The organism is Endozoicomonas sp. NE40 (assembly GCF_040549045.1).
Taxonomy (GTDB): Bacteria; Pseudomonadota; Gammaproteobacteria; order Pseudomonadales; family Endozoicomonadaceae; genus Endozoicomonas_A; species Endozoicomonas_A lisbonensis.
The window spans coordinates 4,211,012-4,267,640 of sequence record NZ_JBEWTB010000002.1; the positions used below are offsets into that span (position 1 = coordinate 4,211,012).

A 56,629-nucleotide genomic window follows, 5' to 3' on the forward strand; every position below is an offset into this window, starting at 1 on the left:
ATCATATAAAGTAACTGACCGCGATGCCGGGCTCTTTTTGGCATCGCTATCGAATATCGACAGGAGCACAACTAGGTTATGAGCACCATTGAAGAGCGCGTCAAAAAGATCGTTTGCGAACAGCTTGGCGTAAAAGAAGAGGAAGTCACCATCAGTGCGTCTTTCGTAGAGGATCTGGGCGCGGACTCTCTGGACACTGTTGAGCTGGTGATGGCTCTGGAAGAGGAATTCGAAACTGAGATTCCTGATGAAGAAGCTGAGAAAATCACCACTGTTCAGGAAGCTATCGACTACGTCGTAGCCCACTCCTGATCAAGTCCTGGTTGCATGCCAATAAAAACCGCACACATTGATTTGTGTGCGGTTTTTGTTTTTCGTGGTGTGTAAGTCGCCAGTCAGTAACATTTTAAAAACATAAATTATTCTTCATTTCTGGTGAAATCAGATTTCAACAAACTTGAATTACGCTGTTCCCAACCCATGCAGCTGCAAAGGGTTTGTAAAACAGCAAATAAGGTTTTTTAAAAAAGTATTTCCGGGAGGTTGGTCTTGTCACACAGAAGAGTCGTTGTTACTGGTCTTGGTACTTTGTGTCCAGTGGGTATCGGTGTGGCCCAGAGCTGGCAATCAGTGCTGGCGGGGCAGAGTGGTATTCATGCCATTGAGCATCTGGATACTGAAAACTACAGCGTCAAAATCTGCGGTACGGTGAAAAATTTTCAGGCCGGGGATTTTATGAATCCCAAAGATGCCCGCAAAATGGACGTGTTTATACAGTACGGTATGGTGGCAGGAATTGAGGCGATCAAAGATGCCGGGCTGGATACAGAAGGACTTATTACGGAGGACAACGCCCACCGCTATGGTGTGGCTATTGGTTCCGGAATTGGTGGTCTGACCACGATTGAGAATAACTACGATACCCTGCAGAAAAGCGGACCGCGTCGTATTTCCCCGTTTTTTATTCCTGCCGCCATTATTAATATGGCAGCGGGCTGGCTCTCCATGACCTACAACCTTCAGGGACCTAATTTCGCCACCTCGACTGCCTGCGCCAGTGGGTCTCACTCCATTGGGCTGGCAGCCAGGACTATTGCTTACGGCGATGCTGACGTGATGGTGGCTGGCGGTACTGAAAAAGGTTCTTCTGCACTGGGAATGACCGGTTTCGCAGCAGCCCGGGCATTGTCGAGCCGAAACGATGAGCCGGAGCTGGCCAGTCGCCCCTGGGATAAAGACCGGGACGGCTTTGTATTGGGCGATGGTGCAGCCGTTGTGGTGTTGGAAGAGTATGAACATGCCGTTCGTCGTGGTGCAACTATTTATGCAGAACTCAGTGGTGTTGGCATGAGTGGCGATGCTCATCATATGACATCTCCACCTGAAGACGGTCGTGGTGCTGCCCGGGCCATGCAGTCGGCTCTTGATGATGCGGGCCTGAAACCTGACCAAGTGTCGTATATTAACGCGCACGGTACTTCAACGCCTGTGGGGGATATTGCTGAAACCCGGGCGATTCATAAAGTGTTTGGTGCTCATGCCCATAAACTGGCGATAAGTTCTACCAAGTCGATGACCGGACATCTGCTCGGTGCTGCCGGCTCGCTGGAAGCGGTTTTTGCCATTAAGTCTTTGCGGGAACAGCTGGCTCCTCCCACGATTAATCTGGTGAATCCTGACGAAGCCTGTGACCTGGATTATGTGCCGGATACATTCCGCAGGATTCAGGCTGAGCATGTGCTGACCAATTCATTTGGTTTTGGTGGCACCAATATTACTCTGGCATTCTCCAGGCTGAATTAATTTTTACTGATGACAACAGATTTTTGGGTTGATGGTGAGCCTGTCAGCAGCATACCGGTGACTGACCGGGGGCTGGCTTACGGGGATGGGCTGTTTGAAACGGTTCGGGTTATAAAACGTGACCTTACGTTGCCAGAGTTGCACTGGCAGAGACTGGAAAACAGCCTGAACCGACTGGATATAGCGGTCGATATTGAGCTGCTGATGAGTGAGGTGGCGACTTTCCTGTCGCTACAGTCGTCACCTGACGGGGTGTTAAAAGTACTGATCACCCGGGGTAGCGGCGGCCGTGGTTATAATCCGGCGGGCTGTTCCGGGGCGAGGCGGATTCTCTCTTTTCATGCTCTGCCGAAGCATCCGGACAGTAATCGCAATGCCGGTATCACCCTTTATCCCTGCTCAGCTCGCCTTGGTCATAATAGTCTGGCGGGAATGAAACACCTGAATCGTCTGGAAAACGTACTGGCAAGGGCTGAGTGGGGCGGTACAGAGTTTCAGGAAGGGTTAATGCTGGATCTGGATGGTTTGCTGGTTGAAGGTACAATGTCCAACCTGTTTCTGGTTAAAAATGGTACTCTATACACCCCGGCGTTGGATCGTTGCGGGGTAAGCGGCGTTTGTCGTGAATTTATTTTGCGTCAGGCATCTGGCTGGGGAATATCGGTTATGGTTCAAGAACTGGACGAGCCGGCTCTGCTGGATGCTGATGAAGTGTTTGTTTGTAACAGTGTTAACGGAGTCTGGCCTGTTGCCCGCTACAGGGATATCAGCTGGCAGGTGGGTGTGGTAACGGCAACCGTCAGGGATCGTGTTCTGGAAGTATTGAATGGTTAGGAAGTTACTGCTGGGGGTCTTCAGCGGGTTTTTTACATTGATTTTATTGGCGGGTCTGGCCTGGATGAGCCTGAACTGGTACGCCGAACAGCCTCTGAGAGAGAATCCGGATGAGGTGCTGGAGTTTACCATTCGTCCTGGTGATTCCCTGATTCGCGTTGCCAGCCGTCTGTCCGATGCAGGCTGGATTGAGTATCCCCAGGTGATGAGGCTGCTGGCGCGTATTGATAATGTGGCCGGTGGTATTCACGCCGGTGACTATCTGATTCCCGGTGGTATCAACAAGCATGAGCTGTTGCAGATGTTTGTCAGCGGCGATGTACGTTATTACGAGGTGGTGCTGGTTGAAGGCTCTACGGTGGGTGAAGCGTTACAGGCGCTGAACGGGCATGAAAAATTGTCACAGCCTCTGGATGACGATGCTTTGCAAAAGTTGCTGGCAGAGCTGGACATTGAAGGTAATCCGGAAGGACAGTTCTACCCCGATACTTACTTTTTTGAGTCCGGGGACACGGTTGAGTCGGTTCTTCGCCGGGCGAATGCTCGTATGAGCAGTGTGCTGTCAGAAGAGTGGGAAGCCAGAAGTGATGATCTGCCTTATGAAACCCCTTACGAGGCGTTAATCATGGCGTCGCTGATTGAAAAAGAAACTGGTGCAGAGTGGGAACGTCCGGAAATATCCGGTGTCTTTGTCCGTCGTCTGGGCAAGCGTATGCGCCTGCAGACCGACCCTACGGTGATTTACGGGATGGGTGATCGTTATCAGGGGCGCCTGACCCGTCGCATGTTGCGCGAAGATACGCCCTACAACACGTATACACGACACGGCTTGCCTCCGACGCCTATTGCCCTGGCAGGGCGGGAAGCGATCAATGCTGCATTAAATCCGAAAGACGGTACAACGCTTTATTTCGTTGCCAGGGGTGACGGGACGCATCATTTTTCAGAAACACTGGCGGAACATAATCGCGCCGTGCGAAAGTATCAAATAGTTGAACGCAGAGGGGACTATCGTTCGACCCTGGAGGCACAGTAATGGCATCAGCCAACACAGGATTTTTTCTGACCATTGAAGGTTGCGAAGGTGCAGGTAAAACCACGGCGGTAAATGTGATTAAGCAGTGGCTGGACAGTCGCGGCATTGAGTTTACAGAAACCCGTGAACCGGGTGGTACGCCGATGGCTGAAAATCTGCGCGGGTTGTTGCTGGATCATGGTGATGAGCAGGTTGCGGATATTACCGAACTGCTGTTGATGTTTGCAGCCCGTTCCCAGAACCTTTTCCACAACATTGAACCGGCGCTGGAGCGTGGCCAGGTGGTGTTGTGTGACCGCTTCACCGATGCCACCTTTGCTTATCAGGGCGGAGGCCGGCAGCTGGATGTTCAGCAGATTGCAACCCTTGAAACCCTGGTGCAGGGCGAACGCCGCCCGGATATGACCGTTCTGCTGGATGTTGAACCGAAAGTGGGGCTGGCGCGTGCTCGTCATCGTGCCATGGAGCAGGGCGGCAAACTGGATCGCATCGAACAGGAAGCGATGGATTTCTTTAACCGTGTGCGTAACACCTATCTGGAACGAGCCCGGCAATTCCCGGAACAGTTTGAAGTGATTGATGCCGGACAGCCGCTGGAAGCAGTTAAAGCGCAGTTGATTAAGGCGCTGGAGCGTCGGCTGGGAGATCGTTGATGGCTGATAACTGGAACCCGTTGCCCTGGCAGGACGGTCTGTGGCGGCAGATGGTGACCCGCAGCCAGCGTGACACGCTGGCGCATGCTTACCTGCTGCGGGGCATGACGGGTGTGGGCAAGTTCCAGTTTGCCAGGGCGCTGGCTGCTTATCTGCTGTGCAAATCTCCGGCACAGTTTCGGCACTGTGGTCACTGCAAGGAGTGTGAGCTGCTGAAAGCCGGTACTCATCCTGACATTGCGATTATAGAACCGGATGAGCCGGGCAGGCCGATTCGTATTGATAAAATCCGCAGGTTAACTGAGTTTGCCCATAAAACGGCGCAGCAGGGTGGACGGAGAGTGATCATTATGAACCCGGCTGAAGCGATGAATGTGAACGCTGCCAATGCGCTGCTGAAGTGTCTGGAAGAGCCTGGTGAAGACACTCTGTTCCTGCTGGTCAGTGCTCGTGCTGGCGATATGTTGCCCACCATTCGCAGCCGCTGTCAGCAGCTGATGTTTCCCTGTCCTGATCGTGTGTCAGCCCTGAACTGGCTGGGTCAGTGCCTGGATGAAAGCCTGTCATCCGGAACCCTGCTGGATCTGGTCGGTGGTGCGCCACTGGAGGCAAGACGGTTTGCGGAGCAGGGTGTGCTTGATAAACGACAGGGGTTGGTGAAAGGGGTGAAAGGGCTGTTAAAAGGCGAGCGATCCCCGGTGGAACTGGCTAAGGAATGGCAGGACGCAGATCTGGTGCTGACCCTCAGCTGGCTGGGAAGCTGGCTGGATGATGCGGTTAAAGTGAGTCTTGCAGGCAGTGATGCCACTGGGTTGCGTAATCAGGATCTGCTCAAGATGCTGGACTATATTGCCGGTAAATCGCCTTCAAGGCGGATACTGGAGACGCGGGACTGGTTGATAAAACAGCGGCAATCCCTGCTGGAGGGGGGCAACCTGAATGCGCAGATGTTGATGGAAGGGGTGTTCTGCCGATACCTTGATTTAGTCGTCTGAATCCCGGTGCTTCAGGCGGTCTCAAACACTATGAGCTAAAAAGAACAATAAGAGAGGAAAGCCATAATGAACCGTGGGAAAGGTGGGATGTCAGGGATTTTGTCCCTGACTATTAAGGACTCTTCCTCGCTTTATGCGTCCTATATGCCGTATATCTCCGGAGGCGGTCTGTTTATACCAACGTCCCGTTCTTACCAGTTGGGTGATGAGGTGTTTATCCGGCTGTCGCTGATGGATGAGCCTGAAAAAATCCCGGTTCCGGGGAAAGTGATCTGGGTAACGCCTGTCGGCGCTCAGGGCGGACGGGAAGCGGGGATTGGTGTTCAGTTTACCGACCCTACCGACGCTGTTCGCTCTAAAATTGAAACGTACCTGACGGGCTCGCTGCAATCGGATCGGCCCAACAGTACGATGTGACTCCTCTTTATTTTTGATGGCTGTTTTTTGATCATAAATCTCTTAAACTACAGCTTATTCATGTGGATTTAGATGATTTATGTTGATTGACTCTCATTGCCACCTCGACCGGCTGAAGCTGGATCAATACGATGGCGATCTTGATCGTGCTGTGCAGGCGGCCCGTGACGCGGGTGTGGAAAGGATGCTGTGTATCGGTATTGATATGGACAATGCCGGTGCAGTTGTTGATATTGCCAGCCGTTACGACGATGTCTTTGCTTCTGTCGGTGTTCATCCTCTGGAAAAAGATAAGCCTGAACCTTCGCTGGAGCAGCTGGTTCATCTGGCCAGTGATAATCATGTTGTTGCTATCGGTGAAACGGGTCTGGATTACTATTATTCCAAAGACAACATTCCAACTCAGCAACAGCGTTTTATCACTCATCTGGAAGCAGCCAGACAGTGCTCTCTGCCTGTGATTATTCATACCCGTGACGCCCGTGAAGATACTCTGGCGCTGCTGGATGAGCATGCTGATCAAGAATGTTCAGGTGTTCTGCACTGTTTTACCGAAAGCTGGGATATGGCGAAAGCGGCCATGGATATGAATTTTTATATCTCTGTTTCCGGCATTGTGACTTTCCGCAATGCTGACGCTCTGCGCGATGTGGTTAGAAAAATGCCTATGGATCGGCTGTTGATTGAAACTGATTCACCCTATCTGGCTCCGGTACCTCACCGGGGTAAATCCAACGAACCAAAATATCTGCCGGATGTCGCAAGGTTTGTGGCTTCGCTTAAAGGTGTTTCCGAAGAAACTCTTATTCAGAAGACGGCGGAAAACTTTTTTAAACTGTTTTCTCTGGCAAGCTGATTCATTAAGTCCTGCATGACCTTGCCTGTTCCGGGCAGGGTTAATTATGCCCTGAGTTATCCTGCCTGAATTTGTTTTTCCTGATGGTAAAAAATCGTCTACTCTTCTTTCGTCAATAACACATCCAATTCATTATTCGACTCTGTATAAATACTCTATCTCAGGGTGAAGAGGGACAGTGAATGACAATAAATATTCGTCATACCGGACGTTTTCTGTTTTTTGCAGCTTTGTTGTTAAAAGCGGTGATTTCTGAGGGTAGTGACTATCAGCATTCTTGTTTAATTGAAGAAATGAGTGCCACGGTTATTACAACTACCGGGGAAGCTAATGGCCCCTTTGAGCACCCGGTAAGGTATGTAGTGACGCCAGATCAGGAGTGGCTTGATGGATTTGATTTAAGCCTGGAGGCTGACTGGTCCGGGATTATGCCTCTAAAAATTTTGCTTGGGAAAGGTGCTAATAACAAACAGTCCGATATTGCGCTGCAATCCGCCATTAAGCGAATGGGTGAGGTTATTGAAAGTAGTGTTGGTCGTACTGTTCCGGAAGTATTGTCAGCACCTGATCAGAAAGGTGAGAGGCATGTTCATACAAAAGCAGCTGTGGATTATATTTTCCAGGATACCTTTCAGCCCGTTGGTAAACGCACAAATCGTGTACTCATTGAAACAAGATTGCGAGTAAGTTTGCATGATAATAAACATAGCTTCGGTAATATTTGGTTAATGGTTCAACCCAGCTCCGACAAAACAAGAGGGATTGGTTTTCTTGTCGCTTATCTCGATCAGGGTATTTATCTGCTAATTCATGAGCATGGTTTTAAATTTCTTGATCTTGCTGGCTTTGGAAAGCTGGTTGAAGTAACAGCTGAGAGCAACTATACGTGGCAAAGTGCAACTTTGGCTCCAAAGCCAAAGCCAGTGACGTGGAGTCAATTGCTCTATTTTTTATCCGGTTACCTGCCATCAGCAAATAATATTACCAAGTTGATAAGTGAGCCTGCGGTATATGCCACCATTGTTGCTCTAGGTGTTGGTGCCTATCGGGCTAAGAGGATTTACTCCGCCTTATCAGGTTCTAATATAGCGGCGGCTGCCCATGGGCAGTCTGAAGTTAAAAAACCTAAAGCTAAAAAACCTAAAGCTAAAAAAGCTAAAAAAGCTAAAAAAGCTAAACCTAAAGCTAATAAAAATATTTATTTAAAACCAGATGGCAGGGAGGGAAGCTGTGAAGAATATTGTCGAAGTGATGGTCCTCAGTGTCAGTCTGATCAAAAACAGCAGGAGGAACAACTCAGGCAGCAGCAGGAGGCAGAACGACTCAGACAGCAAGAGCGTATTTCGCAGCTACGTTCGGATATTACAACTCAGGCAATAAATGCGGAGCTGGATATGGCTGAAGAGCGCCCTTCCCAGAATCGGGAGCAGCAGCTTCGGAGCGTTCTTGTTACAACGTTATTGAATACAAGGTTGGACTCTGGATGGACAATCGAAGAGCTGGTTGCCGCAATATTCGAAAATCCCGATGAGTTGCAGTTGAAAAGACTTCGATGGATATTCAGGCCGGGTGACGAGGTTCCAGCAAAACTCAAGCTCTTTAAACGAGCGCTGGAAGAGACCAGGTGGTAATAACCTGGTGAAAAAGGTTCTCTCTCTGGTGGGGCATAGAAAAATGCCCCTCCTAAGTTGCTCTCTGCGGTAAGAAAAACCGACGCTTCAAGATATCAGGCACCAAAGAAAATTGCACCAATGACACCTGAGACCAGTATCAACAAAACCGGCTCCAGTTTCGACCAGCAGGTTCTGGTCAGATAGCAGCCGCCAGCGATCAGTAACCCTTTGGCTGCTGTCATCCATTGCCCTTCATTAAGGCTGGCATACAGGGTGTCGCTGGCAATCAGCCAGCCTGCATAGAAAATCAGCGCCATGGCGGCGGACTTGATGCCAAAGAAAAAAGCGTTTTTCCAGGGGTTGTCCTTCAGGCGGCTTAAAACGGTGGTCAATGCCAGAATAACCAGCACAGAGGGTAATGCCAGTGCAGTAGTAGCCACTATCGCCCCGGCCCAGCCAGCTGCGCTGCTGCCGACATAACTGGCCATATTCACGGCAATGGGGCCGGGTGTCATCTGGGAAACCGCGACAATGTCCATGAATTCGCTCTGGGTCATCCAGCCATGCTTCTCAACTTCAGTCAGGTACATGGGGATCATTGCCAGGCCGCCGCCAAAGCTGAGCAAGCCGATTCGGAAGAAGGCAAAAAACAGATTAATAAAGACCATGGCTTACTGACTCCCTTTTGCCACTGTATTCTGATCCGGCAGAGCGTTACCGGCGTATAAGCTCATGCCTACAGCACCGCCCACAAGAATTATCATCAGTGGGTGTACGGGTGTCAGCAGCAGGGCAAGGAATGCTGCGGAAAAAAGAGCACGCCCCAGTGCGGTGGTTACGTTGGAACAGAGCATTTTGACTGCTGCATGAAAAATCAGGGCAGCAACGGCATAACGCATTCCCAGAAAAGCCCCCTGCAACCAGGGCAGGTTCAGCCAGACAGGCAGGTAGCTGGCAAGAAAGCCAACGATCAGCAGTGGCGGCAGAACTACCGCAGCAGAAGCGGTAACAGCGCCGGGAATACCCGCCATGCGTCGTCCAACAAAGGTAGCAGCGTTTATGGCAATGGTGCCGGGAGTGATCTGGGCGATCGCTGTGATTTCCAGCAACTCCTCGCCGGTCATCCATTCATTGTTTTCTACCAGCTCCTGTTCGAGCAGTGCCATCATGGCGTAACCACCACCAAAGGTGACTGCGCCCAGTCTAAAAAAAGTTAAAAACAGTTTCAGCAGCATGAATTGTTCTGATGTCGTCATGAAAGAGGGGAGGGAATTATATAGATGAAGGGAGTAAAAGGGAGTGACGAGAATCAAGCATTGTTTTTGCACTGCTCGCTTATTTGTTTAAAGGGCGGTGTTTGGGCAAATGCTATTTGTAACGGTGTTGTGTTTACGATTGTTTCTTTTCTGTACAGAAGTTAAGCGTAAGGCACAGTTAATGATCGTACATTTCCTGAAAAGTTAAAATGAAAAGTAAATAATATGTCAATCAGAGGCATGAGGAGTATGGAATATCACGGCCAGTCTCTTTATAATTGCGCGACCATTTTTCCATGGTGAATTGATAAAAGACAGACAGGGACGACAGGCAGATTTTTTGAACCCCTTTTTTGGCATCCTTTTGGAACGATAGTCAGGAACGATTGACTGATTATTGAGGCAGGGCGCGTAACGACAGGCTGTAGTACCGGAGCAACGATAGTACCGGGGCAAAGATAGTACCAGACCGTCGCTAGTCTCAGCGCAACAGTAGTCTCAGTGCAACAAAAGCTGAAGTGGATTAGGTGTGAATAAAAAAAGCGTCTACAGCCCTGAAAATGCGGCGAAAGACTCCTCCCCGGATTTAATGTGGGCAGAGTCTTTTTTTGCGTACTGGTCAGGGCTTTGATCAAAACACGTGTTCAGGCAAGTGTTGTTAAAACAAGTGTTGCTCAAACAAGTGCTGTTCTAGCGAGGATTGGTTGTCATTTGTCGTTCATCGGAGAGGCGGGTTATTCCTGACCTGAAAATTGATTGATTAGGCGAAAGGTATGATCAAAATCAAACAGGGGCTGGATCTCCCGATTTCAGGATCGCCTGAACAGACCATTACAGAGGGCCGAGCGGTACGCTCCGTCGCTGTGATCGGTTCTGACTACGTAGGCATGAAGCCTACGATGGCGATCGCTGCTGGAGATCGAGTTAAAAAAGGGCAACTGCTCTTTACCGACAAAAAAACACCAGGAGTGCGTTACACCGCTCCTGCCAGTGGCACCATTGCTGCTGTGAACCGTGGTGAAAAGCGTGTTCTTCAGTCTGTTGTAATCGATATCGATGGCAACGAAGAAGAAACCTTTACTGCCTACAAAACTGAAGAGCTGGCTGGTCTGACTGCCGAGCAGGTTCAGGAGAACCTGAACGAGTCCGGTCTGTGGACTGCACTGCGCACCCGTCCGTTCAGCAAAGTGCCTGAGCTGGGTTCCCGTCCGAACTCTGTCTTTGTGACCGCTATCGACACTCACCCTCTGGCAGCAAACCCGGAAGTGGTTATCGCTGAGCACAAGGAAGCGTTTGAGACCGGTATCACTGTTCTGGGCAAACTGAGCGGCGGCAAGATCTTCCTGTGTAAAGCACCGGGCGCACGCATTCCTGCGAGCATCGCTACTGCTGAAGAGTTCGACGGTCCTCACCCTGCAGGTCTGGCTGGTACTCACATCCATTTCCTGGACCCTGTGAGCGCTAACAAGACTGTCTGGACCATTAGCTATCAGGACGTCATCGCTGTCGGCAAACTGTTTACCACCGGTAAATTGTTTACTGACCGTGTCGTTGCCCTGGCCGGTCCACAGGTTGAAAAGCCACGTCTGGTTCGCACCCGTCTGGGCGCCAACACCGACGAGCTGACCGCTGGCGAAATGAAAGCCGGTACCAACCGTGTGATTTCCGGTTCCGTATTCGGTGGCCGTACCGCTGAAGGCGCTTTTGCTTTCCTGGGTCGTTACCACAACCAGCTGTCCGTTCTGGAAAACAGCGATGAGCGTCTGTTCCTCGGCTGGGCTAATCCAACGGTTAAGCGTCACTCTGTACTGAAAGTGCTGTTCGGTCGTAAGAATCTGGACTTCACGACTACAACCAACGGTGGCGAGCGTGCCATGGTTCCGGTTGGTCAGTATGAAAAAGTGATGCCTCTGGATGTTCTGGCGACTCAGCTGCTGCGTGCCATTGTGGTAGGCGACACTGAGCAGGCTCAGAAACTGGGCGCGCTGGAACTGGACGAAGAAGATTTGTCCCTGTGCTCTTATGTGTGCGCGGGCAAGTACGAGTACGGTCCGATCCTGCGTGACAACCTGACTCGTATTGAAGTGGAGGGCTGATCCGTCATGGCACTCAGAAAAATCCTTGACTCTCTCGAGCCCCACTTTACCAAAGGTGGTCAGTACGAGAAGTTTTACGCACTGTTTGAAGCGGCAGACTCTCTGTTCTACTCCGTTCCAAACAAAACTCACAACACTTCCCACGTTCGCGACGCAGTTGACCTGAAGCGTATGATGGGTATCGTCTGGTTCTGTGCCTTCCCTGCCATGTTCTTTGGTATGTGGAACATCGGTTACCAGGCGAACACTGCCATTGCCGGTGGTCTGGCTGCGCCATCTGACTGGCACGGCTGGATCATCAACCTGCTGGCGGGTCATAACCCGGCAAGCCTGTGGGACAACATGGTCTACGGTGCCGCGTACTTCCTGCCGGTTTACATTGTGACCTTTGCGGCCGGTGTATCTCTGGGAAATCCTGTTCGCGATCACCCGCAAGCACGAAGTCAACGAAGGTTTCTTCGTTACCTCTATCCTGTTTGCCCTGATCGTTCCACCTTCGATTCCTCTGTGGCAGGTAGCCCTGGGTATTTCCTTCGGTGTTGTCATCGGTAAGGAAGTATTCGGTGGTACCGGTAAGAACTTCCTGAACCCGGCCCTGACAGGTCGTGCGTTCCTGTTCTTTGCTTATCCGGCACAGATTTCCGGTGACCTGGTATGGACAGCCGTTGACGGTTTCTCCGGTGCGACAGCACTGAGCGTTGCCCAGCAGGGCGGTGTGGAAGCTCTGTCTCACATGATGACCTGGACTCAGGCATTCATCGGTACCATGCAGGGTTCCATGGGTGAAACCTCTACTCTGGCGATCTTCCTTGGTGGCGCGGTTCTGCTGTTTACCGGCATCGCTTCCTGGAGAATTGTGGCAGGTACCATGCTGGGCATGATCGCGACTGCGACCCTGTTCAACCTGATCGGTTCCGATACCAACGCCATGTTCGCTCTGCCGTGGTACTGGCACCTGGTACTGGGCGGCTTTGCCTTTGGTCTGATTTTCATGACCACTGACCCGGTTTCCGCGTCAATGACTAACACGGGTCGCTGGTTCTACGGTGCCCTGATCGGTGTCATGGTGATCCTGATTCGTACTGTTAACCCGGCTTATCCGGAAGGTATGATGCTGGCTATCCTGTTCGCCAACCTGTTTGCGCCGCTGATTGACCACTTTGTGGTTGAAGCCAACATCAAGCGTAGGGAGGCTCGTGCCTGATGGGTAACGATTCTATTAAAAAGACCCTGCTGGTCACCATCCTGCTGTCTCTGGCCTGCTCTATCGTGGTGTCATTTGCAGCGGTGTCCCTGAAGCCAATTCAGGATCAGAACGTCGTTCTGGACGTACAGCGTAACATTCTGAGCATTTCCGGTCTGGCGCAAAACGCCAAGTCACTGGATGCTGCAGAGGTTGAGAAACTGTACGCACAGGTGAGACCTGCTCTGGTTGACCTGAAAACCGGTAAATACGTTCAGGCTTCCGAAAAGGAAATTGCTGCTTACGATCAGCGTGCTGCGGCGAAAGATCCGGCTGAGTCCCGTGCTCTGAAAGGTTCTCAGGACATTGCCAGCATCAACCGTCAGGCCAATGTTGCCAAGGTTTACCTGATTGAGAAAGACGGTAAAACGGAAAGCATCATGCTGCCAGTACACGGCTATGGTCTGTGGTCTACCATGTACGGCTTCCTGGCCCTGGACATCAACGACCTGGACACTGTCGTAGGTTTTGGTTTCTACGATCAGGCGGAAACTCCGGGTCTGGGTGGTGAAGTTGACAACCCAACCTGGAAAGGTCGCTGGCCTGGCAAGAAGGTATACGACACCAAGGGTGACGTGGCTCTGCACGTAATCAAGGGCGCTGTTGATCCTTCCAACCCGAATGCGTCTGAGCAGATCGATGGTCTGGCAGGTGCAACCCTGACCGCGAATGGCGTGTCCAACCTGCTCCAGTTCTGGATGGGTGACCAGGGCTTCAAGCCATTCCTGACTAACCTGAAAGCGGGAGATGCGTAATGGCTGAGAAGGCTAAAGACATCCTGCTGGAACCGGTCGTAAAAAATAACCCGGTAACGCTGCAGATCCTTGGTATCTGTTCTGCGCTGGCGGTGACCACCAGCATGCAGGTGAGTCTGGTAATGGCGATTGCTGTAATCGCCGTATGTACCTGCTCTAACCTCGTGGTATCCCTGATCCGTAACCACATTCCTAACAGTATTCGAATCATCTGTCAGATGACCGTTATTGCTTCTCTGGTAATCGTGGTTGATCAGGTACTGAAAGCTTACGCTTACGACATCTCCAAGCAGCTGTCGGTATTCGTAGGTCTTATCATCACCAACTGTATCGTTATGGGTCGTGCGGAAGCCTTCGCCATGAAGAACGGTCCTCAACTGTCCGCTCTGGACGGTTTTGGTAACGGTCTGGGTTACGGTGCGGTTCTGCTGGTGGTTGCATTCTTCCGTGAGCTGTTCGGTGCGGGCAACCTGTTTGGTATTGAAATCATGCAGACCGTGAACAATGGTGGCTGGTACGTACCAAACGGTCTGATGCTGCTGGCGCCCAGTGCGTTCTTCCTGATCGGTCTGCTGATCTGGGCGATTCGTACTTACGATGCCAGGCAGATTGAAGAGCCTGAATTCAAGATGGCTCCTAATTCTAAGTTCAGCGAGGCGCACTAAACCGTGGAACATTTCATCTCACTTTTTGTGAAAGCAGTGTTCGTGGAAAACATGGCGCTGGCTTTCTTCCTGGGTATGTGTACCTTCCTGGCGGTGTCCAAGCAGGTTAAAACATCCCTGGGTCTGGGTGTAGCGGTAACCGCTGTACTGGCCATCACTGTACCGGTAAACAACCTGATCTATCAGAACGTGCTGCGCGAAGGCGCGCTGGTAGCAGGCGTTGACCTGAGCTTCCTGGGCCTGATCACTTACATCGGTGTGATCGCGGCCCTGGTACAGATCCTGGAAATGTTCCTGGATAAATATGTACCGGCTCTCTACAACGCCCTGGGTGTGTTCCTGCCGTTGATCACCGTAAACTGCGCGATCATGGGTGCTTCCCTGTTCATGGTACAGCGTGAGTACGATCTGGCTGAATCTGTTGTGTTCGGTCTGGGTTCTGGTGTGGGCTGGGCGCTGGCAATCGCTGCGCTGGCAGGTATCCGCGAAAAGCTGAAGTACAGCGACGTGCCTGCAGGTCTGCGTGGTCTGGGCATCACCTTCATCACTGTTGGTCTGATGTCCCTGGGCTTCCTGTCCTTCTCTGGCATTCAGCTGTAAGAGGATCGCGTAAGTTATGGATTTAAACATTATTTATGGCGTAGCCATTTTTACCGTGATCGTGCTGACGCTCGTAGCGGTAATTCTGGCAGCTCGCTCCAAGCTGGTAAGCACCGGTGATGTCACCATCGACATCAACGAAGACCCGGAAAAAGCAGTAACGACACCTGCCGGTGGCAAGCTGTTGACTACTCTGGCCGGCTCCGGTGTATTCCTGCCTTCCGCCTGTGGCGGTGGTGGTACCTGTGCGCAGTGTACCTGTAAGGTTCTGGACGGTGGCGGTGAAATGCTGCCAACCGAACGCGCTCACTTCACCAAGCGTGAAGAAAAGGAAGGCTGGCGTCTGGCGTGTCAGGTTGCTGTAAAACAGGACATGAAGATCGAAGTTGAAGAAGAGCTGTTCGGTGTTAAGAAGTGGGAGTGCGAGGTTGTTTCCAACGACAACCAGGCGACTTTCATTAAAGAGCTGGTTCTGAAGCTGCCTGAAGGCGAAGACGTTAACTTCCGCGCCGGTGGTTACGTTCAGCTGGAATGTCCTCCGCACGAAGTTCACTACAAGGACTTCGAGATTCAGGAAGAGTACCGTGGCGACTGGGACAAGTTCGACCAGTGGAAGTACACCTCCAAGGTAGACGAAACCACTATCCGTGCTTACTCTATGGCGAACTATCCGGAAGAGAAGGGTCTGTTGAAGTTCAACATCCGTATCGCTTCTCCACCTCCGGGTCAGGATCACCTGCCACCGGGCAAGATGTCCTCTTACGTCTTCAACCTGAAGCCAGGCGACAAGATGGCTGTATACGGACCATTCGGTGAGTTCTTTGCGAAGGACACCGACGCCGAAATGGTATTCGTTGGTGGTGGTGCGGGTATGGCGCCAATGCGCTCCCATATCTTCGATCAGCTGAAGCGTCTGTCTTCCAAGCGTAAGATCTCTTTCTGGTACGGTGCACGTTCCCTGCGTGAAGCGTTCTACGTAGAAGAGTTCGACAAACTGGCTGAAGAAAATGAAAACTTCACCTGGCATCTGGCGCTGTCCGATCCTCTGCCTGAGGACAACTGGACAGGCTACACCGGCTTCATTCATCAGGTACTGCTGGACAACTACCTGAGCAAGCATGAAGCACCTGAAGACTGCGAATTCTACATGTGTGGACCACCCATGATGAACCAGGCAGTCATCAAGATGCTGGAAGACCAGGGCGTTGAGCCTGAAAACATTCTGCTGGACGACTTTGGCGGTTAAGCTGAAGGCTTTGATGGTTTATCCATCCGTCTGACGACAGAAGATGTTTAGAAAATGCCGGGGGCTGCAAAGCTTCCGGCATTTTTTGTTATAAGACCTGCAAGCAACTGGAATTTGAAAAGCTTCATCACCATGAACTATGTTTCAGTAGTTCGGAGCTAGTCGGTTTTCCAGGATGTCTGCTTTAAACGACAATGATACCCAGTCAATCAGTCCTTTTGAATTCAAGGACCAACTGCTTAATATTGCTTCCTCTCATGCCGATCGCATGATGCTGAATGCCGGGCGAGGCAACCCCAATTTTCTTGCGATTGCACCCAGGCGGGCTTTTCTGCAACTGGGGGAATTTGCCCTGCAGGAAGCGGAGCGGTCTTACTCCTACCTGAACAGCGGTTTTGGGGGGTTGCCTGAAACGGATGGCATGTTGCAGCGTTTTGAGGTGTTTCGCCATAACCATGAAGACGCTGATGGCATGCGCTTTATTCAGGCGGCGCTGTCTCTGGTTAAGGATCAGCTGGGCATATTGCCTGAACAACTGCTGGCTGAGATGGTCAATGCCTCGCTGGGCTGTTATTACCCGCAGCCAATGGCGATGCTGCAATACTTTGAGCCGGTAGTAAAGGCTTACCTTCGGCAGGAGTTGTGCAACGGGTTGAAAGCCGGTGGTGATTTTCACCTGTTTGCTACCGAAGGTGGCACGGCCGCCATGAGCTATATTTTTCAGTCATTGCATGCCAACGGTTTGCTGTTAGCAGGCGACAAGATAGCACTGCTGACTCCGATTTTTACGCCCTATCTCGAGATTCCGGAACTGGCTGATTACCAGCTGCATATAGTTGAGCTGGAAGCAGACGAGGAAAATAATTGGCAGTTGTCGTGTGATGAACTCTGTAAACTGAATGATCCTGATATTAAGCTGCTCTGCCTTGTCAATCCCAGCAATCCACCCTCTGTTGCCCTGAGTCAGTCATCACTTCAGGAGATCACGCGCCTGATCCAGACTGTACGGCAGGACTTGTTGGTGGTGACGGATGATGTTTATGCAACCTTTGCAGACAGTTTTGTATCCTTGTTTGCCACCTGTCCGCGCAATACTCTGTGTGTTTACTCTTTTTCCAAGTTCTTTGGGGCAACAGGCTGGCGGTTGGGGGTGATTGCCCTGCATGAAGATACGGTTTATGACCAGTTGTTGCAGGATCAGGGCGGCAATGAAGCCAATGGGGGAGTAAACGCCCGCTACGCTTCTATATCTTCTGAACCGGCGAAGTTGTCGTTCCTTGAGCGACTGGTGGCGGACAGCCGTTCGGTGGCTTTGCATCACAGTGCAGGGCTGTCGGCGCCACAGCAATTGCAGATGACACTGTTTGCCCTGAGCAGCCTGATTGACAGTGAAGGCCACTATCAACGCGGTGCCAAGCGGCTGATTCGTTCCCGTTATCAAACCCTTTACCAGAATATCGGTTTTCCGGAGGAGCCGGAGGAATGCATTGTGGGTTATTACACACTGCTGGATCTGGAGCTGCTGGCCAGTCGGCTGCATGGTCAGGCTTTTGCCGACTGGTTTCTGGGACGTCACAGCTGTGCAGAGTTTCTTTTCCGACTGGCTGATGAAACGGGTATTGTACTGTTACCTGCTGCTGGTTTTGATGTGCGTGTCCCTGCGGTGCGGGTTTCGCTCGCCAATCTGACCATTGCTAATTATGCTGCTATTGGTCAGTTTGCCCGGCAGGTGCTGGATGAGTTTTTTCAGGAGTATTGTCAGGAGCGGGATCACTCTCTGAATTGTTGACTGTCGTATCGGGTAGCTCAGTTATGACAGAACATGTATCGACTGACTGGATAATCAGGTTTAATTGATTATCGTTGCCCTTACACATGAAACCTTGATAACCACAGACATGCTTTATACTCAGTGAGCAAATCTGAACGTTTGTTGATCAAGAGAGTGCTTGCCATTCGTTTTATTGTCATTGGAGCTGCTTATGGTCTGGGTTCAGCTGGTTGTCGTTCTGTTGTGTATTTATCTGGGTTCCCGTCTGGGTAGTATCGGTGTTGGTTTTGCTGGCGCCATTGGCGTTCTGATTCTCACGCTGGGTTTGGGTCTTGAGCCTGGTGCTATTCCTGTTGACGTTATCCTCATCATTATGACCGTTATTGGTGCTGTTGCTTCCATACAGGTCGCGGGCGGTTTGGACTGGCTGGTTAAAAGAGCAGAGATGATTCTGCGCAGCCAGCCCAGATACATCACCATTCTGGCACCAGCAGTCACTTATTTTATGACGTTGCTGGCTGGCACGGGGCATACTGCCTTTTCAACATTGCCGGTTATCGCTGAGGTGGCTAAAGAAAATGGTGTGCGCCCATCCCGACCATTAAGTATTGCGGTAATCGCCTCTCAGGTTGCGATTACCGCATCGCCGGTATCTGCTGCTATTGTTGTCTTCAGTGATTTTCTGGAACCCTACAATGTGGGCTATCTGGACTTACTGGCGATCTCTATTCCTACTTCTTTTCTGGCGGTTATGCTGACGGCCTGTGTCTGCAATTTTCTGGGCCTGGACCTTGAAAAAGACGATATCTATCAGGAGCGTCTGGCAGCGGGCCTGATCAGAAAGCGTCAGCATGATGAGCGGGCAACCCCGAAAGTCACAGCAGGTCTTTCAGTTCTTATTTTTGCGATCAGTATTCTGGCTGTGGTGATTTATGCAACAGTCATCAGTCCGACGGTTGGGCTGATTGAAAATCCGATTTTGTCCCGTGATTCAGCCATTATGCTGTTTATGATGTTTGCCGCCTGCATGATTGTCATACTGTGTAAGATTGATACCAACGATATTATTAAGGCTCAGACGTTCAGGTCCGGTATGAGTGCTGCAATGTGTGTACTGGGTGTTGCATGGCTGGGTAATACGTTTGTGGGGGCTCACATTGATAGTATTCAGGCGATGGCTGGTGATATTCTGGCTGGTTACCCGTGGCTACTGGCGGTGACTCTGTTCTTTGCTTCCATGCTGCTGTATTCACAGGCTGCTACAACCCGGGCGCTGATGCCTGCTGCCCTGGCTCTGGTTGATCCGGTAACTGCTATTGCCTCTTTCGCTGCGGTATCAGCCCTGTTTGTACTGCCGACCTACCCGACACTGCTGGCTGCGGTTGAGATGGATGAAACAGGCTCTACACGAATTGGCAAACTGGTGTTTAACCATCCGTTCTTCCTGCCGGGAACCCTGTGTATCACGCTGTGTGTGTCGTTTGGTTTTGTGCTTGCCCCGATAGTTATCTGACGATAGTTATCTGATTTTACTCCGGCCTGATAGCAGAAAGCCCCGGAAACCGGGGCTTTCGTGAGCCTGCTCAGCAGAAATGATTAAAGTGCTTTAATCGCTTCCATCTGTTCTTCCAGCTTGGATCGGGCATCAAGGGCGTCAGCCAGTTTGGCTTTCTCCTTCTCGACCACGGCAGCCGGTGCTTTGCCGATAAACTTCTCGTTATTCAGCTTACCTTCAAAGCGGGCGACTTCTTTAGCCAGCTTGTCAATTTCCTTGCTCAGGCGGGCAATTTCAGCGTCCTTGTCAATCAGGCCAGCCATGGGAACCAGCACTTCCATGGAGCCAACCAGGGCAGTCGTGGACATAGGTGCTGCTTCACCATCAGCCAAAAGACGAACGTCGTCCAGTTTGGCCATTGCCTGCAGGAAGGTGCGATTCTCTTCCAGACGACTTTCGTCGTCAGCAGAGGTGTTACGCAGGATCACGTTCAGCGGCTTGCTTGGGCCAATGTTCAGTTCAGCACGGATGTTGCGGATACCGACAATAAAGTCTTTCAGCCACTCAATGTCCTGCTCGGCTTTTTCGTCGATCTTGCTCTCGTCACACTCAGGGTAAGACTTCAGCATCAGGGTATCGCCTTCAACGCCCGCTTCTGCCTTGATGTTCTGCCAGATTTCTTCGGTGATAAATGGCATAAACGGATGGGCAAGACGCATCAGGGTTTCCAGAACACGTACAAGCGTACGACGAGTGCCTCTTTTTCTGGCTTCTGGTGCTTGTTCGTCCCACAGAACCGGTTTAGACAGCTCCAGATACCATGCACAGTACTCATTCCAGATGAAGTCATACAGATTCTGGGAAGCGTGATCCAGACGGAAGTCTGCCAGGTTCTTTTCGATCTGGGTTTCCAGACGTTGCAGTCTGGAGATGATCCAGCGGTCAGCCAGGGTCAGCTCAATGTCTCCACCGGTCGCTTCCGACGTCCTGTCTCCCGCGACACTGGTACTTCCCTGTACGGCTTTCTGACCACAGTCTTCACCCTTCGTGTTCATCTGCACGTAGCTGGCAGCGTTCCAGATCTTGTTACAGAAATTGCGGTAGCCTTCCAGGCGCTTCATATCCCAGTTGATATCACGGCCGGTGGATGCCAGCGAGTACAGGGTGTAACGCAGGGCATCGGTGCCGTGGGCGGAGATGCCGTCTTCGAAGGTTTTGCGGGTGCGCTTTTCAATCTTTTTCGCCAGCTGTGGCTGCATCATATTGCCGCAGCGTTTTTCAACCAGGCTTTCCAGATCAATACCGTCGATCATATCCAGCGGGTCCAGAACATTACCCTTGGACTTGGACATTTTGTCGCCGTTCTCGTCGCGGATCAGGCCAGTTACATAAACGTGCCTGAACGGAATGTGCGGGTTGCCGTCTTCGTCTTTCATAAAGTGCATGGTCATCATGATCATGCGCGCTACCCAGAAGAAGATAATGTCAAAACCTGTCACCAGTACATCGGTCGGGTGGAAGGTTTTCAGGCGGTCGGTCATTTCCGGCCAGCCCAGGGTGCCAAAGGTCCAAAGGGCAGAGGAGAACCAGGTATCGAGAACGTCGTTGTCCTGCTTCAGCTCGATGTCAGCAGCGATATTGTGCTTCTGGCGAACTTCTTCCTCGTTGCGGCCTACAAATACGTTACCTTCGTTGTCGTACCAGGCTGGAATGCGGTGACCCCACCACAGCTGGCGGGAAACACACCAGTCCTGAATGTCACGCATCCAGGCGAAGTACATGTTTTCGTACTGTTTTGGTACAAACTGGATACGTCCGTCTTCTACGGCTTCAATGGCAGGTTCTGCCAGAGGTGCGGCGCGCACGAACCACTGGTCGGTCAGCATTGGTTCGATGACCACGCCGGAACGGTCGCCGTAAGGTACCATCAGGTCGTGATCCTTGATCTCTTCCAGCAGACCGAGGTCGTCCATATCGGCAACAATGGCTTTACGGGCAGCAAAACGCTCCATGCCGTGATATTTTTCAGGAATGAATGTATTGATGCTGTCGCTTGCGGTGCCGTCGGTATTGAAGGTTTCTGCCGCGTCGCGGATGTCACCGTTCAGGGTCATGATGTTGATCATGGGCAGGTTGCAGCGCTTGCCGACTTCGTTATCGTTGAAGTCATGGGCCGGAGTGATTTTTACACAGCCGGTGCCTTTTTCCATGTCAGCGTGTTCGTCGGCAACGATGGGGATGCGACGGTTCACCAATGGCAGCAGGATATCTTTGCCAATCAGCGCCTTGTAGCGTTCGTCTGCCGGGTTAACGGCGACACCGGTATCGCCCAGCATGGTTTCCGGGCGGGTGGTGGCAACAACAATATGGTCTTTGCCTTCTGAGGTTTTCTCACCATCGGCCAGCGGGTAACGCAGGTGCCACATGTGGCCTTTAACGTCTTTGTTTTCCACTTCCAGATCGGAAATGGCGGTGTGCAGTTTCGGGTCCCAGTTGACCAGACGCTTGCCACGGTACAGGAGATCATCTTCGTACAAACGTACAAAAACTTCCTGAACCGCTTTATAGAAGCCCGGGTCCATGGTGAAGCGTTCGTTGTCCCAGTCTACGGACGCACCCAGACGACGCAGCTGGCGGGTAATGGTGCCGCCGGATTCTTCTTTCCATTCCCAGACTTTGTCCATAAAGGCTTCACGGCCGTAGTCGTGGCGGGTTTTACCTTCTTCAGCCTGGATTTTTCGCTCAACAACCATTTGCGTGGCAATACCTGCGTGGTCTGTACCCACCTGCCACAAGGTGTTACTGCCTTTCATGCGCTGATAACGAGTCAGGGCATCCATGATGGAGTCCTGGAACGCATGCCCCATGTGGAGGCTACCGGTCACGTTCGGCGGGGGGATCATGATGGTGTAAGGGTTGCCTTCACCGGAGGGAGCGAAATAACCTTTTTCCTCCCAGGTTTGATACCAGGTGCGCTCGATAGCGTGCGGATTGAACGTTTTTTCCATAACTACAGGATTCTTGCGGGTAGGGTAATAAGATAAACAGCGCATTATACATGCAAATGGTTGAGGTCTGTAAGGGTGTATTTCTGAGGCTGGCCGTCACATTGACTGATAGCCTGCAGAGGAAGGTTTTTTAAGGATATAAAGCTTAAGAGAGTTGGTTTTGTTGAGCTTTATTTTGGCAAGGTTTTGTTTGCTGTCACGTCTTATGATGTTCGGATTATCGTGGTTTGAAGGGTTTTGGACAAAATGTGAGACCATGAAAAAACGGTCATTCTGCTCAGCGACAAATAGATAATGATGATCACCTGAGGTCAGGTATATAACGCTACGGGTATCTAGCAACCCCCTGATCTGACGACAGATATTGCTAGGATCATTGATGTTCACGTGATCCAGTTCATAGCCAACAGACAACAGGATTGCATTTAGTGTGTTTTCATAGTCTTGTTCAGTGTCTGGTATTTCTGAAAATAAATCGAAAAAGGACATAAACGCATCATTTAAAAGGGTCAATATTGAGTTGTATGCCTGGCTGGTACTACTGATCTGCAAGTTTGACAGTCCAGCGATAATACCGAGAATGTCAGAGGATTGAGGGCTTTCGTTAACGCGTTGTGAAGAGGTTGCCTGCATTGAATGTCCTGCTCCTGTGAAGGCTGGTTGTTTAGGACGGTTTTTTCTATTTACGCAGCGTCCGTAAAGGCCTGAAGGTTCGTTTGTAGCAGGAGTGCCGTCAGTATTGAGAGCGATCAGGTCTGTGTCCACGGAGCCGGCGCACGAAGCCGTATTTATTGTCCCGGTTGTCATTCCGGAAGGGTTTTGAGTGGCATTCTGGCAAGGTGGTCTTTTACGGTCTGAATCGTACGATGACTCGTCTTCGCTGTCTGAACCATCCAGAGGCGGTGCTTCAAAGGAGCTTGGGTGATGTGTGTAGCTCAACCTTTGAGGATCCGGGCTGGAGTAACTCCTGAAACAGTCACATTGGTCCGTCTCTTTCTTGCATTTCTCACAGAGAGAGGCATAGGAAAAAAGCGAGATACAGCAAGCCGTAATAAAAATTATTGTCAGTCGCATATCTGCAATCGCCTCACAAAAACGGCAGTCTGGCTATGCACCTGCGGGTTGAGATTCCAGTTCTGTTTTATTGGCATTCTTTTATAGGCACTGCTTAACGGTGAGTTAGCCTCCTTCGAATCTGAACGAAAACTGGAGGCAGTGTTATTATTAAGCGTGCAGTCAAGTAGGTAACTTCAAAGACGTCAACTTTTTTATATGCGTAAAAGTCAGCGAATAAAACAAATCGACCAGTGCCTGTTGTTCAGCCCGGAGCAGGTGGCTTTTGGAAACTGTCATGCTTCGACACTGGTTATATTGCCTGACGGGAGCAAACTGGTTGCTTTTTTTGCAGGCAGTGGGGAGGGGAGCAGTGATACCACCATCTGGCTGGTACGGCAGCGGTCAGGTGTTTGGTGCAAGCCAGAACTGATTGTAAACAGACCGGGCGAACCCTGCTGGAATCCGGTGTTGCATTTTCACGACGGTGTTATCTGGTTGTTCTACAAGGTAGGGGCGGATCCACAGTGCTGGGTGACAGAAGTCATGCAGTCATTCGACCAGGGAAATAGCTGGTCTGCAGGGCAGCCGTTAATCTCTGGTACTAAAGCACCACGAGGTCCGGTAAAGAATAAAATACTGTGCCTGAATAATGGTGACTGGCTGGCTCCGAACTCTGTTGAGGCTGGTTGTCGCTGGGATGCCGGGGTTGATCGTTCTCAGGATCAGGGGGTTACATGGTCAGAAAGCGTTGTCCCGTTTACTCATCGACTTTCTGAAACTCATTTGCCTGAATGGGAGGGGCTGGTGGCGGGTGTTCTGTGGGAAAATGACACCAGCGCGTCGCTTCAGTGGGATGGGGTTATTCAACCTTCTTTATGGGAGTCGCAGCCCGGATGTGTCCACATGCTGATGAGAAGTACCCGGGATGTTCTTTTCCGAAGTGATTCAGCGGACGCTGGCCGCCAGTGGTGTGAGGCTTACCCAACGTCACTTCCCAACAACAACAGTGGTATTGATCTGGTGAAAGCTGGTGATACCCTTGTACTCGCCTATAACCCGGTGTCCGGTAACTGGGGGATTCGAACGCCTCTTTCTGTTACCTTATCGCAGGACAATGGCGAGGCCTGGTCTTCACCCTTTCATCTGGAAGTAGCCGCAGGCGAGTACTCGTATCCTGCTGTTGTTTATCAGGGTGGGTTGTTGCACATCAGCTATACATGGAACCGATGTTCTGTTGCCTACCGGTGTTTACAGCTGGTGGCTGAAGATCAAACCTGATCCGGAGCGGTAGGCTTCCAGCTCGTACTCATGTCGGTGAATCTATGGCTCCCACGGCGAAGTGGGAGGTTCAGACACAGGCTGGATTTCATCAAGCAGTTGTTCAAGATGACTGTTCAGCTCTTTACTCAGGCGGCTTTCAATACGAACCAACTCTTCATCAATCAGATTGCGAATCAGGCGACGGCCTTCAGTGCGGAGCTTATGGCGCAGTTCGGTGGTGCTGTCGTCATTGTTATCGTTACTGTTAATGTTGCCGGGGTCACCCAGGTTAATCACGGCTACGGTTTGTCGCCCTGACTCTGCCGGTGTTTGTCCGTCAATCACATCGGTCAGCAGAGGGATGTTCTCGCTGGCTTTTTCAAATGCGCTGTTTTTATCCAGCAAAACTTTGAGGCGTTCCAGTTCGTTTAACAGGTCGCTGGTTTTTTCAGTATTCAATGCTGACCTCCTGCAGCAATATCGTGCAGTTCAGGTTTAATACCGTCGTTTTTGTAATCACGAAATTTCTGTCTCAGGGCTTCTACAGGTCCCGGGCTCTTATCAACAATTTCGCAGGTACGGTGGAAATTTTTATAAAAATCAGGAATACCTGATGAGAGGTTGATCAGCAGAGCGCCCTCAATGTTGCCAGGGTCAGTATGTCCGAGAGTGATGGGGGCATTGCTCTCACCGTTTTTTATTTCAGAGTGAGTGATTTCATGGGGCAGAAAGCGCTCTTCCCGCCACTCCCATAGCAGGCGATCCATGGTTTCACACTGAATGGCATTGTCTGTATGAATGTGTACAGGCATGCCGGAACGCCACGCCTTGTCGGTCAGGCGACAGGCGAAGTCTCGTACAGCCCTGGTAGACTGTTGTTGCAGCAGGTAGAAGGTAACTCGAGGCATCGCCAGAGTGTAATCGGAAACGGGCAGGGAGGAAAGGTTGAAAGTATTCGGGCTTCCGGTATTGCTGCGATCAGGCTGAGTTGTTGTGGCAAGTTTGCCGCTGGCTCAGGTGACGGGAACCTTTGGCTGGGATGGTTTCTTTATTACCCTAAGTACCTGCGCATTGCTGATGCTGGTTGTTCTTTTGCCATTTCTTCGGTCAGAAAAAAAACTGTGCCTGAGTTACCCCGGGCACAGATATGGCTATTAGTAAGCCGTTATAGCTGATTCAGCAGATACTGAGCCAGCATCGGCACTGGCCGGCCACTGGCACCTTTGTCCTTGCCGGAAGACCAGGCAGTACCGGCAATATCCAGATGCGCCCAGGGATAGGCTTCTGTGAAGCGGGCCAGGAAGCAGGCAGCGGTGATAGTACCGCCGGGGCGACCACCAATATTCGCCATATCGGCAAAGTTGCTGTCCAGCTGGGCGTCGTACTCATCACCCATTGGCAGTTGCCAGGCTTTGTCGGCAGCGTCGTTTGAGGCGGTCAGAAGTTGCTCTGCCAGTTCATCGTTGTTGCTGAGCATACCTGTGGTGTGATGTCCCAGGGCTATCACGCAGGCACCAGTCAGGGTGGCTACATCGACAACGGCTTTGGGCTTGTATCGCTCTGCATAGGTGAGAGCGTCGCACAGTACCAGACGACCTTCTGCATCAGTATTAAGAATTTCGATGGTTTTGCCGGACATGGAGGTAACAATATCGCCAGGACGGGACGCAGTGCTGCTGGGCATATTTTCCGCAGCGGCAATCATGCCCACAATGTTCAGGGGCAGCTCTAATTGCACGATGGTGTTCATCACACCCAGTATGCTGGCAGCACCACACATATCGAACTTCATTTCGTCCATGGCGGCGCCGGGTTTCAGGGAGATGCCTCCGGTGTCAAACGTGATGCCTTTACCCAGCAGTACAATGGGTTTGTCGCCTTTCTTGCCGCCTTTGTAATCCATCAGGATCAGTTTGGATTCCTGGGCGGAACCGTTACCGACCGACAGCAGGGAGTTCATGCCGAGCTTTTTCATGTCGGTTTCGCCCAGGACTTTGGTCGTTAACCGGGTGTTGCCTTTTGCCAGCTCTTTGGCCTGATCCGCCAGGAAAGTTGGGTGGCAAACGTTGCCGGGCAGGTTGCCCAAGGTGCGGGCAACATTACGACCTGAGGCGATGGCTTTGCCCTGTTCAACCGCGTCTTTGGCGGGTTTGCTGCCTTTGCGGTCAGTGAGGATCGTGACTTTTTTCAGTGCAGCAGCCGGGGCAGGCTTACTCTTGAACTCATCGAAACGGTAAAATCCGTATTCAATGGCTTCAACCAGCTGGCGGACTTTCCAGAAGTGATCCCGGTCAGCCACCTCGATATCGTCTACACAGATCATTGCGTCTTTAATGGTGCCGGATTTCAGCTGTGCTGTGATGGCCTTGGCCACTTTCAGAAAGTCTTTTTCCTTGATGGCAGACTTGCCTTCGCCCGTGGCAACCAGTAGCAATTGTTCACAGGCAGCCTCGGGAACGACGGGCAGCAGAACCGTTTTACCGGCTTTATACGTCAGGTCTCCCCGTTTCAACACAGAGGAGAGCAAGCCGTTACTGACCTTGTCGATCGCTGAAGCAGAAGGCGATAAACCCGATTGATCGGTCGTAATGACCAGTAGCCCGGTTTTCTGTTTGGCCACTGCGCCGCTTTTTACAACAAATTCCATGAACGCTCCTGTTGGACGTAGATCCTGTCATGTTCGCTTCTGTTAACACTGAGCCTGACGGGCGATATCAGTATTTTATGCAGTCACATCTACACACTCAGGCTGTATTGATAGATAATGACCTGATGGAGTATTTGACCAGAGCACAGTTCGGATGTGAAATTTTTCAGTCGTCTGTCTTGAGTCCGGCAGACGGCTGAGCCCCGAACTGTTGAATAACTGCTCCGGAATGTAGTTTAAATGGTTACTGTTGTTTTGACGAACGCTTGTTTCGGAAAAAGTGCTTTGGAAAAGCGCTTCGGAAAAGCACTCATCAGAATGCTCGTCGAAAACAGTAACAGACCCTTATCAGCTATCGGAACTGTGAAAACCGATCATGCCTTCGATTATATTTCGATATTTGGCCAGAGAGATGCTGCAGGTCATGCTGGCAGTCACTGGCGTTGTTTTGCTCATTATCATGAGTGGGCGTTTTGTAAATTATCTGGCACAGGCCGCCAGCGGCTCTCTGAATGCCGACTTTCTGTTTGCGATCATGGGCTACCGGTTGCCCGAATTTCTGGTGATGATCATTCCACTGGGTTTATTTCTAGGCATTATATTGGCTTATGGTCGTTTATATGTAGAAAGTGAAATGACGATCCTGGGAGCGACCGGCATGAGCCAGGGTCAGCTGTTGCGCATGACCATGGTTCCGGCCCTGGGCGTGATGGTGGTGGTGGCTGTACTGAGCCTGTTTGTTGCCCCGAAAGGTATTCAGCAGGTAGAAATGCTGTTGACCAAACAGGACGCCATGACCGAGTTCGACACTCTGGCCCCCGGTCGTTTTCAACTGTTGGAAGGTGGTAACCGGGTGACGTATACAGAAGCCCTGAGCAGTGACCGCCAACAGATGCAGAAGGTGTTTATTGCCAGTCGTACTGACGACATCAGCAGTCCGGCCATGTCGCTGGTTCTGGCAGACAGTGGTCGTATATCAACCGTAGAAGAGCAGGGGCAGCGTTACCTGATCCTTAATGACGGTTTCCGTTATGATATGACCCCCGGTATGGGGAATGTTCGCATCATTGAATATGAAACCTACGGTTTGCGCATGGAAGAACGCACCATTAATGATGAAATCAGTCGTGAACAGGCACTGCCCACAGGCGAGCTGATGAAATCGGATGATACTCGCCTGATTGCTGAACTGCAGTGGCGCCTGTCTCTGCCCCTGCTGGTACCGATTATTGTTTTGCTGGCTGTGCCTTTGTCCCGGGTGAATCCTCGTCAGGGGCGATTTGTGAAATTACTCCCGGGTGTACTCTTGTATCTGTTTTATCTGGCACTGCTGATGTTTGCCCGCAGTGCGGTAGATGATCAGCGTATACCGGCGACGATAGGCGTCTGGTGGGTGCATGCAATCTATCTGGCCATTGGCCTGTTTATGGTGTCGCAGGAGGCGTTGCAATTGAAGCTGGGACGGAGTAATGCCAATGCGTAAGCTGGACCGTTACATTGCATGGAATGTACTGGCGGCCATGCTGGTGGTTCTTGTGGTTCTGGTCATGCTGGAATCACTGTTTTCATTTCTTGGGCAGCTGGACGATGTCCGGGCAAACTATGAGCCACTGGATGCCCTGATATATACCATTATGCTAATGCCGAAGAAGGTCTACGAGTTTATACCTGTATCAGCCATGATCGGTTGCCTGGCAGGGCTGGGCAGTCTGGCTTCCAACAGTGAGCTGGTGGTGATGCGGGCAGCAGGGGTGTCGCTCTGGCGCATGGTCTGGTCAGTGATGAAGCCGGCTCTGCTGATGGTTGTGGTGGGTACGCTTATTGGAGAATACGTGTCTCCGGTCAGTGAACAGATTGCAGAAACCCAGCGTCGTATTCTCAGGTCTTCTCAGGGCGTCTATTCCGGTGAGGGGGTCTGGCACCGGGAAGGCAATGAATACATGTATTTCAATGCTGTTGAGCCTAATGGTGTGCTCTATGGTGTCAGCCGCTACAAGTTTGACGAAGGCATGCGGTTGCAGGAAAGCTCATTTGCCAAACGCGCGATCTATCAGAAAGACCACTGGTTGCTGGAAGATGTGGTAACCAGTCGTTTTGATGGTGAGAAGTTTGTTGAAGAAAAGGCGACGATTCAGCCCTGGGATACCAGCCTGACCACGACCCTGTTGAAAGTGGTGGTCGTCAATCCGGATGCGCTTTCGATTTCAGGGCTGAAAACCTACACGAATTATCTGGAAGATCAGGGACTGGATTCGGGTGAGTATGACCTTGCGTTCTGGAAAAAGGCGCTGCAGCCCCTTTCAATCTTTTCCCTGGTACTGGTTGGAATATCGTTTGTCTTTGGTCCACTGCGTTCTGTGAGTATGGGGTTAAGAATTTTTTCCGGAGTGGTGACCGGAGTCATTTTCATGATTGTTCAAAGCCTGCTGGGGCCTTCAAGTCTGGTATTTGGTTTTCCGCCCATCCTGTCAGTACTGTTTCCAATCAGTATCTGTATTTTGATTGGTGCCATGCTTCTCAGGAAAGCAGCCTGACCGAAACGCTGTGCGGCGGTATCTCCAGATACCGCTGTCAGTAGACGAAGCTCAAAATAACTGTGGGTCGTTCAGCTTTATTATCCTGCATAGACACGCAGACCTTGCACTGGGTCAGAAACGATAACCCCTTTGGTGACGGTGTTGTTTTCCAGATAGTTGTCTGTTTCGGGTTTGTTCAACGGGTATGGGTACAGGTTGTAAGGCTTTCTTCATATCCTGTGGAACGGGAAGCAGCATTGCCGCCAGGGTGGCTCTGACTGAGCGAATGGCTTTTTGCAGCGAAGTGATCATGGCCTGTTCCTGAAAGTTATGGCACTCACTGAATGCCAGGTCATTGTTTCAGCGCTAAACGGTCATGCGCTTCGTTGATTGTAATCTATGTAAGTAAGAATACTAATATGTATTTCGGCATTTATCTTTTTGTTTTGTAATATTTAGTAATAAAACGCTGGTCCGGTGCTTTACAGGATCGTTTTATCTTTCTGAACAGGGACATGATATGTACCTGACCGTGAAGCATAATCCTGCCAGCTTTTTTTATTCCTGTCCCAGAGAACCCAGATCATACCAATACATCCTGCCAGTACTGACGGTATGGCCACAAGAAAGCGCACAATCGCCTGCTTCATGGATATTTTATTGCCGTTCTCATTAAGGATGTGTATACGCCAGGCCTGCATGCCTAATGTCTGGCCTTTACGGGTCCAGAAATAGCTGAAAAAGCAGAAAACAGTCAGAAACAGGGCTACGTAGAAGGCGGGGCTGCCCAGTGACTTGCCGCTGTCGGTCATTTGTTTAAGCTGGTCTGCGCCATAGAGCTTCATCAGGATGCCAAGGTTAAGAAAGCCAACCAGAAAACACAGTGAGATGACCAGAAAAGTGTCATATAACATCGCTGCCAGCCGTCGCCACAGCGGGGCAGGCTTCATGGTTATCTGTTGCTTCTGCATGTGTACTCCTGTATTCAACACGCACTATTTATAGTCAGCCAGTTATCGTCAGCCAGTTATAGTCAGCCAGACCTAGTCGCCAGTTGTATTGTGAATCAGGTTTATGATTTTGAACAGACATTCAAATCAATTATTGGTTTAAAAACAGATTTGACGGCGGAAAAGTGCTGGCACACCGCTTTTTCTGTCAGTTTCGGACAAGAGGTTGATGCAACAGAACCAGAGGATACCAAGGCTGAGCTCGATTTATCCGGGGAGGAACGGACTGTTAAACAGGTACTGACGTTTACAAACATAAGGATATTGCTACATCAATATGTAAAATTCCACACTTGCAGCAAATTCTTATATCCCTAAAGTACCGCTCTCAAACTGACTGCATTGTAATAAAACCGTCAAAAATGACTTTTGCAATGTAAAGTACCCTCCGGGTCGATCCGGGCGGGTAACGTTAACTTGAGAAATCCGGGATTTCTATGCAAGCAACGAGTGCTTCTGTCGAGAACAGAGCCGTAACGAACTCTTTCCTGCCCTGGCTGGCTGTACTGGGTCTGGTATACACCCTGCTGGTAGCCGTAGGTTTGATTGGAGATGGCTTCAAGTGGGCTGCAGGGGGCGAAGACGGTGCGGCTGCACTGTTTGAGTTTGCAACCAATCCATTTATGGGGCTGATTGTTGGTACCATGGCAACCGCTATGGTGCAGTCTTCCAGTACCGTGACCTCTATTACAGTCGGCCTGGTTGCTGCAGGTCTGCCGGTAAGCACCGCTATTCCGATGATTATGGGTATCAATATTGGTACCACCATGACCTCGACCCTGGTGAGCCTGGGTAGTATGGGTAAGCGAAATGTGTTCCGTCGCTCCTTCTCTGCTGCGACAGCGCATGGTTTCTTTAACCTGTTTGCGGTTGTTCTGTTCCTGCCTCTTGAGATGGCCACTGGCTTTCTGGCGAAATCCTCGGATTATCTGACGGATCTGCTGTATGGCGGCTCCAGCACGAACATGGGTGGTTTTGACTTTATCAAGCCGCTGATTAAACCCGTTACAAACGCTTTTTCTAATGTGGCTGAAAGTGTACTGCCCGGAATGTCTGGCGGTATTGTGCTGGCACTTATCGGACTTGCACTGACGTTTATGTCCATCAGCCTGTTGGGCAAGATTCTCAAGCAGCAGATGGTAGGCCGTGCCAAAGATCTGATGCATAAAGCCATTGGCAGTGGCTCTGTTGGCAGTATTGCTTCCGGTGGGCTGATTACCTTCCTGGTTCAGTCTTCCTCTACCACCACCAGTCTGGTAATTCCTCTGGTTGGTAGTGGAGTGTTCCGGCTGAAGGATATTTATCCGTTCACACTCGGTGCCAACATCGGTACCTGCATTACCGCCCTGCTGGCTGCGTTTTCCCTGAGTGGTCCTATGGCGGCTGCCGGTCTGCAGATTGCACTGGTTCACCTGCTGTTTAACGTATCCGGTGTATTGCTGATTTATGGTGTACCAGCACTGCGTGGTATTCCTTACCATGCTGCCCGTCGTTTTGCACAAATTGCCAGCCGTCGCAAATCCGTTGTCTTTGGTTATGTGTTTGGTGTCTTCTTTATCGTACCGGGTCTGTTGATTCTGCTGACCAGCTGATTAACAACTGTCCACTTTATCAAGCAGACAGGGTTTCCTGTCTGCGCTGTCTGAAAACGTCACACGACGTTGGGAATGCCCTATGAGTGATCTGAAACAGTACAAAAAGCAGAGAAAGAAACTTAAGCAGGAAATCAAGGCAACCGAGGCACACCTGGCACGACTGAAGCAGGAGCTGCGAACCCTGAGAGAAGGGCAGCAGCACCAGGTCATTGAAGAAGATCTGGATCAGTTGATGGAGAGACCATCACTGTTTAAAAACCTGATGAAGCTTTTTGATAAACAGCCGTGAGCGTTTATTAAAAGCCATGAGCGAATAAATAATAGTGTTTTTCAGGCAGCAGACAGCTGCCTTTTTTGTATCCCGGTATTTTCTTTGTCTATTCTTTGCAGAACTGATTTACAGGGTGTCTTAGCATGTTCGACACAAAAAATTTTGCAGAGACTTATTCTCAGAGTAAAGAGCATCACCCGTTCCGAACGGATATGGAGCGTTACTCGATATTGAGCTGGCTTGAGCCGGTGGAAGGTAAACGGGTTCTGGATCTTGCCTGTGGGGCAGGTAATTACAGCCGGATGTTCTGTCGGCTCGGTGCAAAGGAGGTGACGGGGGTTGATTCGTCTGTGGAGATGATCAATTCTGCTATGAGTCACACACCGGAAATAATGCCTGTCGCCTACCACACCCTGTCTGCTGAAGATTATGCCAGCGATATTCCTTATGATCTGGTGTTTCATGCCTACCTGTTGAACTGCGCCTCTTCACCAGAAAAACTGTATGAGCTTTGTCGTGTACTGTATCGGAATCTTGGCACTGGAGGTCAGATGCTGGGAATTATGGGGATGCTGGGACACTACCCTTCAGGAAGAAGAAACCCCAGTGGCTGCTATGCGGCCTATCAGGGGGGGCTGTCCGAGGGCGACGGCTATACGATTTTTTTTCCGGGTCAGCAGAAGGCGGTTAATCATTACTGGCGTCGCAGTACCTGCCATTCTGCTCTGGTAGAAGCGGGGTTCTCGGATATTTGCTGGTACCTGCCTTCAGACAACCGCAGTCATCAGATGTCGGCTGATGACTGGGTTGAGCTTGAAAATAACCCTGTTTTTATTGGTGTCAGCGCAACCCGATAGCGTCACTCTTAAGTCCGAAAGGCTTCTGGTTTATGTAAAGTGATTGCCCTGTCGTAGCAGTCCAGCGAGCATTCGCCACACCCTGTACACAGGGTTTCATCTATCTGCACCCGCTGGTCTTCAATGCGGATTGCATCTTTTTCACAGGCATCCATGCAAAAGTCACAAGGCTGGTTCAGGGTGAGCTGGCAGTGACCGCTGACTCTGGCTACTGCCTGTATACGACGACCATCTTCTTTATCCAGAGCGCCCGTTGGACATTGGTCAACGCACTGGCTGCAGAAAGTACAGCGACCGTAATCCAGCGAGAGAACAGGCAATCCCTCTAACACGGGATGGCTTTCCTCTGACCGACGAATCACCCGTTGTGGGCAGGTGTCGATACACTGGTTACATCGATTGCACAGTGCCAGAAATGTCTGGTTATCCTGCGCCCAGGGGGCGCGCGGATAGATCGACTCAGGCAGTTCAACCGGTTTAGGCTTTACCAGTCGGCGGAACAATGCCCGACGGTTGGGGGAGGCCAGTTCTTCTGGATTATTCATCGATACAGTCTGACAATCCGGCATTCAGCTTCTGTCAGGGCGGCCAGTTGCTCAAGGCTGCCTTTTACCAGCTGGCTGATGCCACGGTACACATCGGTTTGTGCATTGTCGTACAGTACTTCCAGAAAGCGGGGAGCCCAGGTCAGTACATGTTCACTTAAGAAATCTTTTAACACGGCACGCTGGGTGTCCAGGCAGGCGCTGTCAGGTTCTGTTTCTACCATTTTGGCCAGACGGTCAGCCATAAAGGCAAACATCAGTCCCAGGTGGTCTTCCGGTTCCCGTGTGCCCGTGTCTATTTCAACGCCGCAGTCCCGGTAAAACTGTTTAACCGCAAGGGTAGGTTCGCCACACAGAGTCTGTTCTTCGGTCAGATAGACAGAAGCCCATGGGGCTGCTTTAAGTTCTCCCGGACCCACAAACAGCTCTGCATAATCGGCCTGAATAGTACGAATGGCTTCCGGAGCTGACGACTGCAGACCTCTGGCAATCAGTGCCAGTCCATCGTTTACATCATCAAGGGCATCGCTGTCCTGCCCTTGATCGGCAAGCTGTTTCAACTGCTCCAGAAACTCAACGTCAGGTGTCTGATGCAGGCACTGGTAAATCAGCTGACAGGAAAACTGGAAGTCCGCCAGAATCATCCGGGCTTCGTTGGTCATGGTTATTTCTCGTTAATCAAAGTGTTAAGTGACAGGTTCTGCTGAAAATAACGTCTGGGTGTTAACCCTGTCGCCTTTTTAAAACGGTCGATAAATGCGCTTTCGCTGTTGAACCCCACCTGATGGGCCGTTGCCGATATGGATTCGCCAGCCGCCAGATGCTCAATGGCAGCCAGTAACCGTATTCTCAGGCGCCAGTCCCGATAGGTCATGTTGATGTCGTCATTAAAGCGTCGTGCCAGTGTACGGCTGCTGGTTCCCAGTGCTTTCGCCCATTCTTCAAGACTTTTCTGATCATCCGGACAGACCAGAAGATGCTGCTCCATCTGTAAAAGAAACGGATCTTTCGGTTTTGGCAGGTGGATCTCGTTTGCGGGTGACAGGTCTATCTGTTCCAGAATAACGCTCATCAGTCGTCCATCGGGACCTGCATAGTCGTAACCTTTGGGAAGATCCGGCGCATGACGCAACATTTCCCGAAGCATTGGGGAAATGTGTACCAGTCCGCAGGACTTTGCCTTGTTAGGCAGGGCGCACTGGGTCAGGAACAGGCTGCGCATTTCGACAGTACCTCGCATTTTTACCGCATGCCGGATTCCGGCGGGTATAAACAGGGCGTTATCCGGACTGACAACGTGTACGGAGGTGTCTGTTAATACGGTGATAACACCGGTTGACGGATAAAGCAGCTGGTTCCTGCCATGGCTGTGCCAGTTAAGCTGATAACGGCTGGGATAATCCCATTTCAGGGCAACGACGTCTCTTGGGACTTTTCCGATAAAGGCTTCGCGTTCAAGATGTTGCTCCGGGGGAAGATTATCGGGGAGTGTCTGAATATTGATAGTTTCTGGCGCATTGGTCGCTATTTTTTCAGGGCTCATGGTTTTTACACTCAACGATGCAATGGCTTGCAGAGATGTCACGTTCTTTTTTACTAAAAGGCACCGCTGATAAAAATAAAATCCGTACTAATACCAGCGCTACTTATCCATGAGGTTGATTGCTGATGTGATGGAGTGACCAAACCATGAAGCAGGGAATATCCACCGGATCAGCAGACTGAATTGTGCCTGATGCTTTATTCCTCAGCCGCCAATCTGTGCCAGAGTAGCGGTGCCACCGGTATAGCCATCCTGCAGAAAATGTTTATCCTGCTTCAGTTGCAGAAAGTCCTGAATGCGGTTAATCAGTTCCGGCTGCTGCTGATCGTTTTGCAACAGGTCTCTCAGGTCGTAGCCCTGATCGCCGAACAGGCACAGCTGCAGTTTACCCAGGCTGGTTACCCGCAGGCGGTTGCAGTCGTCACAGAAATCCGGTGAGTAAGGGGTAATGAGGCCGATTCGGCCACGGTATTCCGGGTGGTAATACTCCTGAGCCGGACCTGCCGATTTATGTCGGGCTACCCTGATCCAGCCACTTTCGAGCAGTTGATCCCGAACGGTATTGCCAGGCAGGTGTTGCTGGTTAAAAAAGTCCTGGTTATCGCCGGTTTGCATCAGCTCAATAAAGCGCAGGGTGATGGGCTGGTCTTTAATCCAGTTCAGGAAATCCGGCAGCTGGTCGGCATTGTGGTCACGCATCAGTACGGCGTTGATTTTGAAGCCGGTCATGCCCAGCTTAAAACCTCTGTCGATCCCGTCCAGGATTTCCTGCAGACGGTTGTGACCGGTAATGGTCTGGAAGCCACGGGCGTCCAGGCTGTCAACGCTGACGTTAATGGCATCCACCCCGGCTTCCAGCCAGGACTCAATTCGCTCATCCATTTTGTAGCCATTGGTGGTCATGGCGACAGTCTGAATACCGGGAATCTGTTTAATCGTGGACACAATATTGTTAAATTCACGACGAAGGGTCGGCTCTCCGCCCGTAATGCGCACTTTTTCCACACCCAGCCGGGCGAAAGCACTAATTAATCGTCGTATTTCGTTTACAGTCAGGGATTGCTTATGATGGTGCTCTGAGCACCCATCAGGCAAACAGTAGTTGCAGCGAAAATTACACAGGTCTGTAATTGAGAGTCTTAGGTAGGGGAAGGTCCGCCCCTGATTGTCTTGCAAACGTAGCATCAAACACCTTTCCAAATGCGGGAGGCACTGACATTTCTGTCAGAACCCTGGTAGCAGCGCACACATTATTCTGCTACGGCTTCAGAACCATGCCATGGGTTTAGGTACTGAAGCTCGGCGCTCGTAAAAATTCAAATTGTTAGGGGCTATCCTAACGATCTGTAAAAGTAATTGCTATATGAAAACGCTGCTTTGTGAAAAAATGTTTGTCATGCTGTTCGAGTTTTATTGATTTTGTTTATTATGCAAGCTGTAAAGTGTCAAACACCTCTTATCGGATTTGCGGCCTACAGTGGCACGGGTAAAACCACACTGCTGGAAAAGCTGCTGCCTATTCTGGTGGAACGAAAGCTCAGGGTGGGAATGGTAAAAGCATCGCACCATACTATTGAGCCGGACAAACCGGGCAAGGACAGTTATCGGCTGCGTCATGCCGGCGCCCTGCAACTGGTGCTGAGTACGCCGCAGCGATCCATCTGTTATACCGAACGGGATCCGGACGTTTCCCGCACGCTTGCGGAGCAGCTTCGTCTGCTGGACCTGGATAACCTGGATCTGGTGGTGGTAGAAGGTTTTCGCGATGAGCCTTTTGCCAAGATCGAACTGCACCGACCGGTTCTCAACAAACCGCTTCTGTATCCGGACGACCCTAATATTATTGCGATCGCCCGTGACGATTCAGGTTATCAGCCGGGGCGTTCCATGCCTGTTCTGGATATCAACCACCCTGAACAGATTGCAGACTTTATTTTTGCCACCTTTTTTCAACATTGTTAAAGGAAATTTTACATGACTGATTGCTGTTCAACCCCTGAACTGATGCCTTTGGAACAGGGACTGGAAAAACTCCGGCAGGAAATTACCCCGGTGGCCGGGGTTGAACAGGTTGCTCTGGAGGATGCTCTGGACAGGGTTCTGGCAGAAAATGTTATTTCACCCGTCAATGTCCCTTCTCACAATAATTCAGCCATGGACGGTTATGCCCTGCGGCTGAAAGATCTGGAGAGTACCGATACCCTGCCACTGGCCGGTCAGTCACTGGCGGGTCATCCTTTTGCCGGCGAGATACCTGCCGGGCAGTGTATCCGGATTATGACCGGTGCCAGCGTACCGGACAGTGCTGACACTGTGATTATGCAGGAGCAGGTGAATGTTACGGATGACGGTGTTCAGTTTCTGAACAAGCCTGAAGCAACCGGCAATAATATTCGCCTGGCTGGTGAGGATATTCCGGAAGGTTGCGAGGTGTTTACAGCGGGGCATAAAGTCAGGGCGCAGGATCTGGGCTTGCTGGCTTCGCTGGGTGTTCCTGAAGTAAAAGTCTTTCGTCGTGTCAAGGTGGCACTGTTCTCCACAGGGGATGAGCTGAAACTGCCGGGACAGTCTCTGGGATTGGGCGATATTTACGACAGCAATCGTTTCGCACTGAAAGCCATGCTAAACCGACTTGGGGTTGAGGTTATTGACCTGGGGTTGGTTGCTGATGATCCGGAAGCCTTGCGTCAGGCTTTTTCAGAAGCGGACCGGCAGGCGGATGTCGTAATCACTTCGGGGGGCGTTTCCGTGGGCGACGCGGATTTTGTCAAAGATATTCTGCAGGAAATGGGTGAAATGTCGTTCTGGAAACTGGCGATCAAGCCCGGTAAGCCTTTTGCTTTTGGACGATTGCCGGGCAGCTGGTTTGTTGGTTTGCCGGGCAATCCGGTTTCTGCCACGGTAACGTTTCAACAGCTGGCAACGCCTGCCCTTCTGCATTTGATGGGCGCCCGGTCTGTTGAGCCGCAAACCATTCAGGCAGTGTGCAAAACACCGCTGAAGAAGAGACCGGGGCGGAGGGAGTTTCAGCGCGGTATTCTGTCAACCAGTGGCAGTGGACAGATGGAAGTGGTAACAACGGGCAGTCAGGGATCGGGAGTGATGCGTTCAATGAGCCTGGCCAACTGCTATATCGTTCTGCCTGAGCAGCAGGGGGATGTGGCAGAGGGTGAGCAGGTAACGGTTCAGTTGTTCAATCAGCTATTGATGAACTGATACACCCATTAAGTTGAAATGTCGCCGTCTTCTGTACAGGCGGCTACAAATCCGAATCATTCGCATCTGTCTCTGCATCAGGGACAGGCTTTATTCTGCAAGTGGATGTCGCATCTGTATTGGTAAGTGGTCGCATAGTCAGTGTGTCTGATATCTGCTAGCACAAAAAATAGTCAAAAATAATTGATTCAAATCAATCCCCTCTTCCAAAACTTGCCGGTAATATCCACGCTGCCTGAATCCTGACTCGCAAGCTCCCGCGGCATGTACTTAATCAACAAAAAACATCACCTTTAAGGAGTTTGTCACTCAGGTCAAACCAAGCTGACCGGAACACTCAATGAAAAACTGGCTTGATAAAACAATCCTGTCGCCTATGAAACGGCGAAACTTTATGAAGTGGGGCTCTCTGGTAGGAGGAGCTGCTGTAGCCAGCGCAGGACTGCCATTAAAGTCTGTTGCCAAAACCGCTTCTGCTGACACAAAAAAAACTGAAACCAAAACCACATGGTCCGCCTGCATGGTGAACTGTGGCAGCCGTTGTGCTCTGCGGGTTCATACCACTGATGGTGTGATTACCCAGGTTGAGTCCGATAACCGTGGCGATGATAAAACCTTTGGACAGCACCAGATTCGTGCCTGTCTGCGAGGCCGGTCCATCAAGCACCGCGTTTATAATCCTGATCGCCTGAAATACCCGATGAAACGTATCGGTGAGCGTGGGGAAGGCCGTTTTGAGCGCATCAGCTGGGATGAGGCACTGGATCTGCTGGCTGACAAAATGAAGCATATCATTGACGCTTATGGCAATGATTCCATTTTTTTCACTTATGGTACCGGAACCCAGGGCTATCGTACTGACGGTCAGCATGCCCTGCATCGCCTGATGAATATGCTGGGTGGATACCTGAATTATTATGGTAACTACAGCTGGGGACAGATTCAGTTTGCCCTGCCATTCACTTATGGTGATATTAAAGCAGCTGCCAATGGTAGTTACACCTCGGAAATTGAAAAAGCTGAACTGCTGGTGATGTTCGGCTACAACCCGGCTGAAACCCGCATGAGTGGTGGCGGTGAGATATACGAACACAGTCTTGCAGTACGCAAGAGAGGGGTTCGTACCATCATTATTGATCCTCGCTACACCGATACCATGCTGGGCAAGGAAGATGAATGGATTCCTATTCGCCCGGGAACGGATGCGGCACTGGTTGAAGGTATTGCCCATGTGCTGATTACTGAGAAGCTGGTGGATCAGGCATTTCTGGATCAGTACTGTCAGGGGTATGATGCAAAGACACTGCCAGACAGTGCGCCAGAAAATGGTCACTATAAAGCTCATATCCTCGGACAGGGGCCGGACGGTATTGAAAAAACGCCGGAGTGGGCTTCCCGCCTGACCAGTATTCCCGCCCAAAAGATTATTCAGCTGGCTCGTGAAATCGGTTCTGCCAAACCTGCTTACATTGTTCAGGGTACGGGTATCCAGCGTCAGGCTAATGGTGAGCAGACATCCCGGTCTATTGTAATGCTGCCAATTCTGACGGGTAATATTGGTCTGCCAGGAACGCATACCGGAGATATGCCAGCGAATTATGGTTATCCGGTGCCCGTGCTGCCAACCGGAACGAACCCGGTAAAAGCATCCATTCCTTTCTTTGGCTGGACCGACGCCATTGTCCGTGCTCATGAAATGACCAACAAAACAGACGGTATTCAGGGTGTTGAACGACTGGAGACGCCGATCAAAATGCTGATCAGCTATGCCGGTAATATGTTGATCAACCAGCATTCTGACATTAATCGCACGAAAGAAATTCTGCGTGATGACAGTCTGTGTGAACTCACCGTTGTCATTGATAACCACATGACGCCGAGCGCCCGGTTTGCTGATCTGCTGTTGCCAGACGTTACTACTCTGGAAAATACGGAAGTCAGCTCCGATGGTTATGCTTCCGGTTCTGTTGGTGCTGTTGTACCACTGGTACCTGCTATCAAGCCGATGTATGAGTGCCGAAGTGCCTACGACATGTGTGCCGGACTGGCGGAACGTTTTGGTATTCGTGAGCAGTTTACGGAAGGTCGTACTCACGAGGAGTGGGTTGAGCATCTGTATGCCGGAGCCCGGGCCAAAGATTCCAAGTTACCGTCTCTGGAACAGCTGAGAAAAGACGGCCCTTATACGGTACTGGCCCCGGAAGACGGACGGGTTGCGCTACAGGATTTCCGCGATGATCCGGTGAAACACGCGCTGGGAACGCCTTCAGGAAAAATCGAAATTTACTCCACCAAACTGGAGAAGATTGCGAAAGAGTGGACTCTGCCTGAAGGGGATGTCATCACGCCTCTGCCGCAATATGTGACCACCTGGGAAAGCCATCTGGACCCCCTGACCGAGAAATACCCTTTGCAGCTGGTGGGCTTCCATACCAAGGGACGGGTTCACTCGACTTATCACAACATTCCTGAACTTCGTGAAGCCGTGATGGATGGTGTCTGGATGAATCCGGTTGATGCCAAGGCTCGTGGCATCAAGAGCGGTGACCAGGTACGTATCTGGAATGACCGCGGTGAAACCCGGGTGCTGGCCAAGGTGACTCCACGGATTATGCCCGGAGTAATGGCTCTGGGAGAAGGTGCCTGGTACAAGCCGGATCGCAAAGGTGTTGACCATGGGGGTTCTTTCAACGTTTTGACAACCCAGCGACCAACGCCTTTGTCTAAGGGTAACCCGCAACACACCAATCTGGTTGAAATCGCCAAGGTCTGAGGAGTACTGGATAAATGGCTCAAATGGGATTCTATGTCGATACCAGTAAGTGTACCGGCTGTAAAACCTGTCAACTGTCTTGTAAAGACAAAAATACCCTGCCAGTGGGCGTAAACTGGCGTCGTGTTTATGAATACGCTGGTGGCGACTGGGTTCAGCACGAAGACGGCACATTCAGCAACGATGTGTTTGCCTACTATGTGTCTGTCAGCTGTAACCACTGCGCCCAGCCTGCCTGTGCCAAAGCCTGCCCGACCGGTGCCATGCACAAGCGGGAAGAAGACGGTCTGGTGGTGGTCAACGACCAGGTATGCGTCGGCTGTCGTTACTGTGAAATGGCCTGTCCATACGGTGCGCCACAGTTTAATCCGGAAAAGAAAGTCATGAGCAAGTGCGATGGCTGCTACGAGCGTGTCGCTCAGGGTGAACAGCCGGTGTGTGTCGAGTCCTGCCCGCTGCGCGCGCTGGAGTTCGGCCCGATTGACGAGCTGCGTGCCAGATACGGAAGTCGTGCCGATGTGGCACCTCTGCCTGATCCGAAGCTGACCGATCCGTCGCTGATTATTGGCACCTGCCGTAATACCCGCCTGACCGGTGACACCACAGGCAAAATTGAGAATCCACAGGAGGTGTGATCATGAGCCAGTTGTCCCTGGTTTTCTTTACGGTTCTGGCACAAAGTGCTGTTGGCCTGTTTATCTCCCTCGGGCTGGTGGAAATGCTCGCCAGACCGAATGAACAGGTCATGACCCGATCATTTATGGCAGTGTTTGTACTGCTGGCCATTGGTGCAATAGCATCTGTGACTCATCTGTCGCAACCGCTGCGCATGTTTAACGTGATGTTCGGTGTGGCTCATGCTTCACCATTGAGCCTGGAAATTGTCGCGCTGAGTCTGTTTGGTGGTGCGGGTGTCGTTTATACCGCGATGCGCCTGTTTGGTATCGCACCGGGATTACAGAAGCTGGTGTTGCCTGTTGCCATGGTACTGGGCATCGTTCTGATCCTTGCGATTGCCAAAGTGTACACACTGGCGACGGTACCAACCTGGAACAGTAACTGGACTACCTTCCAGTTCCTGATGACGGCAGCTGTCGTTGGCCCTCTGGCAGCGGCTGCGTTGCTGCGTTTCCAGTCGGTTGATCTGGGCGCTGTTCAGGTTCTGGCTGATAAAGCGCTGGCGACCACCGTATTGATGACAATGGCCATCAGCCTGGTCGGCTATGTAGGTTACCTGTTCTGGCTGGGACAGTTGCCGGTTGCCGTTAATCCTCTGGCGATGCTGAGCTATGGTCAGATGCTGGCGATGGTTCGTATGGTGCTGCTGGTGGGAGGTGTGCTGATGTTCGCGGTTTCTGCCATGCGTGGTGGCAGCTGTGGCTATCAGGCAGCAACCAGCTTTGTCATGGTGCTGGTGTCTGAATTTATGGGCCGCGCCTTCTTCTACGATATCTACTTGAGTGCCGGTTCCGGCATGTAAGCGATAGCGTTTGACAGCCCTGAGCCAGTCGATGATTGCTGGCTCAGGGTTTGTCACTATTATTGTCGCTTTCCTGAGACTATTGCCGTTTTTTCGGAGTCGGTTCCTGCGAGGCTCCGGGTTGTGCTTCAGGCGGCAACTCTTCAGCAGACGCTGCGCTGGCAGAGCTAGACTGTTGAGAGCATGAAGGCAGGCGTTTGTTATCTATCAGCTGTTTTGAAGACTCCAGTTTGTCGTTCAGAGGTTTCAGGTACTGATTCAGCTGATCAGCGACGCTTTCAAGGGATTTTACATTCTGCTGAATGTTGTGCTGATCGTTAACGACCTTCCTGCCACGCCTGCCTCCTTTATTTTTGTTTTTTTAGTAGCCTGCCTCTTTCGTCATAGATAATCTGAGCGTTAGTGCAGCAGGCTGCAACCTTATTCATATTGGAGGTTAATACCTGTATTCCAGTGTGAAGCTGATCCAGAGCCTGCAGAAATTCCGGCTCCAGATCGTTTTCTGTGGTGATGGCTTCAACTGCCCGGGTAAATGATTCGGTCATGCTTTCAATTAACGGAAATGATGCCTGTGATGCAGAGAGCTCTTCTATCGCTTTAGCAAACTTGTCCAGCATCTCTCTGGCTGGCAGCTGGTTTGCAGAGGAATCCGAACGGGCTTGCCTTATTGATGTTCCGTAATTATAAACAGTACACACGTTTTCACAGTTTTTGTGTACCTGCCTGGTCAATACCACCCTGACCAGATCTGCGTAACAAAAACAGGCCTGCGCTTTATGTATTTTACTGGTCTCCGGGTTGTTGATTAATGGAGAGAGGATCTCTGATATTTCATCAAGCGACTTTTTATTGGTAAAGGCTTCTAACGCTTCTTTAATAGCCGGAGGAAACGATTGTTCAGTACTTGGTGCCGGGACTTGCATTGTTGCGGCTTGCGGTTGAGCCTGTTCCTGATGCGACAGTCTTCCTTCTCTTTGAGCGCCTTTAACTCTTTTTTTTCGGTCAGCCGCTAATTTCTCAGCTTTCTGTCGGGCTTCGTGCGCTTCTTTTTGTTCATCAAGAACCAGTCTGAGCCTGGTGCTGTTAAGAGTCAGCATAATAGATTCAAACTCTAAAAGCATAATTTGGAGAGGCAAGCTATATTCCATCTCCAGGATATCGTTCAGAGATTTTTGATCCTGCCCGGAAACATCATTGCATTCAATTACGCTTTTAATAATTTTATCGAATGTGAATAGGATATTTTTTATCTGAGCTACCTTGGCTGGATTTTCTTTAAACTCTTTATTTTTGCAAAGTTCTTGAAATGCCCTCCTGCAATAGTTCATAAGCGATAAAGCGTCTTTAGTATCGAAACGATGCTCACGGGACATTAGCAGTAAATAGTCCAGTAATCTCTGGACTTTCTCCAGTTCGTCACAGGCAATGCAGATATTGATAATTTGTTTCAAATTAAAGTTGCTAAGTTCTTCCGGGTTGACCTGCTGTAACCAGATTGAAAAACCTTCCCTGTTATTGTTTATCAGCTGGATTAAATCCTGTTGATTTGCGGTGTCACAATAGAACGCAACAGCTTGGTTTAATAGTCTGGTCATTATCTGGTTTTTAGTGTTGTGAGCTTCTGTTAATTCCTTTATTTTTTTGTCTGTTTGTTCTAATTTTTCTTCTAAGTTAGTCATTTCAGCACTATTCTTTTTAGTATCCTTCTTTGACTCAAGATACTTTTTGTATAGCTCTTTCTTTTCTTCCAGTAACTTGTGTTGCACATTAATTAGCTCTAATGTTTGTGAAATAAAAGTTTCGTAGTGACTGTATGTTTCTACCTTAAACTGGGATGTAGGTATGTTTTCGATACTATCTTTACAAGCTGTCATGCGTTTTTCGCATAGCGTATAGTATATTTCCATTAGATTATGGTTCTGCACCCAGTGTGAATGCCTTAATTTGTTTTGAACTATGCTGAGTTGATTGTGACGGTCTGGGGTCATCCTTCCCGAACCCGATCTTGGATTTTTATGAGGCAAAAAACAGGAGCGAAGGTTGGCAAAAAGTTCCAGATGAGCATCAAGCATTGTCTTCAGGTTGGTCATTGCTACAAGCTTAATCCTTGATTCGGGAGAATAGCCTGTTTGCGGATCATAATTAAAATTAAAGGTCTTGAGCTGGTTATCAGTGATGAACTGCTGAATGTGTCTTTCTGATTCTGTCAGTAGCTGCTCATTGCGATTTTTGTATCGTTTACAGATATTCCTGTGTTGCAGCAAAACCTCGTTTTGTTTTTTGCAGTATGCCTGGTACTCAGCCGTTTCTGCTGACTTAGGCATGGAAGGCTGAGTCGGCTCATTTGTTTCTACAGAACGACCATTAAGGCTTTCGGTTGTTTTTGGTTTTTTCTTCTTTTTCTTCTTTTTTTTCTCTTCTGTGGTTGGGTTTACCTCAGGTAAAGGTGAACTCGACATAGCAGCAGATGCGTCCATAATTAACTTCCTTTTGAGTCATTATCCTTTGATCAGTGTCTGCGGTTATTGTTAGATGAAAAAATGTTGAAAAAGTTCCCGCTCTTGCTTCTACAAGCTGGCAATATGGGCAGGCATACAGTTCTGGGTGCTGGCTCAGGGGTAACACTGCTTTTTCCTGCCTCTCAATCAGCATGTTGAGTTTTCAACGCCTATAATCGGTTGGCTCTACAACAGGCCTTGATTATGAAGCTCTTTCCTTCTGTCAGCTTTTATTTCTTTTCCCTTCTACCTCTGGTTAGTACGGCGTCTATTTTAACGGATGAATGCATCGCACTGATTCAGGAAAGTCGCGAGGAGATTTGCCGGCTGTCTTCGGGAGAAGAATATAAAAATGACAAGGTGTTCTCTACTTTTCAGCCTCACTGGTCAACGGATAAGATTACTGTGCAGCGGTATAACACTGTTCCGGGAGTCCGACTGGAACACACGATGTATGAGAAGAAAAATAATTTTTCAATGAAGTTGTGTGATCTGGGAAGCTCGGGATGTGTTCTGGCATTTTACCTGAATCAGGCTGTCCGAAGTGACTGGCCGCAAGTGGTCAGTTATGCGCAGACGACCCCGGATTCAAGGCTCAATGGGACCCTTGCAGATAATTTTACTCACAGAAAGTGTCTGAATGTGAACTGTTCAGAGGTGAAAGTTCCGGGACCCGGGCCAGGAAGGGCTTCAGAAAGTAAAACATTTGTACCAAGATTAGTCACTATTTGCTGCTTGTGTTCTGATCCCCTGCAAAAACCGGACGTTAAGAAAAACTCAAATAAGGTGCTTGATGAGGGATTTGAAAACATTGACGTGACAATCGTGCCTTCAGCGGGGAGCAATCAGTAGTGAAGGGCATTTTACTGTTGTGTTGTAGCTTAAGTCATTTTACAGGTTCCCGGGGTTTAAACCACTTCCAGCCCGGATGCCTTAAAACAGGCGAACACTCTATTGCCAGCAGACAACTGCAACGCATCAAAGGATTTTCGGGTTATCTGGCAGATCAGCGCCTGCTCGCCAAGGCTTAGCCTGAGCAATACGTGATGATGGCCCTGCTCCTGCAAACTGGCAATATGGGCGGGTATACAGTTCAGGATGCTGGAACTCTGCAGGGGCTCCAGGGTCAGGCTGATTTCACTGGCTGGCAGCACTACCCTTACAGGGGTTCCCGCAGGTTTGTTCATTTGACCTGTGTACAGTCTGTGCTGATCGAGCTGTATGGCTGTCAGCCCATAGTCTGGATCGTGCTCCATTACGGTGGCATCCAGTGCTGACAGTTGCTGGTCGCTGTTAACCTGTTCTTCCAGCCGGTTGAGCAACTGCCGACAGGTACCTTTTTCAATGACCTGCCCCTGGTGCATCCGCAACAGATTGTCTGCCAGCCTTGCCACCTCTTCCTTTGAGTGGCTGACAAAGACGACGGGGATTTTGAATTCCCGCTGAATCTGCTTCAGACAGGGCATTATGCTGAGTCGGGAAGACCAGTCCAGAGAGGCTAGTGGTTCATCCATTAACAGCAGGGAAGGGGCGTTAAGCAGAGTGCGGGCAATGGCCACCCGCTGTTTTTCACCGCCGGACAGTTTATCAACCGTTCGTTCCAGCAGGTGTCCGATACCCACCTGCTGAATGACGTCATCAAATGGCAGCGCTGGTTGATCCGGGTTGGCCCGCTTCCGGGCAAACCGCAGATTGCCCATTACATTCAGATGCGGAAACAGTCTGGCTTCCTGAAAAATGTAACCAATGCCCCGTTGCTCGGGCGGTAGAAAAATACCCTGTTCAGAATCGAGCCATGTGCGACTATTGCAGATTATCCGTCCCTGTACGCCGGTTTCCAGCCCGGCAAGACAGCGTAACAGTGACGTCTTGCCGCACCCGGATGACCCCATGACCCCCCATATGCCGTCCAGTGTCAGTCTCTGGTTCAGACTGATATGGAAATAATCTCTGGGCAGGTCCAGTGTAAACTGCAGAATGTTACTATCCATCAACGTTGGCTTCCTCGACGGTCAATACTGTACAGCACAACCAGTAATACCATGGCAAAGGCGAGCAGGCCGCCGGCGATGGTGTGGGCGGTTTCAAACTGTTGGGTTTCGACCGCATCAAACAGGGCAATGGACAGTACCTGAGTTTCACCGGGAATATTGCCGCCGATCATCAATACCACGCCAAATTCGCCAATGGTATGGGCAAAGCCCATGCACGCTGCCAGCAGCAGGGCTCGCTGTGTGTTGGGCAGAACAATATTGATGAAGCGATCCAAACGACGGGCGCCCAGCATTGCAGCCGCTTCGAGCAGTCCATGATCCAGCTGTTCAAAGGATCGCTGCAGCGGTTGTACGACAAAGGGCAGAGAGTACAGCACCGAAGCAACCACCAGGCCGGAAAAGCTGAATGCCAGCGTAGAGCCGGTCAAGTCCAGCCAGAATTGTCCCAGAGCGTTGTTAGGGGAGAAGGCCAGCAGCAGGTAAAAACCCAGTACTGTTGGTGGTAAAACCAGCGGCAGCCCAACCAGTGCTTCAATCACAGGCCGCAGACGGCTGCGCATGGTGGCGAGCTTCCATGCCAGAGGGGTGCCGATCACCATTAAAATCAGAGTGGTGATTAACGCCAGCTTAATGGTCAGCCAGACTGCTGCTGATAACATAAACTATCGGTTTCCTTACTTTGCGGGTCGATATCCCTGACTGGCAATATAAGCCTGACTGGTGTCGCTGAGCAGAAAATCCCTGAAGGTTTTAGCCAGGGGCTGTTTGCTCTGCTTCAACAGTACCAGTTCCTGCCGGATTGGGGCGTGGTACTCTTCGGGGATTTCCAGCCAGTGGTTTTCGGGTTCGTCCAGAACCTGGGCTTTTGCCACCAGACCCAGGCTGACATTACCACTGGCTACAAACTGCCATGCCTGCTGAATGCTGGCACCCTGAACCAGTCTGCCCTGATAGCCCTGCCAGAGATTCATCTTTTCCAGAGTCTGTTGTGCCGCAAGGCCGTAGGGAGCCAGTGCTGGATTCGCAATAGCCAGTCGCCCCTGATAGTCATCCAGGGTCTTCAGGGTCAGGTGGCTGTCAGACGGACTCCACAACACCAGACGACCATAGGCATACGTTTCACGGCTGCCGGGAACGATCAGGTCATTCAGCTCCAGTCTTGCCGGGCGTTCATCGTCGGCGGAGAGAAACAGGTCAAAAGGCGCACCATGACTGATCTGGTTGTAGAGAATGCCGGAGGATGCCGAAGAGACCAGCACTTTGATATCGTGCTTCTGTCCGAACTCTTCTGCCAGTACGTCAATAACCGGTTTGAAGTTGGCGGCAACGGCCACTCTAAGGGTGTCGGCATTAACAGTCGGGCTGACCAGTGCCATCAGCAGTGGCAGGCAGCACAGGATTATTCTTAACGCTTTACTTTGCACCGGTCTTCCCATCGTTGCGCTGCATCCTTGTCGCTTTGTCGTTCTTCAATCCACCGGTCACCCTCTGGTGTGGTTTCCTTTTTCCAGAAAGGCGCACGGGTTTTCAGGTAGTCCATAATAAAATCGCAGGCGGCAAAGGCGTCCTGACGATGCGCACTGGCAGTACCGACAAAGACAATGCGGTCAGTGGGATGGAGCTGGCCGACCCGGTGAATAATGCTGACGCCATAAAGCGACCAGCGTTCACTGGCTTCTTCTGCTATGGCCTGCAAAGCGCTTTCGGTCATGCCCGGATAGTGTTCCAGATATAACCCACTGACGTTGTCGTCCAGGTTATTGTCCCGCACCAGTCCGGTAAAGGTGACAATACCGCCCACGGCAGCGTTGTCAGATAGTCTTGCCTGTTCCCGGGCAGGGTCAAAATCCCGGGTTTGAACAGAAATATGAACAGCTGTCATGGTTAACCACCCGTTACCGGAGGGAAAAATGCGACTTCATCACCGTCTTTCAGGTCGGCATCACGGCGAGTCATGGTCTTGTTTAATGCAACGAGAGTGCGGCCATCTTCCATGATTTCACGCCAGTCGTCGCCTTTTTCAGACAACTGACCGCGCAGCGCCGACAGTGTAGGTGGCTGGTCTTCAGGGGATAATACCAGCTCATTGCAGTTCAATTGCTCGCGGTAGCTGGCGAAAAATAATACTTTGATCATACAACTTAAGTTTCTGGAGCGCAGGTTAGGACGAACGCTCCACCTCATTGATTTAACTAATGGCTGGCCACATAGTGACCACTTTTGCCCCCGCTCTTTTCCAGAACACGAATGCCATCAATCTGCATGTCTTTGTCTGCGGCTTTGCACATGTCATAAATGGTCAGGGCAGCCACCGAAGCGGCTGTGAGAGCTTCCATTTCGACACCGGTCTTACCACTTAAACGACAACAGCTTTCAATGCGAATACGACTGTGTTCCGGTTCAAAGTCAAACTCGATACCAATGTAATTCAGCATCAGCGGGTGACATAACGGAATCAGTGTGCCGCACTGTTTGGCAGCCTGGATGCCGGCAATGCGGGCAACGGCCAGTACATCGCCTTTTTTCAGGCCGTTGTCCTGCACCAGAGCCAGGGTTTGAGGCTTCATGGTGATATAGCCTTCGGCCCTGGCTTCACGACGGGTTGCGTCTTTATCGCCAACATCGACCATGCTGGCTTTGCCCTGGGCATCAGTATGGGTCAGGCTCATGGTGTGGCAGTCTTCAGTTGTTCAACAAAGTTGCAGGGACGGTGCCTGCTGTCCAGCTGTTCTTTAATAATGCCCTGCCAGGCAGTTTTGCAGGCATTGTTGGAGCCGGGCATAACAAAGACAATGGTGCCATTGGCAAAACCGGCAACGGTTCTGGATTGAATGGTCGACGTGCCAATCTGCTCATAGGACAGCTGGCGGAACAGTTCACCATAGCCGTCTACTTGTTTGTCAAACAGTGGCAGAACGGCTTCCGGTGTGCTGTCTCTGCCTGAGAAACCGGTGCCTCCGGTAATCAGAACGGCCTGAACGTTGTCGGAAGCAATCCAGCGGGACAGCGCTTCGCGAATTTTGTAGATATCGTCTTTTACTATCGCCTTGTCTGCCAGAAGATGGCCTTCAGACTTGAGCTGGTCGACCAACAGGTGACCGGACGTATCGTTGTCTTCGGTACGAGTGTCGGAAACGGTCAGAACCGCGATATGCAGCGGGATAAATTCTGAAACTTGCTTGTGAGCCATGGGGTCTCCCTGTTGTTACGAGTACTTTTGATGAGCACTCTTTATTATGAGCACTCTTTATGAGAACTCCGGCTCCGGGCAAAAGTCTGGCAGGCCTGCCACTCTTCCGGAGTGTTGGTGTTTCTGAACAGCGTTGCCTGTTCCGGAGCGGGGACGGGAATTGCCCTGCCATCCAGATGTTTGAGCAAACGCCAGATCGAGTAATCTTTTCGGTCAGGACTGTTAATAGCCTGTCTGACCCTTTCCCGCAAACGTGTATTTACCGGCAGACAGACGGGCAGTGTAAAGTCCTGAAAATAGCAGGCTGCCTTGTGCTGACTGCTGTAGTCTGCCAGATGTTTCAATGTTTCTGCCGACAGAAGCGGCATATCAACCGGTACTACCAGCAGGCTGTTTAACAGACAATCGTTGTCCGGTATCTCAAACAGTGCTGCATGGATGCCGCTGAGAGGACCCCGGTTAGGCAGCCGGTCGGTGACCGTTTTGCCAAACTGGTGGGTGGTCATCTGGCTGTTGCCACTGATCAGAACCGGGTCTGCACCGGCCGCAGCCAGTTTATCAGCCATTGCCAGAAACAGCGGTTTTTCCTGCCACTCCAGCAGTGCTTTGTTGCGACCCATTCTGGATGACTGTCCGCCAGCCAGAACCAGCCCGTATAAACGGCTCATAGGGCGTTTTCTAAACCATTTTTCCTGATAGGGGGATACTAACAGAGCCGGTTCCAATGACATAGGTCTGAGGTCAACGTGATTATGGTTTGTGTTCTGCCAGAAATTCCGGAATGCGTTGCTCCAGCCAGTAGTTCAGATGGTTTGGACGTCCGCCTATAAACCCCACATGGCCGCCCCGGTGGGTCAGTTCCAGTTGCGTGCTGTTGGACAGCTCTTCCGGCTTTGGCACGCTGTCGGGTGTCATAAAAGAATCGTCGCTGGAGTGGATAATCAGGGTCGGACTCCGGTCATTCCAGCCCTGCTGCCGGAAAAGCAGCAGTTTGTCGTGCATCTGCTGGTGCATGTTGTTGAGGAAGCGATTGCGGTACATGCGACTGGCACCCTGATTCATCTGTCGGGCGCAGTGATCCAGACGAAAGGGGACTGATACCGCCACTGCAGCAGACAGTAAACTGTTTTCGAAACAGTGGCATCCATATTGTTTGCAGGTGTGGGCTTTTCAGGCCGGGGCTGGGGGAAAATGAAAGCATAGGCGGTAAGTCCAGAGGTCTGTCGTGTACTCAGGTACTGAGTCGAAAGAGTACTCGTATTCGCTGAGGATAGTGTTTTTTATGGCGATGTGAAATGGCCTTCAAAAGCTGGTTGGGAAATATACATCCATCTAGACTGAAGTCAGTCCGGGCACCCGAGGATATCAAAGGTGTTTACCAAAGTTTTTTCAACATCCAATGCCTATTCAATTCATTGCCTATGGAAAAAAAGCCCTTCTGGTAAGATGAAACCCCGTCATTCGGGAAAAACCGGGCAGAGGTTAGGAATATGTGACGGTATAGTGCTGGCATGGCTAAAAAAAAGCATAGCCTCAAACGATGAGATTCAATCAGCTGCTGAGCTGGGATCACCACATTTAATGGCTATTGTCAGTGCCGCGAGCAATAAAGGAACGATGTACGGCATTAAGGGAACGCAATGGTTTATTCGTGTTTCCGCCCTGCTGGCGAGTCAGGGACTGAGTGCAGGAGCGTTTGAATATGTGCGCATCAATATGACCTCTACCAGAGCCGGTGCCTGGATGGCGGAGCATGAGGGATATTGTACTCTTGTCATAGAAGGTCAGATTGGTGTTCTCCATATACTCGGGGGACGATACCAGCAAAATGGGACCTGTGACCTTTTTGACCCAAACGAAGGTTTGTTTCGTTCCCAAAACGCAGAAAGTTTTATACAGGATGTGACGTTTTACCTGCAAAGAAAATATGCTCGCACACCTTATGCAAGGGGGTTGATTTGTCAGGTAACAGCCTGAACGGACAGTGTGGAGTCCTGAAAATAGCAGGCTGTCTTGTGCTGACTGCTGTAGTCTGCCAGATGTTTCAATGTTTCTGCCGACAGCAGCGGCATATCAACCGGTACTACCAGCAGGCTGTTTAGCAGACAATCGTTGTCAGGTGTCTCAAGCAGTGCTTTGTTGCGACCCATTCTGGATGACTGTCCGCCAGCCAGAACCAGCCCGTATAAATGGCTCATAGGGTGTTTTCTAAACCATTTTTCCTGATAGGGGGATGCTAACAGAGCCGGTGCCAATGACATAGGTCTGAGGTCAACGGGATGATGGTTTGTGTTCTGCCAGAAATTCCGGAATGCGTTGCTCCAGCCAGTAGTTCAGATGGTTTGGACGTCCGCCTATAAACCCCACATGGCCGCCCCGGTGGGTCAGTTCCAGTTGCGTGCTGTTGGACAGCTCTTCCGGCTTTGGCACGCTGTCGGGTGTCATAAAAGGATCGTCGCTGGAGTGGATAATCAGGGTCGGGCTGGCAATGCCTTCCAGATAAAAGCGGCTGCTGGCTTTGCGATAGTAATCGTTACCACTCCGGAAACCATGCAGGGCGGCGGTGACGTAATGGTCAAAGGCTTCAAAGGTTTTCAGGTAGCCATAAGAGGTTAACTGTTGCAGCTCCCTTGCCCGGTCATTCCAGCCCTGCTGCCGGAAAAACAGCAGTTTGTCGTGCATCTGCTGGTGCATGTTGTTGAGGAAGCGATTGCGGTACATGCGACTGGCACCCTGATTCATCTGCCGGGCGCAGTGATCCAGACGAAAGGGGACTGATACCGCCACCGCAGCAGACAGTAAGCTGCTGCGGCCTTCTTCTCCCTGGTATTTCAGCAGAACATTGCCACCCAGTGAATAGCCCACAGCCATCAGCTGTTTATACGGATGCTGTTGTTTAAGGTGTTTCAGTACTCCTCTGAGTTCCTGACTGTCCCCAGAATGATAACCACGAGGCAGGAGGTTAGGCTCCCCGCTGCATCCTCTGAAATTGATACAGACCGATTGTATTCCCTGTTGGTTAAGGCGGGTTTGCAGCCCTGTGATGTATTTGGACTCGGAACTGCCGGTTAAACCGTGCAGTAATACGATCAGGCGGTCAGACTGTTCAGGTCCGTACCAGTCGAGATGAATAAAATCATCGTCGTCTGTCGTGAACCGCTCCCGCCGGCGCTTAAGCGACTGGGGTTTGCGAAACAGTGGCGTCCATATCGTTTGCAGGTGTGGGCTTTTCAGGCCGGGGCAGGGGGAAAATGGAAGCATAGGCGGTAAGTCCAGAGATCTGTCGTGTACTCAGGCACTGAGTCGAAAGAGTACTCGTATTCGCTGAGGATAGTGTTTTTTATGGGGATTTGAAATGGGTTCAGTCACTTTTGGAACTTTAGTTCACCATAGCTACAGTGTGGCAGGTTGAGCGCCAAGGGATTTTAGTTTTGCTGTCATGTCTGTGTCGTTTTCAGCCTGAGCCCTGGATAAGCGTTCGTTCAGCTCACAAAGTCGCGGTTTAGCACCAATATACTTTTTCCATTTTTTGGCGGACTTTAAATCTTTGTTCTCAATGGCTGCCCAGAAACCGATATCCCTCTCTTTTGTGGAAAGTTCGACATTTATTTTCTTCCCCAGCTTTTTCCACTTTTTGGCAGACAGGAAATTGCCTGCTGTTGCAGCTCTGCTGAAACCGGATCTAATGCAGTCGGGGGAAGGCTTGAATCCTAATACAAAGAATGCTTCTACAAATTCCGGGGCATTTTGATCGACAGCCTGTTTATAGCTACTTTCAAGAAGAGCTGGGTTAGCAGTGAAAAAGTCTGCCCACAGGTTGGCCTCTTTCTTTAGAGTGGTGTTGTCGTTAATGGTGTGACCCAGGTTGAATCTACGACAAAGTGGCATCAGGTGCTTATTTTCAGGGCTGGCACCCTGATCAAGCCAGTATTGAGCATCAGAAGTAAAGCTCATGGTAGAGTTGTCCGAAACGGCTTTAGCGAAAAAATAGTTGCAGTGGTTGACGTCCGGTTTGCCTCCAAGTGTCATCAGCAGTCTGACGATGTTTCTGTCATAAAAGCCTCCTGTGGGGTGATTAAGCAACGTGTTTATCGTTTCAGTGGGTAGTTCTACCCCAAGCTTTATCCACTCATTAGCAAGGAGATCGTCACCTTTTTTAATAGCGCGCATGAAGAAGGCGTTTATGTCATTGGTAGTTGCTTCTGGTCCTTTTTGAAGCAGCCTTAAACACAATTGATCCTGACCTTTTTTTGCGGCCTGTTGGATTAGGTCCCTGAATTCGTCCTTGTTCAGTTTGGCACCAAACTCTATCAGGGTTGAAACGGTCTTGTAATCATTTCTTTGTGCAGCCTCTTTAACCAGTATGTTGAGTTTTTCTGCATTTGGCTCAGCTCCAAGTGATTTCCACATTTTTGCATCGGAAAAACATCCTGCCGCAACTGCATTTCTGAAACCGGTATTGCAGTGTTCAGTAACTGGTTCAATGCCCATTCCCTTTAGGTATAGAGTAGCCGTTGAATGATTATTATCAGCAAATCCTCTGAAGACATCGTTCCAGTCCTCAGCGGTTGGTTTGGCGCCCCAACTCAATAGCCGGCGAACCATCTGCATACTCTGGCATTTTGCTGCCTCTATGCAGTAAGAGTTCAGCTCCTCAGGGGGGAGCTTGGCATTCAGGTCTTTCAGTGTTTCAAGCCAGCACTTGTCATTGTTGTTTTTAATGGCCTCTCTAAAGTGGTGATTGATTTTGTCTGCACTGAGGCTGCCACCTTGGTAAATCAGATATTTGAGCAAATCCAACTGGTTTTCATCTGAGGCTTTTTCAGCTAATGCGCTAAGCTCCTCAGATTCAAGCGTTGCTCCTATTTCGAATAACTCCATGACGTTATTCAGGCGATTCTCTTTGATCGACCAGCGGAGTAGTTCGCTGAGTTCCTCATCAGTGATGGTTGCTCCTACCTTAAGCCAGTAGCGGCTGTGACCGGTGTCGAAGTAGGTTTCAAATCTCATTCGCAGGCAGGTATTTTGAATGGCTGGAACCCATGGGGAGTCTTTGTGCTGTTTCAGTATTTGCTCTTTATCGGGCTTACCCGGTATGTAAGGGGGGTTTCGAACCAGGGCGGACTCCAGTAAAAGGCGGTCTTCCTCAGAAACAGGGTTGTTGTATTGGCAGGTCGGACAGGTTGGGCTTAATCCTCTGTAACCCAGGCACTTACTGAAATGTTTTATCAGGCAATTTTTATGGAACGGATGGTTGCACAGTGTTCTGATAACGTCCGCTTTGCAGACGGATCGTTTCAGTCTGCTTTCAGTGACGTCTGTTTCATGGCACAGGGAGCAGCCTTCCTGTTTGAAGGTTGTAAACTGGTCGTCGGTCATTCCGGCACTGCTTTTTACAGGCAATAAAGGTGCAGGTGATAAAGGGGGTGTTCCATTCATTGTTCCAGACTCTCCTGTGTCTTGCTCAAAGGCGGATGCTTTGATGTATGAGACAGTCAGCAGGTTTGTTGGTTCCGTTGGTGCGGAATTCTGATTGTGCTGATCAATATTGTTGATATCTGGCAAATAATGTGGGTCGTGTCTGGCGTAGAATGATTCCCCCATAGTATGTCAGGGACTGCCCGGCAAAAGGATGAAGCGCGATTATGAGTGACTATCAGCTGTCTCTGGTGTTCTTCACCATTTTTTGTCAGTGGGGCGTTGGCAGTGTGCTGGGAGTTACCCTCTATTGCAGTTTGCCGGAAGCTGAAGACCGGCCGTTGAATACGAAAGCGGTGGCTGCCCTTATCTGGCTGATCTGCCTGGTTGGTTCGCTCTGCTTACTCAGCCAGCTGGA

At 50.6% G+C, this 56,629-nt stretch carries 55 protein-coding genes, 1 pseudogene and 1 riboswitch (1 of these 57 only partly in view); of the genes and pseudogenes, 30 read left to right on the forward strand and 26 right to left on the reverse strand.

The annotated features are described in order from the left end of the window. The first annotated feature begins 78 nt into the window (after window positions 1–78). The 9 genes from acpP (at window position 79) to V5J35_RS20145 (ending at window position 8,225) form a co-directional block, all read left to right on the forward strand. On the forward strand, window positions 79–312 hold the full coding sequence (acpP, locus tag V5J35_RS20105) for an acyl carrier protein (RefSeq protein ID WP_354008841.1): 234 nt from the start codon (window positions 79–81) through the stop codon (window positions 310–312). Window positions 313–549: 237 nt separating this feature from the next. Beyond that, the gene (fabF, locus tag V5J35_RS20110; protein ID WP_354008842.1) at window positions 550–1,803 is read left to right on the forward strand and encodes a beta-ketoacyl-ACP synthase II; all 1,254 of its coding nucleotides are present in this window, start codon (window positions 550–552) and stop codon (window positions 1,801–1,803) included. 9 nt (window positions 1,804–1,812) lie between these two features. Continuing rightward, a complete protein-coding gene (gene pabC, locus V5J35_RS20115) occupies window positions 1,813–2,637 on the forward strand; it encodes an aminodeoxychorismate lyase (RefSeq protein WP_354008843.1) in 825 nt (274 codons plus the stop codon). After that, a complete protein-coding gene (gene mltG, locus V5J35_RS20120; protein ID WP_354008844.1) occupies window positions 2,630–3,673 on the forward strand; it encodes an endolytic transglycosylase MltG in 1,044 nt (347 codons plus the stop codon). The genes pabC and mltG overlap by 8 nt, the downstream gene beginning before the upstream one ends. Next, window positions 3,673–4,326 (forward strand): dTMP kinase, encoded by a 654-nt coding sequence (gene tmk / locus V5J35_RS20125; protein ID WP_354008845.1) that lies wholly within the window; start codon window positions 3,673–3,675, stop codon window positions 4,324–4,326. The genes mltG and tmk overlap by 1 nt, the downstream gene beginning before the upstream one ends. After that, the gene (locus V5J35_RS20130; RefSeq protein ID WP_354008846.1) at window positions 4,326–5,321 is read left to right on the forward strand and encodes a DNA polymerase III subunit delta'; all 996 of its coding nucleotides are present in this window, start codon (window positions 4,326–4,328) and stop codon (window positions 5,319–5,321) included. Before tmk ends, V5J35_RS20130 begins: the two co-directional genes overlap by 1 nt. A 66-nt stretch (window positions 5,322–5,387) precedes the next feature. After that, window positions 5,388–5,738, forward strand: coding sequence for a PilZ domain-containing protein (locus V5J35_RS20135; RefSeq protein WP_354008847.1), 351 nt, complete (start codon window positions 5,388–5,390; stop codon window positions 5,736–5,738). Between the two features lie 79 nt (window positions 5,739–5,817). Beyond that, entirely contained in the window at window positions 5,818–6,594 is a 777-nt protein-coding gene (locus V5J35_RS20140) for a TatD family hydrolase (RefSeq protein ID WP_354008848.1), read from the forward strand. A gap of 182 nt (window positions 6,595–6,776) precedes the next feature. Continuing rightward, window positions 6,777–8,225, forward strand: coding sequence for a hypothetical protein (locus tag V5J35_RS20145; protein WP_354008849.1), 1,449 nt, complete (start codon window positions 6,777–6,779; stop codon window positions 8,223–8,225). A gap of 95 nt (window positions 8,226–8,320) precedes the next feature. Here V5J35_RS20145 and V5J35_RS20150 read toward each other — a convergent pair whose 3' ends face one another. Both V5J35_RS20150 and V5J35_RS20155 read right to left on the reverse strand, forming a co-directional pair. Beyond that, the gene (locus V5J35_RS20150; protein WP_354008850.1) at window positions 8,321–8,875 is read right to left on the reverse strand and encodes a chromate transporter; all 555 of its coding nucleotides are present in this window, start codon (window positions 8,873–8,875) and stop codon (window positions 8,321–8,323) included. Window positions 8,876–8,878: 3 nt separating this feature from the next. Continuing rightward, entirely contained in the window at window positions 8,879–9,442 is a 564-nt protein-coding gene (locus tag V5J35_RS20155; RefSeq protein WP_354008851.1) for a chromate transporter, read from the reverse strand. Between the two features lie 794 nt (window positions 9,443–10,236). Between V5J35_RS20155 and V5J35_RS20160 the strand changes: the two genes are divergently transcribed. The 8 genes and pseudogenes from V5J35_RS20160 to V5J35_RS20195 all read left to right on the forward strand — a co-directional run bounded on the left by V5J35_RS20160 (window position 10,237) and on the right by V5J35_RS20195 (window position 19,352). Continuing rightward, window positions 10,237–11,559, forward strand: a complete 1,323-nt coding sequence (locus V5J35_RS20160; protein WP_354008852.1) for a Na(+)-translocating NADH-quinone reductase subunit A — start codon at window positions 10,237–10,239, stop codon at window positions 11,557–11,559. A gap of 6 nt (window positions 11,560–11,565) precedes the next feature. Then, window positions 11,566–12,763 (forward strand): annotated as a pseudogene (locus tag V5J35_RS20165) (NADH:ubiquinone reductase (Na(+)-transporting) subunit B). Then, window positions 12,763–13,557, forward strand: coding sequence for a Na(+)-translocating NADH-quinone reductase subunit C (locus tag V5J35_RS20170; RefSeq protein WP_354008854.1), 795 nt, complete (start codon window positions 12,763–12,765; stop codon window positions 13,555–13,557). Before V5J35_RS20165 ends, V5J35_RS20170 begins: the two are co-directional and overlap by 1 nt. Beyond that, entirely contained in the window at window positions 13,557–14,222 is a 666-nt protein-coding gene (locus tag V5J35_RS20175; protein WP_354008855.1) for an NADH:ubiquinone reductase (Na(+)-transporting) subunit D, read from the forward strand. Before V5J35_RS20170 ends, V5J35_RS20175 begins: the two co-directional genes overlap by 1 nt. 3 nt (window positions 14,223–14,225) lie before the next feature. Next, window positions 14,226–14,822, forward strand: coding sequence for an NADH:ubiquinone reductase (Na(+)-transporting) subunit E (gene nqrE, locus V5J35_RS20180; protein WP_354008856.1), 597 nt, complete (start codon window positions 14,226–14,228; stop codon window positions 14,820–14,822). 16 nt (window positions 14,823–14,838) lie between these two features. Continuing rightward, window positions 14,839–16,068 (forward strand): NADH:ubiquinone reductase (Na(+)-transporting) subunit F, encoded by a 1,230-nt coding sequence (nqrF, locus tag V5J35_RS20185; protein ID WP_354008857.1) that lies wholly within the window; start codon window positions 14,839–14,841, stop codon window positions 16,066–16,068. Between the two features lie 175 nt (window positions 16,069–16,243). Further along, a complete protein-coding gene (locus tag V5J35_RS20190; RefSeq protein WP_354008858.1) occupies window positions 16,244–17,857 on the forward strand; it encodes a bifunctional aspartate transaminase/aspartate 4-decarboxylase in 1,614 nt (537 codons plus the stop codon). 193 nt (window positions 17,858–18,050) lie between these two features. After that, on the forward strand, window positions 18,051–19,352 hold the full coding sequence (locus V5J35_RS20195) for an anaerobic C4-dicarboxylate transporter (RefSeq protein ID WP_354008859.1): 1,302 nt from the start codon (window positions 18,051–18,053) through the stop codon (window positions 19,350–19,352). 83 nt (window positions 19,353–19,435) lie between these two features. Here the strand turns inward: V5J35_RS20195 and V5J35_RS20200 are convergent, their stop codons facing one another. Beyond that, window positions 19,436–22,342: a valine--tRNA ligase gene (locus V5J35_RS20200; protein ID WP_354008860.1), complete on the reverse strand. Its 2,907-nt coding sequence runs from the start codon at window positions 22,340–22,342 to the stop codon at window positions 19,436–19,438. Between the two features lie 96 nt (window positions 22,343–22,438). Then, a complete protein-coding gene (locus tag V5J35_RS20205) occupies window positions 22,439–23,107 on the reverse strand; it encodes a hypothetical protein (RefSeq protein ID WP_354008861.1) in 669 nt (222 codons plus the stop codon). Window positions 23,108–23,614: 507 nt separating this feature from the next. On the opposite strand from V5J35_RS20205, the gene V5J35_RS20210 reads away from it, so the two are divergent. Beyond that, window positions 23,615–24,676 carry a sialidase family protein gene (locus V5J35_RS20210; RefSeq protein ID WP_354008862.1) on the forward strand — a complete coding sequence of 354 codons (1,062 nt, stop codon included), beginning with the start codon at window positions 23,615–23,617 and terminating at the stop codon, window positions 24,674–24,676. Between the two features lie 42 nt (window positions 24,677–24,718). Here V5J35_RS20210 and V5J35_RS20215 read toward each other — a convergent pair whose 3' ends face one another. The 3 genes from V5J35_RS20215 to V5J35_RS20225 form a co-directional block, all read right to left on the reverse strand. Continuing rightward, window positions 24,719–25,117, reverse strand: coding sequence for a hypothetical protein (locus tag V5J35_RS20215; RefSeq protein ID WP_354008863.1), 399 nt, complete (start codon window positions 25,115–25,117; stop codon window positions 24,719–24,721). Next, window positions 25,114–25,566: a DNA polymerase III subunit chi gene (locus tag V5J35_RS20220; RefSeq protein ID WP_354008864.1), complete on the reverse strand. Its 453-nt coding sequence runs from the start codon at window positions 25,564–25,566 to the stop codon at window positions 25,114–25,116. The genes V5J35_RS20215 and V5J35_RS20220 overlap by 4 nt, the downstream gene beginning before the upstream one ends. Before the next feature lie 257 nt (window positions 25,567–25,823). Continuing rightward, complete coding sequence (locus tag V5J35_RS20225; protein ID WP_354008865.1) at window positions 25,824–27,305, reverse strand: leucyl aminopeptidase; 1,482 nt, start codon at window positions 27,303–27,305, stop codon at window positions 25,824–25,826. Window positions 27,306–27,681: 376 nt separating this feature from the next. On the opposite strand from V5J35_RS20225, the gene lptF reads away from it, so the two are divergent. Beyond that, the gene (gene lptF, locus V5J35_RS20230; protein ID WP_354016482.1) at window positions 27,682–28,788 is read left to right on the forward strand and encodes an LPS export ABC transporter permease LptF; all 1,107 of its coding nucleotides are present in this window, start codon (window positions 27,682–27,684) and stop codon (window positions 28,786–28,788) included. Beyond that, on the forward strand, window positions 28,781–29,839 hold the full coding sequence (gene lptG, locus V5J35_RS20235; RefSeq protein WP_354008867.1) for an LPS export ABC transporter permease LptG: 1,059 nt from the start codon (window positions 28,781–28,783) through the stop codon (window positions 29,837–29,839). Before lptF ends, lptG begins: the two co-directional genes overlap by 8 nt. Before the next feature lie 114 nt (window positions 29,840–29,953). Here the strand turns inward: lptG and V5J35_RS20240 are convergent, their stop codons facing one another. Continuing rightward, window positions 29,954–30,133: a hypothetical protein gene (locus V5J35_RS20240; protein ID WP_354008868.1), complete on the reverse strand. Its 180-nt coding sequence runs from the start codon at window positions 30,131–30,133 to the stop codon at window positions 29,954–29,956. A 170-nt stretch (window positions 30,134–30,303) separates the two neighbouring features. Further along, window positions 30,304–30,792 (reverse strand): RDD family protein, encoded by a 489-nt coding sequence (locus V5J35_RS20245; RefSeq protein WP_354008869.1) that lies wholly within the window; start codon window positions 30,790–30,792, stop codon window positions 30,304–30,306. A gap of 476 nt (window positions 30,793–31,268) precedes the next feature. Between V5J35_RS20245 and V5J35_RS20250 the strand changes: the two genes are divergently transcribed. From V5J35_RS20250 to V5J35_RS20260, 3 genes are all read left to right on the forward strand, one after another. Further along, window positions 31,269–32,423 carry a Na/Pi symporter gene (locus V5J35_RS20250; RefSeq protein ID WP_354008870.1) on the forward strand — a complete coding sequence of 385 codons (1,155 nt, stop codon included), beginning with the start codon at window positions 31,269–31,271 and terminating at the stop codon, window positions 32,421–32,423. A gap of 82 nt (window positions 32,424–32,505) precedes the next feature. Beyond that, window positions 32,506–32,715 (forward strand): hypothetical protein, encoded by a 210-nt coding sequence (locus tag V5J35_RS20255; protein ID WP_354008871.1) that lies wholly within the window; start codon window positions 32,506–32,508, stop codon window positions 32,713–32,715. Window positions 32,716–32,840: 125 nt separating this feature from the next. Continuing rightward, a complete protein-coding gene (locus tag V5J35_RS20260; RefSeq protein ID WP_354008872.1) occupies window positions 32,841–33,554 on the forward strand; it encodes a class I SAM-dependent methyltransferase in 714 nt (237 codons plus the stop codon). An 8-nt stretch (window positions 33,555–33,562) separates the two neighbouring features. Here the strand turns inward: V5J35_RS20260 and V5J35_RS20265 are convergent, their stop codons facing one another. The 4 genes from V5J35_RS20265 to moaA form a co-directional block, all read right to left on the reverse strand. Next, window positions 33,563–34,099: a 4Fe-4S binding protein gene (locus tag V5J35_RS20265; protein WP_354008873.1), complete on the reverse strand. Its 537-nt coding sequence runs from the start codon at window positions 34,097–34,099 to the stop codon at window positions 33,563–33,565. Continuing rightward, on the reverse strand, window positions 34,096–34,761 hold the full coding sequence (locus V5J35_RS20270; protein WP_354008874.1) for a TorD/DmsD family molecular chaperone: 666 nt from the start codon (window positions 34,759–34,761) through the stop codon (window positions 34,096–34,098). The genes V5J35_RS20265 and V5J35_RS20270 overlap by 4 nt, the downstream gene beginning before the upstream one ends. 2 nt (window positions 34,762–34,763) lie before the next feature. After that, complete coding sequence (locus V5J35_RS20275) at window positions 34,764–35,684, reverse strand: AraC family transcriptional regulator (RefSeq protein WP_354016483.1); 921 nt, start codon at window positions 35,682–35,684, stop codon at window positions 34,764–34,766. Between the two features lie 162 nt (window positions 35,685–35,846). Next, complete coding sequence (moaA, locus tag V5J35_RS20280; RefSeq protein WP_354008877.1) at window positions 35,847–36,827, reverse strand: GTP 3',8-cyclase MoaA; 981 nt, start codon at window positions 36,825–36,827, stop codon at window positions 35,847–35,849. Next, a riboswitch (molybdenum cofactor riboswitch) is annotated at window positions 36,816–36,959 on the reverse strand. Its footprint overlaps the gene before it by 12 nt. Before the next feature lie 111 nt (window positions 36,960–37,070). Between moaA and mobB the strand changes: the two genes are divergently transcribed. From mobB to V5J35_RS20305, 5 genes are all read left to right on the forward strand, one after another. Next, a complete protein-coding gene (gene mobB, locus V5J35_RS20285; protein WP_354008878.1) occupies window positions 37,071–37,604 on the forward strand; it encodes a molybdopterin-guanine dinucleotide biosynthesis protein B in 534 nt (177 codons plus the stop codon). Window positions 37,605–37,616: 12 nt separating this feature from the next. Continuing rightward, a complete protein-coding gene (gene moeA, locus V5J35_RS20290) occupies window positions 37,617–38,858 on the forward strand; it encodes a molybdopterin molybdotransferase MoeA (protein ID WP_354008879.1) in 1,242 nt (413 codons plus the stop codon). 340 nt (window positions 38,859–39,198) lie between these two features. Then, window positions 39,199–41,631 carry a DMSO/selenate family reductase complex A subunit gene (locus V5J35_RS20295; protein WP_354008880.1) on the forward strand — a complete coding sequence of 811 codons (2,433 nt, stop codon included), beginning with the start codon at window positions 39,199–39,201 and terminating at the stop codon, window positions 41,629–41,631. A 14-nt stretch (window positions 41,632–41,645) separates the two neighbouring features. Then, complete coding sequence (locus V5J35_RS20300) at window positions 41,646–42,266, forward strand: DMSO/selenate family reductase complex B subunit (protein WP_354008881.1); 621 nt, start codon at window positions 41,646–41,648, stop codon at window positions 42,264–42,266. 2 nt (window positions 42,267–42,268) lie between these two features. Further along, entirely contained in the window at window positions 42,269–43,111 is an 843-nt protein-coding gene (locus V5J35_RS20305) for a dimethyl sulfoxide reductase anchor subunit family protein (protein ID WP_354008882.1), read from the forward strand. Between the two features lie 347 nt (window positions 43,112–43,458). On the opposite strand, the gene V5J35_RS20310 is transcribed toward V5J35_RS20305, so the two are convergent. The 10 genes from V5J35_RS20310 to V5J35_RS20355 all read right to left on the reverse strand — a co-directional run bounded on the left by V5J35_RS20310 (window position 43,459) and on the right by V5J35_RS20355 (window position 51,900). After that, entirely contained in the window at window positions 43,459–45,588 is a 2,130-nt protein-coding gene (locus V5J35_RS20310; protein WP_354016484.1) for a hypothetical protein, read from the reverse strand. A gap of 929 nt (window positions 45,589–46,517) precedes the next feature. Then, the gene (gene modC / locus V5J35_RS20315) at window positions 46,518–47,600 is read right to left on the reverse strand and encodes a molybdenum ABC transporter ATP-binding protein (RefSeq protein ID WP_354008885.1); all 1,083 of its coding nucleotides are present in this window, start codon (window positions 47,598–47,600) and stop codon (window positions 46,518–46,520) included. Beyond that, window positions 47,600–48,262 (reverse strand): molybdate ABC transporter permease subunit, encoded by a 663-nt coding sequence (gene modB / locus V5J35_RS20320; RefSeq protein ID WP_354008886.1) that lies wholly within the window; start codon window positions 48,260–48,262, stop codon window positions 47,600–47,602. The genes modC and modB overlap by 1 nt, the downstream gene beginning before the upstream one ends. A 15-nt stretch (window positions 48,263–48,277) precedes the next feature. Next, window positions 48,278–49,039 carry a molybdate ABC transporter substrate-binding protein gene (gene modA / locus V5J35_RS20325; RefSeq protein WP_354008887.1) on the reverse strand — a complete coding sequence of 254 codons (762 nt, stop codon included), beginning with the start codon at window positions 49,037–49,039 and terminating at the stop codon, window positions 48,278–48,280. Then, a complete protein-coding gene (gene moaE / locus V5J35_RS20330) occupies window positions 49,009–49,485 on the reverse strand; it encodes a molybdopterin synthase catalytic subunit MoaE (RefSeq protein ID WP_354008888.1) in 477 nt (158 codons plus the stop codon). The genes modA and moaE overlap by 31 nt, the downstream gene beginning before the upstream one ends. Window positions 49,486–49,487: 2 nt before the next feature. Next, window positions 49,488–49,739: a molybdopterin converting factor subunit 1 gene (gene moaD / locus V5J35_RS20335; protein ID WP_354008889.1), complete on the reverse strand. Its 252-nt coding sequence runs from the start codon at window positions 49,737–49,739 to the stop codon at window positions 49,488–49,490. Window positions 49,740–49,795: 56 nt separating this feature from the next. Further along, a complete protein-coding gene (moaC, locus tag V5J35_RS20340) occupies window positions 49,796–50,272 on the reverse strand; it encodes a cyclic pyranopterin monophosphate synthase MoaC (protein WP_354008890.1) in 477 nt (158 codons plus the stop codon). Beyond that, on the reverse strand, window positions 50,269–50,793 hold the full coding sequence (gene moaB / locus V5J35_RS20345) for a molybdenum cofactor biosynthesis protein B (protein WP_354008891.1): 525 nt from the start codon (window positions 50,791–50,793) through the stop codon (window positions 50,269–50,271). Before moaB ends, moaC begins: the two co-directional genes overlap by 4 nt. A gap of 44 nt (window positions 50,794–50,837) precedes the next feature. Beyond that, complete coding sequence (mobA, locus tag V5J35_RS20350) at window positions 50,838–51,461, reverse strand: molybdenum cofactor guanylyltransferase (protein WP_354008892.1); 624 nt, start codon at window positions 51,459–51,461, stop codon at window positions 50,838–50,840. An 82-nt stretch (window positions 51,462–51,543) separates the two neighbouring features. After that, on the reverse strand, window positions 51,544–51,900 hold the full coding sequence (locus V5J35_RS20355; protein ID WP_354008893.1) for an alpha/beta fold hydrolase family protein: 357 nt from the start codon (window positions 51,898–51,900) through the stop codon (window positions 51,544–51,546). A gap of 474 nt (window positions 51,901–52,374) precedes the next feature. Between V5J35_RS20355 and V5J35_RS20360 the strand changes: the two genes are divergently transcribed. Then, window positions 52,375–52,770 carry a hypothetical protein gene (locus V5J35_RS20360; protein WP_354008894.1) on the forward strand — a complete coding sequence of 132 codons (396 nt, stop codon included), beginning with the start codon at window positions 52,375–52,377 and terminating at the stop codon, window positions 52,768–52,770. Here V5J35_RS20360 and V5J35_RS20365 read toward each other — a convergent pair. The 3 genes from V5J35_RS20365 to V5J35_RS20375 form a co-directional block, all read right to left on the reverse strand. Continuing rightward, the gene (locus tag V5J35_RS20365; RefSeq protein ID WP_354008895.1) at window positions 52,755–52,991 is read right to left on the reverse strand and encodes an NTP transferase domain-containing protein; all 237 of its coding nucleotides are present in this window, start codon (window positions 52,989–52,991) and stop codon (window positions 52,755–52,757) included. The two genes, V5J35_RS20360 and V5J35_RS20365, sit on opposite strands and share 16 nt — an antisense overlap. 73 nt (window positions 52,992–53,064) lie before the next feature. Further along, a complete protein-coding gene (locus tag V5J35_RS20370; protein WP_354008896.1) occupies window positions 53,065–54,054 on the reverse strand; it encodes a hydrolase in 990 nt (329 codons plus the stop codon). Between the two features lie 132 nt (window positions 54,055–54,186). Continuing rightward, window positions 54,187–56,232: an RING-H2 finger protein gene (locus tag V5J35_RS20375; RefSeq protein ID WP_354008897.1), complete on the reverse strand. Its 2,046-nt coding sequence runs from the start codon at window positions 56,230–56,232 to the stop codon at window positions 54,187–54,189. A 206-nt stretch (window positions 56,233–56,438) separates the two neighbouring features. Here V5J35_RS20375 and V5J35_RS20380 point away from each other — a divergent pair, with 206 nt between their 5' ends. Then, window positions 56,439–56,629 carry the start of a dimethyl sulfoxide reductase anchor subunit family protein gene (locus V5J35_RS20380; protein ID WP_354008898.1) on the forward strand. It continues 613 nt past the right edge of the window, so the window shows 191 of its 804 coding nt (coding positions 1–191); the start codon lies at window positions 56,439–56,441; its stop codon lies off the right edge, out of view.

Excerpts from the sequence above, each read along its gene's own strand:
- moaA (WP_354008877.1), bottom strand. The coding sequence starts at position 36,827 with ATGCTACGTTTGCAAGACAATCAGGGGCGGACCTTCCCCTACCTAAGA.
- V5J35_RS20240 (WP_354008868.1), bottom strand. The coding sequence starts at position 30,133 with ATGATCACTTCGCTGCAAAAAGCCATTCGCTCAGTCAGAGCCACCCTG.
- V5J35_RS20265 (WP_354008873.1), bottom strand. The coding sequence starts at position 34,099 with ATGAATAATCCAGAAGAACTGGCCTCCCCCAACCGTCGGGCATTGTTC.
- lptG (WP_354008867.1), top strand. The coding sequence starts at position 28,781 with ATGCGTAAGCTGGACCGTTACATTGCATGGAATGTACTGGCGGCCATG.
- mobA (WP_354008892.1), bottom strand. The coding sequence starts at position 51,461 with ATGAGCCGTTTATACGGGCTGGTTCTGGCTGGCGGACAGTCATCCAGA.
- V5J35_RS20175 (WP_354008855.1), top strand. The coding sequence starts at position 13,557 with ATGGCTGAGAAGGCTAAAGACATCCTGCTGGAACCGGTCGTAAAAAAT.
- V5J35_RS20160 (WP_354008852.1), top strand. The coding sequence starts at position 10,237 with ATGATCAAAATCAAACAGGGGCTGGATCTCCCGATTTCAGGATCGCCT.
- V5J35_RS20260 (WP_354008872.1), top strand. The coding sequence starts at position 32,841 with ATGTTCGACACAAAAAATTTTGCAGAGACTTATTCTCAGAGTAAAGAG.
- V5J35_RS20360 (WP_354008894.1), top strand. The coding sequence starts at position 52,375 with ATGGCTATTGTCAGTGCCGCGAGCAATAAAGGAACGATGTACGGCATT.
- V5J35_RS20190 (WP_354008858.1), top strand. The coding sequence starts at position 16,244 with ATGTCTGCTTTAAACGACAATGATACCCAGTCAATCAGTCCTTTTGAA.
- V5J35_RS20145 (WP_354008849.1), top strand. The coding sequence starts at position 6,777 with ATGACAATAAATATTCGTCATACCGGACGTTTTCTGTTTTTTGCAGCT.
- V5J35_RS20195 (WP_354008859.1), top strand. The coding sequence starts at position 18,051 with ATGGTCTGGGTTCAGCTGGTTGTCGTTCTGTTGTGTATTTATCTGGGT.
- pabC (WP_354008843.1), top strand. The coding sequence starts at position 1,813 with ATGACAACAGATTTTTGGGTTGATGGTGAGCCTGTCAGCAGCATACCG.
- V5J35_RS20370 (WP_354008896.1), bottom strand. The coding sequence starts at position 54,054 with ATGCTTCCATTTTCCCCCTGCCCCGGCCTGAAAAGCCCACACCTGCAA.
- nqrF (WP_354008857.1), top strand. The coding sequence starts at position 14,839 with ATGGATTTAAACATTATTTATGGCGTAGCCATTTTTACCGTGATCGTG.
- modA (WP_354008887.1), bottom strand. The coding sequence starts at position 49,039 with ATGGGAAGACCGGTGCAAAGTAAAGCGTTAAGAATAATCCTGTGCTGC.
- V5J35_RS20150 (WP_354008850.1), bottom strand. The coding sequence starts at position 8,875 with ATGGTCTTTATTAATCTGTTTTTTGCCTTCTTCCGAATCGGCTTGCTC.
- V5J35_RS20365 (WP_354008895.1), bottom strand. The coding sequence starts at position 52,991 with ATGAGCCATTTATACGGGCTGGTTCTGGCTGGCGGACAGTCATCCAGA.
- V5J35_RS20295 (WP_354008880.1), top strand. The coding sequence starts at position 39,199 with ATGAAAAACTGGCTTGATAAAACAATCCTGTCGCCTATGAAACGGCGA.
- V5J35_RS20200 (WP_354008860.1), bottom strand. The coding sequence starts at position 22,342 with ATGGAAAAAACGTTCAATCCGCACGCTATCGAGCGCACCTGGTATCAA.
- V5J35_RS20245 (WP_354008869.1), bottom strand. The coding sequence starts at position 30,792 with ATGCAGAAGCAACAGATAACCATGAAGCCTGCCCCGCTGTGGCGACGG.
- moaD (WP_354008889.1), bottom strand. The coding sequence starts at position 49,739 with ATGATCAAAGTATTATTTTTCGCCAGCTACCGCGAGCAATTGAACTGC.
- V5J35_RS20210 (WP_354008862.1), top strand. The coding sequence starts at position 23,615 with ATGCGTAAAAGTCAGCGAATAAAACAAATCGACCAGTGCCTGTTGTTC.
- tmk (WP_354008845.1), top strand. The coding sequence starts at position 3,673 with ATGGCATCAGCCAACACAGGATTTTTTCTGACCATTGAAGGTTGCGAA.
- V5J35_RS20140 (WP_354008848.1), top strand. The coding sequence starts at position 5,818 with ATGTTGATTGACTCTCATTGCCACCTCGACCGGCTGAAGCTGGATCAA.
- V5J35_RS20255 (WP_354008871.1), top strand. The coding sequence starts at position 32,506 with ATGAGTGATCTGAAACAGTACAAAAAGCAGAGAAAGAAACTTAAGCAG.
- moeA (WP_354008879.1), top strand. The coding sequence starts at position 37,617 with ATGACTGATTGCTGTTCAACCCCTGAACTGATGCCTTTGGAACAGGGA.
- V5J35_RS20170 (WP_354008854.1), top strand. The coding sequence starts at position 12,763 with ATGGGTAACGATTCTATTAAAAAGACCCTGCTGGTCACCATCCTGCTG.
- V5J35_RS20225 (WP_354008865.1), bottom strand. The coding sequence starts at position 27,305 with ATGGAATTTGTTGTAAAAAGCGGCGCAGTGGCCAAACAGAAAACCGGG.
- modB (WP_354008886.1), bottom strand. The coding sequence starts at position 48,262 with ATGTTATCAGCAGCAGTCTGGCTGACCATTAAGCTGGCGTTAATCACC.
- moaB (WP_354008891.1), bottom strand. The coding sequence starts at position 50,793 with ATGGCTCACAAGCAAGTTTCAGAATTTATCCCGCTGCATATCGCGGTT.
- V5J35_RS20135 (WP_354008847.1), top strand. The coding sequence starts at position 5,388 with ATGAACCGTGGGAAAGGTGGGATGTCAGGGATTTTGTCCCTGACTATT.
- V5J35_RS20300 (WP_354008881.1), top strand. The coding sequence starts at position 41,646 with ATGGCTCAAATGGGATTCTATGTCGATACCAGTAAGTGTACCGGCTGT.
- V5J35_RS20220 (WP_354008864.1), bottom strand. The coding sequence starts at position 25,566 with ATGCCTCGAGTTACCTTCTACCTGCTGCAACAACAGTCTACCAGGGCT.
- V5J35_RS20130 (WP_354008846.1), top strand. The coding sequence starts at position 4,326 with ATGGCTGATAACTGGAACCCGTTGCCCTGGCAGGACGGTCTGTGGCGG.
- lptF (WP_354016482.1), top strand. The coding sequence starts at position 27,682 with ATGCCTTCGATTATATTTCGATATTTGGCCAGAGAGATGCTGCAGGTC.
- modC (WP_354008885.1), bottom strand. The coding sequence starts at position 47,600 with ATGGATAGTAACATTCTGCAGTTTACACTGGACCTGCCCAGAGATTAT.
- V5J35_RS20375 (WP_354008897.1), bottom strand. The coding sequence starts at position 56,232 with ATGAATGGAACACCCCCTTTATCACCTGCACCTTTATTGCCTGTAAAA.
- mobB (WP_354008878.1), top strand. The coding sequence starts at position 37,071 with ATGCAAGCTGTAAAGTGTCAAACACCTCTTATCGGATTTGCGGCCTAC.
- mltG (WP_354008844.1), top strand. The coding sequence starts at position 2,630 with ATGGTTAGGAAGTTACTGCTGGGGGTCTTCAGCGGGTTTTTTACATTG.
- V5J35_RS20310 (WP_354016484.1), bottom strand. The coding sequence starts at position 45,588 with ATGGACGCATCTGCTGCTATGTCGAGTTCACCTTTACCTGAGGTAAAC.
- moaE (WP_354008888.1), bottom strand. The coding sequence starts at position 49,485 with ATGACAGCTGTTCATATTTCTGTTCAAACCCGGGATTTTGACCCTGCC.
- V5J35_RS20270 (WP_354008874.1), bottom strand. The coding sequence starts at position 34,761 with ATGACCAACGAAGCCCGGATGATTCTGGCGGACTTCCAGTTTTCCTGT.
- V5J35_RS20155 (WP_354008851.1), bottom strand. The coding sequence starts at position 9,442 with ATGCTGCTGAAACTGTTTTTAACTTTTTTTAGACTGGGCGCAGTCACC.
- V5J35_RS20250 (WP_354008870.1), top strand. The coding sequence starts at position 31,269 with ATGCAAGCAACGAGTGCTTCTGTCGAGAACAGAGCCGTAACGAACTCT.
- V5J35_RS20305 (WP_354008882.1), top strand. The coding sequence starts at position 42,269 with ATGAGCCAGTTGTCCCTGGTTTTCTTTACGGTTCTGGCACAAAGTGCT.
- moaC (WP_354008890.1), bottom strand. The coding sequence starts at position 50,272 with ATGAGCCTGACCCATACTGATGCCCAGGGCAAAGCCAGCATGGTCGAT.
- acpP (WP_354008841.1), top strand. The coding sequence starts at position 79 with ATGAGCACCATTGAAGAGCGCGTCAAAAAGATCGTTTGCGAACAGCTT.